The organism is Bacillus sp. MRMR6 (genome assembly GCF_001940785.1).
Lineage (GTDB): Bacteria > Bacillota > Bacilli > Bacillales > Cytobacillaceae > Neobacillus.
In genome coordinates this window covers 1-54,706 of the sequence record NZ_MSLS01000033.1, presented here as the reverse complement: position 1 = coordinate 54,706, position 54,706 = coordinate 1, and the positions used below count along the sequence as shown (strand labels likewise).

Sequence of the window (54,706 nt, the reverse complement as noted above, 5' to 3'; positions counted from 1 at the left end):
TGACTTTCAAAAGTTAGTGAAGAAACTTGGATTGCGTCAATCAATGTCAAGACGAGGAAACTGTTGGGATAACGCTCCGCAGGAATCATTCTTTGGCCATTTTAAGGACGAATCCTATTTTAAGCCATGTACGAGTTTAGATGAACTAAAGCGTGAAATTAAGCAATATATGATTTACTACAATAACTACAGATACCAATGGAACTTAAATAAGATGACCCCTGTTCAATACAGAAATCATCTTATTAAAACTGCCTAGGTCTTTTTTAAAAATGTCCTTTACAACGGGTACACTTTACAGGGGAGTTAGTCTTATATTGGTGTGTAGCGGAGCAGGTGGCGACGCTGGGAATGATTTCCCTGAATGAGTAACCCTTTGACTTTCGCGGGAGAAGTTAAGAAATTTTGGGAGGGAATTATTATCCTTTACGCCTACATATCCTGCGGTGGGGATATTCTTGCAGCAGAGGCAATGGGAGCCGACATTGATCAATCTAGAGTGAAAGCCAGAGCTTGGAGAGATATATGGGGATTTGGACTGGGAGAATGTACGATTAAGCATATTCAGTCCAAATCTAAAGTGGGTGAAGAGTTGAAGCAGAGTTTGATCGAACTTTTACCTTAATATGTGTGAATCGTCCAATTAATTATATTTTATCAAAACATAAAGTTACTGTGTTTGTAGTGTTCATTTATTAATATGAAAAAGTAAAAGCGGATTTTGGCAGAATCGGCTAGTGGAAGTGTTAAAGGAATAAAAGCCTAGCCTTGGAAAAATTGGCTAGGCTTTATATACATGTTTAAGATAAGCATGTATTAAATCAAATATTTCTCGGATTCCTTAGTATAATGCGTCACTTGATCAAGTTTACCACTCTTAAGTTTTACTGCCCATTCTGGATCAGCTAGCACTGCACGGCCAACGGCTACATAGTCATATTCGCCTGCTTTGATTTTTTCATCTATTAGGCTGAGATTGTCTTCAATGGTTACCTGAGCATGATCCTGATTACTCAGATAGGCACGGTTTATTCCAACAGAACCGACCGCGATCGTTGGCTTTTTCGTCAATCGTTTCGTCCATCCGGCTAAATTTAATGATGGATCTTCCTCTTCAAATTCAGGTTCCCATATTCGTCTTGTAGAGCAGTGGAAAATGTCTACCCCAGCTTCAACCAAGGGAGTAAGGAACTGTTCAAGCTCCTTAGAGGTATTAGCTAATTTAGCTTGATAATCGGTTCCTTTCCATTGTGAATAACGAAAGACAATCGGAAAGTCGGGGCCTACTGCTTTTCGGCAAGCACGAACGATATCGGCGGCAAATTTTGTTCGCTCCCCAAGGTCGCCACCATACACATCATCACGCTTATTGGTTACTTCCCAAAAAAATTGATCAATTAAGTATCCATGTGCTCCATGCAATTCAATACCATCAAATCCGATGCGTTTCGCGTTAGCTGCCGCTTCGGCGTATGTATCAATCATTTCGACGACTTCATTTTTCGTTAAAGCCTTTATTTTCTCATTTTTTTGGCCTCTTAAAGTAAAGCCAGACGGACTCACAGGTGGTGCGTCACTATTCGGTTCACTGCCTGCTCTTCGTGCTGCACCTACATGCCATAATTGTGGAATGATTTTGCCGCCTGCTTCGTGGACTTCATTCACAACATTTTTCCAGCCATTTAAGGCAGCCTCACCATAAAAACGGGGAATATCTGGGCTCATGACTGCAGCAGGGTGGTTGATTGCTGTTCCTTCTGTGATGATGAGACCAATCCCATTCTCTGCACGTCTACGGTAATAGTGAGCAACATTTTCCCCAGGAATACCATTGGGAGAAAAGATTCTTGTCATGGGAGCCATAACCAACCGGCTTGCTAACCTTTGATTTCCAAACGATACTGATTGTAACAAAGTATGACCTGCGTACTTTTGTTCCAAGACGATCAATTCCTTCCGCTAATTCGGTTTATCGTGCTTCCTTCATTCTACAATTCTACTATTCAAATATAAACTGATAAGTTCTATATTATTCTAATACTGTGTGCTACCCGGGACAGTCCCCTGGGCTTTAACACTGTTATTTAACTATTAAAATATCCACCCTTGATGGTGGGTTTCCTTAATAAGAGGATGAAGACCACATCCCATTGGAAAAAACGCAGAAAAAGGTCTTCAAGAGGATGAAGACCACATCCCATTGGAAAAACGTAGAAAAAGGTCTTCATTAAGAGGATGAAGACCACATCCCATTGGGAAAACGTAGAAAAAGGTCTTCATTAAGGTGATGAAGACCTTTTCTCTTTGGGAAATCAGAAAAAAGGTCTTCATAAGTAAAAAGGTGTTCAATTAAAAGCAGCGCCTATGTTATTTTTTAGCAACAACGATGACCGCTGCTGAATTTAGTGAATAAGGATCTTTTTCAAAATTTCCATATAGTTCAACTGATTGAAATCCGCAATTTCTTAAAGCTGGTAGCAATTGCTTTGATGTGACAGGATACAGAGAAGTGGTATTAGAAAAGGTTTGTTCAGCTGTTGTAATGGTGGTGGTAAAGAGCACTTTCTCACCTTCAAGGTGGATGATTAATCGTATATTACAGCTTTTCCTTGTTCACGTAACTTTTTTAAAGATGTAAGCATATGATTGATTTGTTCATCGGAATGTCTTTCCCATGAACTTAATTCAGCGATTATTTTCAAAGGCGATTTTGACCGATAAGAACGTGTTGGATTTCCAGGGAACTTTTTGTCAGTTAAGTTCGGATCATTTTCAAAATCACCTAGTGGCTCTATAATGTATATTCTTTCTTTAGATGTAGCTGTTGCTAATTCAGCACCCCATTTAGCAGCCTCTAATGTTGCAGTGAAGTAGATATAGTTAGATTTCCTGTCCTGGTAATTTGATACGTGTCCCGGTTCTAATAGATCTCCAATTTTTAGTTCTGTTTTCGTACCATGAAAGAAAGGGCCATTATCTAAGACATCATTTTGGTTAATCATCCGCATACACCTCTTTTTTTGAATTTGTATACAACAGTATAGAACAAGATCTTTAGAAAGAGTAGTCTATAACTAATTTATTATTAGTAGTATAATGAAAGTAGAGAGAGTGAATTATTGTTTATTGATAAGTAAAGGTATAAGATGTAGATAAAAATATTCAGATTATATTCCTGCTGACACAAACGATAAAGAATGAATGATGACATTTGTGAACAGGTTCGATATACAGACGAACGGTATAGCAGCTTAGCATTCGGTCCTTGAGAAGATGTTCGATTTCTTAAGGATTTTTTATGTTAAATCGGGCATTTCTTGTGAAATTTTTAATTATACAGGTCCACATATATAGAAAAGGGAGTTACTCTGAATAAATGTTTGTCTTTATGCTATTTTCAGCTTAAAAAAAGCATTTAAAAATGGTTATGGAGGTATGACATGGAAAATGAAAAATGTGAATTTATTCACCCAAATGGTGTCAAGGAAAAGAAACTGGAAGTGATTGATGGTTACACGATAAAGTACCACGCAAAGGGAAACACGATATGGTCAAAGGGAAAAGTGATTGATGATATGCCAGATGGCTATTGGGAATGGTATCGTACCGATGGAACAATTAAACGTTCAGGTTATTTTGAAAGGGGTGAGCCAGTTGGTGAATGGGTCACCTATGATAGCAAAGGTGAAAAATACAAAACCTCGAATCGTGATAAAAAATAAAATGGTAGCCCCCGGCACTTTAAGTTATACAGGAGTAGCACTGACCTAGTAAACTATGTAAATGAAATAAGATAAGCCGCTATGATTTGCGGTTATTTCATTTGTTACAAAATTGGAAGGTGCTTGGCACTTTTTTTCTTTTCTTTAAAAAACTAGATTCCGTCTTCGAAGTTTTACCCCAAAAATAGCCCGCACCGATAGTTGGGTAGGAACACGATAATGAAGGACTTCGAAGTGATAGGAAGTTTTTATATAGTAAAATGAAATAGACACCCAACGAAACCTCCGCTGAATGCCCATGTCTACTAAAAGGGAAATAATATATTGCTAATCAAACTTATTTTCCAATAAACATCTGTGTCCAATAATTACCCTCAACATGACCTACTCCAATATGAGTGTAGTTTGAGCTTATAGATAAAACATAGGGACGGTCCTTCCTTTCGTATCGTTTCGTTGATCGAAGGAAGCAAGAGAACCGTCCCTATGCTTCCACCCATGCTTCATATTAAATAATAGTACGGATCCTTTTGGAGTCCGGAAATACTTGCATGGAACGGCCTTTCTCCGCGCTGGTTAAGCACTTGCTGAATCATACCGTTATCATTTAGCGGTTGGCAAAGCTTTATTGTTGTCCCATTAGCATCAATGTCCTGGCATAGTGCATCCATTTCTTTATCAATGTACTGCTCGCTGGAATCAAATTCGAATAGTTCTTGCCATCTTAAAGCGGCTGTTGAAACATCATGAACAGCAATCGGGATATTTAATAAATCTACTTTTCCGGCTAGATGGTCTTCTATGACACGATTTTCTTTTAAACTTCGCATTCGTTCTTCGTCGGTCATATGCCAGTCAATGATAAACGGTAAATGGAACGGGTCTTCTTTATGATCTTCAGGAAAGAGCATGGACCAATTTAATAGAGTTCCGTTTTTCTGTTTCCTACTGCCTGAAATGGGACCAACCATTTTTATCCCTTTTTTCTGTAACCTTTCCAAAACCGTATCGATTTGATTTGTTCTTAAGACCGCCCTTAAGAAACAATTTCCCTCTATTCCTTCAGATAACATTTGCTGTACAAACGGATTTCCTTCAACCATATTTGCCTTTTCCCTGTCCTCAATTCCTGCAATTTCAATATAGCTAAGTCCGAAAAAACAAAGATAGTTGTACGTCCCCCAATTGGGGTGGCTTCCGCCTGGGGTAACATGAAAACCTAGACTTTGAAGTTTATACTGAACAGCTTGTGGGTCGCTAGAGTAATAGATAATGTGATCAAACCGGAGATCCATCCATATCCCTCTTTTCCTTCAAAAATATTTAATTAGTACTGATTGATTTCCGAGTTATTTTTAAAATCGATTAATGTCATTTGCTTGATCGATTCAATATGTTCCTCCATTAAATCTTGAGCCAATGGGGTGTTAGCATCCAAAAGTGCCGAAATAATTTGCTGGTGCTGAGCATTTGCTAAACGAGGTCTTTCAGAATGGTAAGCAATAATGACGCCAATCCACATGATTTGTACTTCTAACGATTCCATGATTTTAATTAATCTTGAACTATTAGAATGATTGATTAATGTTTTATGAAATTTTCGATCGGCTTGAAAAAATGGTTGAAAATTTCCTCTATCGATTTCACTTTCGGCCACAATGGTTTCATCATAGAGCACGTTAAGCGTTTCTTTTGAAAGATGTCTGATCGCAAGACTTACCGCTTGCCTTTCAAGTGCCTTCCTGACATCAAAAATCTCCTCAACATCCTTTTCTTTTGGTGTGCTTACATATGTTCCGGAGCGACTTTGTACCTCGATTAATCCATCCTGGTGTAATCGTTGCAGCGCATCCCGTACAGGAGTTTTACTTACACCGAGTTCGGTTGCTAGCTTATTATAATCAATTCTTGATCCAGGTTTTAAATGATTATTAATAATTTCATCTCTTATATAAAAATAAATTTTTAGGTTTAAATTTCGATTATCCAACAAGGTAATAACTCCTTTCTATATATAAAGCAGTCTAAATATTATTATCTAATATATCAGATATTAAAAAAAACATGATTAATATTTTTAATTTATAAAATATTGTGAATATTTTAAACAATTATCTAATATATCAGATATTAGAACAAGCCGCAAACAAAGGAGTGGGAAGTGGATGAAAAGTATCGGACTTTATGGATTAACGGGTCAAGGAATAGAAACCGCAGGAGAAATTTTATCGAAAGTGATTCAAGATCACGGATATATTCATCGAACATGGAGAGAGTTTTCAACCATTATACGCGGGGGAGGGACCATTTTTGAAATATACATAGCGGAGGAACCGAATGAAGACCTTCCACCGCGTTTAGAGCAAATCGATTTAGCGGTTGTTTGGGATGACGCAGGAGCAGAGAATTTTTTACCAAGATTAAAAGATAAAAACATGCTATTTGGCCCCGCATCAGTAGCGGGGGTTCCTAATGGCCACCAAGGCACTCCTCCAAAAATAGGGTACAATATTTGGTCTTTAGGAATTATCGGCGGATACTTAGGCTTACCATACAATCAGATCCAAGCAGAAGTTCTAGCAAAGTTTAATGGCGAAAAAAATATCCGCTTATTAAATGGGGGATATGAATTAGGACTAACGGTAAAGGGTAAAGATCCGTTTAAACAACATTCGGCCGAAAATGTAACGATATCTGGAAATGATGCACTGTGTATTGGGGGTGTTAGTGGAGGAGTCAGACACTATTATGGATACCCAATCACGCCTGCATCAGAAATACTTGAAAATTTTTCAAAGTGGCTTCCATCCCTAGGAGGGGGTGCATATCAAGTCGAGGATGAAATGGCAGCGATTCACGCCGCGATTGGGTGTTCCTATGCTGGCAGACGAACCTTTGTTGCAACGAGTGGACCTGGTCTTTCTCTGATGACAGAGGGATTAGGCTATGCTTCGGCAACTGAAATCCCTTTAGTGTTGGTAGATAACCAGCGGGGAGGTCCTTCTACTGGAATGCCGACGAAAACAGAGCAAAGTGACCTTTTGCATTTGAATTATGCCGGCCATGGTGAATTTTCACGAATATTATTAACACCAACGAGTGTGACGGACTGTATTGTCACCATGCAAGAAGCACTGAACCTTGCAGATTATTATCAATGTCCCGTCATCCTTGCTTTAGACCTCGATCTAGCACTGAGGAGAATTTCTATTCCATGGTCAGAAGTCGAAAATGCCATCAATAAAACAAAAATAGACCGAGGACCAACAGTATTCGAGCCAATAGAAGTTGACCAATATACTCGATTTGAATCAATTGATGGTAAACCTCCACTACGAACTGTACCAGGTGTTAAAGGTGGTGCCTATGTTGCCAGTGGTGACGAACATGACGAGAGAGGTTTTATGGAGCCTGACTTTAAGGAAGTAAGGCATACTTTGCACAAAAGACGCTTGCATAAAGCAGACAAAATCAATTATCATCGTCCTTTTACAAGGGTAGGGGAAGTAAAATCTCCGGTCATGATCATTGGAACCGGTGCACTTGGAGAGGTAATCGAAAATTTCGTGCAAAAAAATCCATATAAATACCAAGGTTTATTGATCAGACAGCTTTCACCCGTACCAGTAGAAGAATTATCAGAAAGCCTCGAAGGGATTGAGCAAATTATTGTTGCTGAATATAACGCGAGAGGTCAAATTAGAACACTGCTGAAAGATGTATTTGGTGAAAAGGAGGTACATTCCTTGCTCCGTTTTGATGGTGAACATTTTACAGATGGCGAATTTGAAGCTGCTGTTACTGAAATCTCAAAAAAACAAGTAAATCAAACGATTTAAGGGAGGTGAAAGGATGAATACAACTGTAACAACAAAAGATTACTCTAATGGTAATTCACCGACATGGTGCCCAGGGTGTGGAGATTATGCAGTGTTAAGCGGGATCAAAACAGCATTAGCAAATTTAAGTGTACAACCGGAAGATTCTGTTTTGGTATCAGGTATCGGTTGTAGTGGAAAAATTGGACATTACTTCGGCGGCTATTCCATCCACACACCACATGGGCGCACATTACCAACAGCTTTAGGAATAAAATCCTCAAGACCAGAATTAACGGTCCTTGCTGCAGGCGGCGATGGCGATGGGTACGGTATAGGTGTTGGACATCTTGTTCATGCCGCTAGACGCGATTTACCAATCACCTACATTGTCATGGACAATTCAGTATATGGAAACACCAAAGGTCAAACATCTCCAACAAGTCCATTAGGCTACCAATCTTCTACCTCTCCCAATGGGAATACAGATCAACCAATAAACCCATTAATGTTAGCATTTTCAACAGGAGCATCATTCATCGGACAGGGATTTTCAGGGGATATTAAACAGCTTGTCAATCTAATCGAAAAAGGAATTCAACATCCAGGCTTTTCATTAATCAATATTTTTAGCCCGTGTGTCGTTTTTAATAAAAAACAAGGGTATGACTATTATCGTGAAAATATAGATGTCCAGGATAGGCCAGCAAAAGATGCGGTAGAATTCGTAAGCATGATTTGCCAATCGTCCATGCCTACAGGCGTGTTATGGGAGAAGAAATCAGAAAGACATAGTATTCAACACTCAAACAAAACGATAAAAGACGTAGAGTTAACTTCATTTATTAAAAAAAATCTAGCATAGTTACAAAAATATAGACGAGGTGAAGCATAAATGGAAGGTAAAATTTTTGAATACTTAGAAAAGTATAACTATGAAAATTTATATTTTTTTAATGATAACCAAACGGGCATTAAGGGCGTGATTTGTATCCATGATACAACATTAGGTCCAGCAACCGGTGGATGCAGAATGTGGACGTATGCAAATGAGTGGGATGCGATTGAAGATGCCTTAAGGCTGGGACGAGGAATGACGTATAAGTATGCTGCTGCAGGTGTGGAGCTCGGCGGAGGAAAGGCTGTCATCATTGGTGACCCGAAAACACAAAAAAGTGAAGCACTCTTCAGGTCTTTTGGAAGATTTTTAAATCGCCTAAATGGTACGTACATTACAGGTCAAGATGTAGGAACAACTTTAAGAGATATGGAAACGATCCGTCTAGAAACTCCTTATGTCGTGACACTTCCAAGAGAATTTGGGGGAGCAGGTGAAATTTCACCTTACACCGCTTTAAGTACCTTTCAATCAATGAAGGCTTGTGCAAAGGAAAAGCTAGGTACGGACAGCTTAAAAGATGTGAGTGTTTCCGTTCAAGGGGTAGGAAGCGTTGGCTACCATTTAGTCAAATTACTGGCTGATGAGGGTGCAAATATTACGATTGCAGATATTGATGAAAAGAGAGTGAAAGAGGTCTCAGAAGAGTTTCATACTAGAACGGCAAAAGTGGATGAGATTGATTCTCTGGAAGTGGAGATTTTTTCACCGTGTGCATTAGGAAAAGTGATCAATGACCAGTCGTTAACGAGACTAAAATGTCAAATTGTTGCGGGTTCTGCCAATAACCAGTTAACAGAGGAAAGACACGGCGACCATTTAGATGAAATGGGCATTCTTTATGCACCAGATTATATCGCAAACTCTGGTGGGACCATTTTTGATACCGACCGAATTAAGCCGGGTGGCTTTAATCAAGAGAGAGGAATCAATTCTGTCAAACGGGTTTATGAGACGATGACAGAGTTAATTGCGATTTCAAAGAATGAAAGTATCCCAACCTATAAAGCTGCTGATCTATTAGCTGAAAGACGAATTAGTAGTGTAGGAAAGGCAAAACAGTTACGAAGACAATTTGATGTGTTAACATAAATGTTTTTGTGATGGACTAATAAAGCAGGGATTTACGTGGCAACAAAGTCAGTAGATAGAAGGTTTAACATCATTAAATTTAAGGAGATGGTGTTTCGTGCGTTTAAAAGACAAAGTTTGCATCGTGACTGGATCTAGTATGGGAATTGGTGAGGCCATTGCAGAACGATTTGCTGAAGAAGGGGCAAAGGTAATCGTAAATTCAAGAAGTCAAGTAAGAGCGGATGCAACAGCAGCACGTTTAAGAGAAAAAGGGTATGAAGTAACGGCGATTGCCGCAGACATTTCAAACAAGGCATCCGTACAAAATCTAGTGGATAAAACCGTAGAAAAATACGGAAAGCTAGATGTGATCGTAAATAATGCTGGTGTAAACCGAATTGGTCCTTCATTGGAATTAAGTGAGGAAGATTGGAGGACAGTCATTGATACAAATCTAACAGGTTTATTCTTTAGTTGTCAGGTAGCAGGTAAATATATGGAGCAGTTTGGGGGCGGATCCATCATCAATATTACCTCGATATTCGGAGAAAAATGTGCACCAATGAGGGCCGCGTATAGTTCTACAAAATTTGGTATTAACGGACTAACAAAAGTCTTAGCTGTAGAATTAGCAGAGAAAAATATTAGAGTAAACGCTGTCGCACCGGCATTTATTAAAACTCCGTTAGATGTAACGGACCAGGAAACTGGAGGATATTCTGATGACGATATTAAAGGAAGAACTCCGCTTGGCCGCTTTGGTACCGTAAAGGAGGTAGCTGATGTTACGTTGTTCTTAGCATCAGAGGAAGCAAGTTACGTAACTGGATCGACGTATAACGTGGATGGCGGCTGGCTGGCTTACGGTGGCTGGTAGAAAGGAGCGAAGATCTTGGGAGTCATTTTGTTTAAAAAGGAAGAGTATTTGTTTGAGCCATTAGAAGGAACAGAGGGGAATGGCTCTGCAAAAATTGCTAGATTTGTTACAGACAAGATTTCTTCCTCCCTTGGCGGAGGAATTGTAAAAATGGAAGATTGTAAGTTTCCCTGGACTGTTCAATATGATGAGATTTTATTTGTAACAGAAGGTGAGGTGATAATCGATTCGAATGGTGAAAAACGGATTGGAAAAGAAGGAGATTCCTTCTTTATTGAGAAATCAACGCCTATAACGTACGAAACTTCATCACAGGGAACCTTCATTTTTTGTCTTTACCCAGCAAACTGGAGTAAGCAGCGGTAAATAAAAAAATTTTATGATTTAGTTTACAGAATAATTTGAATGTTATGGTATGTAAACAAACAGGAGGTTAAAAGATGACTTTTAGTATTTTTTTAAGCTTGATAGGCTTTCCAATTGCGGTTGCGGTTATTACATTCCTTTGTTACTTTAATCAGAAAAGAAAAGATGAGGCAAACGAAAAAATAGATTTACAAGGTTCTAGTAAATCGACAGAAATAGAGGGGRGGGTGTAAGATGACAGCACATCCTCTAACAATAACTGTATTTATTATCTATTTGCTGCTATTAATTGCAATTGGAATCCTAAGTTCGAAAAAGTCATCTGGCGGTTTAACTGATTTCTTTCTAGCGGGAAGAAGCCTTGGGAAGTGGACGGTTGCTCTTAGTGCGGTTAGTTCTGGAAGAAGTGCTTGGTTAGTCCTTGGTGTTACGGGAATGGCGTACCTTGGCGGACTTCAGGCCATCTGGGCAGCCGTAGGTTATATCCTTGTTGAGATCTTTATGTTCTTCTTTGTTGCAAAAAGATTTAGGAATTTTAGCGAAAAGTATAATAGTATCACCGTGCCAGATATCTTGGAGGCGCGTTACCAGGATAAAACAAAATTGTTACGAGTCACGAGCTCTTTGATTATCATCTTCTTTATGATTGCTTATGTGGGTAGTCAAATTGTAGCAGGCGGAGTAGCGTTTTCTGGTAGTTTAGGAATGAGTAGCACTGCCGGAATGTGGTTAACAGCAAGTATCATTCTAATTTACACCTTACTTGGCGGCTTTCATGCAGTTTCAAAAACGGATGTATTACAGGCTTCGTTCATGTTCCTCTCTCTCGTTATTGTACCAACCGTTGCCATCATAGGATTGGGCGGCTTTGGTCCCGTGTTAGATGCCATGCATGCTCAAGGGGGAGGATTTATTAACGTATTTTCGTTTACATTCGGTGCTATAGGGGGACTTTTAGCAATAGGACTAGGCAGTCCTGGGAATCCGCATATCCTTGTAAGGTATATGTCGTTAAAGAGTGTTTCTGAAATGCGTAAAGCAGCACTAATTGGTACGTTTTGGAATCTTACTATGGCTTATGGAGCCATCATGATCGGTCTAGTTGGTAGAGCGTATTTCCCTGATATTTCTATGTTGCCGGGGGAAAACCATGAAGCCATATTCACAGCGTTAGGAAATGAGCTATTTAATCCATTTATTTTTGGTATTTTAGTAGTAGCTGTTTTGGCTGCAATCATGTCCAGTGCAGATAGTCAACTACTGGTAGCATCGAGTGCAGTTGTACACGACATCTATAATAAATATTTTTCAAAAGGGGAAGAAATATCTAATCAAAAATTAGTTCTTTATAGCCGCTTATCTATTTTATTAATTATGGCCCTAGCAATGTGGTTATCATTTTCTTTCCAAGAATTTGTTTTTTGGATGGTATTATTTGCTTTTGGCGGCTTGGGTGCATGCTTTGGTCCTGCATTACTTTTATCTTTCTATTGGAAAGGAACAACAAAGTTAGGTGTCTTCTGGGGAATGATTACAGGCTTAATTACAGTCGTATTGGTSAAACAACAACCAGCATGGACGTTAACGTTTTTACCAAATGTAAAAGAAGTTATGTCATCGATCTTCTTTGGAATCACATACGAAGCGTTCCATGGATTTTTAATCGCTACTGTAGTAACTATTATTGTCAGCAAATTTACCAAAAAGCCAGAAAATGCAGAAGAAATTATTAAGGGAATTTCATAAGTATAAATTAAAATGTGCCAATCCCAATGCTGAGGGGTTGGCACATTTTATTAAAAGGGAAATACTATCCCTAACTTATTTTCCAATAAACATCTGTGTCCAATAATTACCCTCAACATGACCTACCCCAATATGAGTAAAACTTGAGTTTAAGATGTTCTTGCGATGACCTTCGCTATTCATCCAAGCAGTTACAACTTCCTGTGGTGAGCGTTGGCCCATTGCAATATTTTCACCAGCTAAACGGTATTGAACACCAAATTGCTTCATCATATCAAATGGTGATCCGTAGGTTGGGCTAGTATGAGAAAAATACCCGTTGCTCTTCATATCAGTTGATTTAACTCTAGCAACCTCACTTAATTTCAAGTCAATTTTTAGTGGCTGTAAGCCATATTTTGCACGTTCATTATTCGTTAATGTCACCACTTCTTGCTCATATTGACTTAATGAATACGTTGCCGGATTTGTCGTTTCGTTCGTTTGCTCTACAGGCTGCTGTTGCACAGGTTGCTGAACAACAGGGCTTTCCACGATAGGTTCTTCAGCTTTTGGTTCTGTTGGTTGTGCTTGTTCCGGTTCTATTACTGGCACCTCAGCTGGTGGAGTAGGTGCCACAACTTTTGGCTGAGTTTGAGTTTGATAATAGTATTTTTTCAGCACGTTTTGAATGAGATCATTCCAATTCGTAGTGTTGTTAACAGATACCACATAACGGCCCTCAAACACTTTCGTTGATCCATCTAACTTCTCCGCTGAGCTAATTAATGGTCCTGTAACAAATAGGGCACCTGCTACTGCTAAAGATAATACTGTTTTCTTCATATTCAAGTCCTCCTTGATGTTGTCTATCTTTGCTTCAACCAAATCATAGCATGAGAATTTTGTAATATTTCAGGAAGACTTTTCCTGCACAGCTAAAACCAAAACTTTTCTACTAAATTCATTTCGATCTATTATTGAAAAATAATAGATTTGACGGAATATGATTTGTTTTTTATATGTGTGTGTTTTTAGGAAAGAGGAAGACTATACTAGGAAAGGCCTATTGACAGGTTTGAAATGAAGAGGGATATGTGACGGATGTTAATGGTTTATGACAAATGTGACTCTGGGTTATCAAGTTTGATTTGGGTAATCAACCATCTTCTTTTTCAATTTAGTAAACAAATTTAATTGTGCCCTGAGAAATTAGTGGAAATGTAGGAAGTTTTTGTTCAAAATAAAAGAGAACATAGAATACTAAAGGTCAACTTGTCTTTTTTAATAAAGAAAGATGAGAAAAAAACGAAAAAAGGTGAGAATATGAGTCAATTATCAGAACGCTTATCCAATGAACATCATCAAAATGTCGAGGAATTGAAAGAATTGCTAAGAATCCCTAGCATAAGCTCCTTATCCGAACATAAAGAAGATATTCAAAAAGCAGCTACATGGATTGCTAATAAATTGGAATCCATTGGAATGGAACATGTTGAAGTCATACAGACAAAAGGCCACCCGATCGTTTATGCGGATTGGATTCATCAAGAAAACGCTCCAACCGTTTTAGTGTACGGCCATTATGACGTACAGCCTGTTGATCCAGTTCACTTGTGGGAAACGCCTCCGTTTGAACCAACCATCCGTGATGAAAAGATTTTCGCTAGAGGAGCAACGGACGACAAAGGGCAGACGTTCTTACATATTAAAGCGGTGGAAGCACTATTGAAACTAGAAGGAAAATTACCGGTAAACGTTAAATTTTGCATTGAAGGAGAAGAAGAAATCGGTAGTCCTCATCTTCCTGCATTTTTATCTGCCAATAAAGAAAAATTATCCTGTGATGTGGTGGTAATTTCTGATTCTGATATGTGGGACAAAGGCGTACCAGCGATCACCTACTCTTTAAGAGGTCTTTGTGCACTAGAATTTTCACTCAAAACCGCTAATTCTGATCTCCACTCTGGCATGTATGGCGGTGGAGTCCAGAACGCGAACCACTTATTGGTAAAGCTTCTTTCTACCTTACATGATGAAAACGGTAAAGTAACCGTGGACCATTTTTATGATGATGTAGTAGAACTGACAGAATTTGAAAAAGACCAAATTAAAGCACTAGGTTTCAATGAAGAAAAGCTAAAACGAACGTTAGGATTAACGGAATTAACGGGAGGGGAAGATCATTTTCCTTATCCAGAGAGAATCAGTTCACGTCCAACATTAGAAATAAACGGTTTATGGGGCGGTTTTCAGGGAGAAGGGACAAAAACGGTAATCCCAAATGAGGCTCATGCCAAAATCACCTGCAGGCTGGTTCATAACCAAAACCCAGAACAAATTCAGGGCTTGATCAAAAAGCATCTTGAAGAACATGCACCAAAGGGATGCACGGTGAAAGTGACTTTGCAAGATACGGGAAACCCATTTTTAACCCCGATCGACAGTCCGATGATCCAAAAAGCGGCAGAAGCATACGAAATCGTTTATGGGAAAGCACCGGTTTACAAAAGAGAAGGTGGTTCGATTCCCATTGTATCGGATTTCAACCAATCGCTAAACGTTCCTGTTGTCTTAATGGGATTTGGTTTACCAGATGAGAATCTTCATGCTCCAAACGAACACTTTAACTTAGAAAACTTTGATAAAGGGATTTTAACTATCTGTTCCTTTTTAGAACTTCTTAATAAGTAAAATAGTGCCGGCCACTACCTTCATTTACAAAATGGAGGTAGTGACTGGCACTTTATTTTGAAATTGGCTTGGTCACAGGTTATAACACAATACTAAGATTGTGAGGACTTTGATGCCGTGCTCGTATTGGTCAATCCAGGATTATGTTCTCCAAACAATTATCCTATCAAATCACTCATCTTACCGTCGGAGAATCTTCATCGCAATACACTCTTGCTAAAACCGATTTACAATCAAACAAATCCAACTATCTTCAGATTTCTACCCTATCTATCGGTACGGTAACGCTTTACTAAAATGGGGGACTGACCCTTATTTAACTTTTTTTATTTTTTAAGATTAAGTAGTTGACACGTAAAATAAAATTATGATATTATAGAAAATTTGATAAAAAATTACTTATGTGTTAAGGTTAGGAAGGTTACCATTATGGAGGTGGATTATTTGTTTCAAATTGGCGATAACATTGTTTATCCAATGCACGGAGTAGGTATAATTAAATCCATAGAAGAAAAGGAAATCTCGGGGGAAAAACAACAGTACTATGTCATAAAAATGTTAATCGGTAATATGCAAGTCATGATTCCTACGGGTAAAATATTGAGTTCAAATATACGCCCTATTACTGACATAATTGCATTAAAACACATCATAAACATTTTTCATCATGGAGAATCAGATCGATTACTGCCGTGGAAACAAAGGTTTAAAGTGAATACGGACAAAATAAAAACGGGTAAAATACAAGAATGTACTGAAGTTGTACGTGATTTAATGCGTATGAAGAAAGAAAAAGCACTGAATACAAGTGAAAAAACAATGTTATCTAACGCACATGAATTTTTGATTAGTGAACTAGGATTAATTGAAGGGATTACTGAAAATCAAATTAAAAGTTTCTGTTAAGGTTAATTTTAGATAATGTATGACATCTCCCGAAAATATCCTGAATTTTTTGGGAATATGTTTATTATTAAAAGTAAATCATTTCAAAGACAATCAACTTCTCCAACACACCTTTTGAGCATTAACCTCTTTTGTTATTTCTACAATCTACTCCATTTCTTTTATTTAAATTACTTTTACGAACGTTTGAAGTTTCATCAATAACTTGATAAAATGGTCACTTGATTTTACTTGGGTTATGGGGTCAGTCCCGCACAACGGTAGTAGTTTAAACCGGTGGGGGACTGGCCCTTTTTCCTTGAGCAATTTATTTTGATTTCAAGCTATTTGAAGCTAAGATATATTTTGTGTCAAAGTGGAAATCTTTTTATCAAGCTCTGACGAGAAGGAATGGCTTCTTAGGAAGAAACGAATACTAGAGCGTGCAAATCTATCACGTAAAAGGAAGTGCTGTTCATGCGTGCGGTTGTCATCAATGAATATGGTAGTAAGAATGGGTTAGTGGAGCAGGAGCTACCGAAACCAGAAATAAAACCAAACCAAGTACTTGTTGCGGTTTATGCAACTTCCATTAATCCGATTGATTGGAAGCTTCGTGCGGGTTACTTGAAGCAGATGCTAGATTGGACATTCCCTATTATCCTAGGCTGGGATGTTGCTGGTAAGATCGTTGAAGTTGGAAGTGAAGTGACGGATTTTCAGGTCGGGGATGAAGTTTTTGCGCGACCGGATACAACCGCGGAAGGTACTTATGCGGAATTTACGACTGTGGATGAGGAATTGCTTGCGAAAAAGCCTAGCAACCTGACATTTGAAGAGGCTGCCTCTATTCCATTAGCAGGTTTAACCGCTTGGCAGTGTCTAGTAGATCATACAAAAGTCAAGCAAGGAGATAAAGTACTCATCCATGCTGGAGCTGGTGGTGTAGGAAGCTTGGCCATTCAAATGGCAAAACATTTGGGTGCCTATGTCGCGACAACAGCGAGTGAAAAAAATGAAGCATATGTAAAAGAGCTAGGTGCAGATGAATTCATTAATTACCGCACACAACAATTTGAGGAAGTATTAAGTGATTATGATGTGGTGATTGATACAATGGGCGGCGACATTTTAAATAAAAGCTTCCGGGTATTAAAGCCTGGTGGCAGACTAGTAACGATTGCCGGACAACCCGATCAAGCATTAGCAGAAAAACATCAAGTAACGGCAAGCTCCTATTGGTTAACGCCAAATGGTAAACAGCTAGGTGAACTAGGGGAGTTACTTGAGAAAGGAATACTTAAGCCTCAAGTGGGTAGTGTATTTGATTTCTCAGCAGAAGAATTACAAAAAGCACATGAATTAAGTGAGACACATCATGCCAAAGGGAAAATTGTCATTAAAGTTAAATAATCTGCACACAGTCGGTTATGGCGGTACCAGAGGTCCTCTTTGATTACCGTAAACAGCGAATTATGGCTAGCATGGGCATCAGAGGCCCTCTTTGGTTACCGTAAACAGCGAATTACGGCTAGCACGGGCATCAGAGGCCCTCTTTGGTTACCGTAAACAGCAAATTATGGCTAGCACGGGCATCAGAGGCCCTCTTTGGTTACCGTAAACAGCGAATTACGACTAGCACGGGCATCAGAGGCCCTCTTTGGTTACCGTAAACAGCCAATTATGGCTAGCATGGGCATCAGAGGCCCTCTTTGGTTACCGTAAACAGCGAATTATGGCTAGCATGGGCATCAGAGGCCCTCTTTGATTACCCTAAACAGCGAATTACGGCTAGCAGGGGCATCAGAGGTCCTCATTGGTTACCGTAAACAGCGAATTACGGCTAGCATGGGCATCAGAGGTCCTCTTTGGTTACCGTAAACAGCGAATTATGGCAAGCATGGGCATCAGAGGTCCTCTTTGATTACCGTAAACAGCGAATTATGGCTAGCACGGGCATCAGAGGTCCTCTTTGGTTACCGTAAACAGCGAATTACGGCTAGCACGGGCATCAGAGGCCCTCATTGGTTACCGTAAACAGCGAATTATGGCTAGCATGGGCATCAGAGGTCCTCTTTGATTACCGTAAACAGCGAATTATGGCTAGCACGGGCATCAGAGGTCCTCTTTGATTACCGTAAACAGCGAATTACGGCTAGCACGGGCATCAGAGGTCCTCTTTGATTACCGTAAACAGCAAATTATGGCAAGCACGGGCATCAGAGGTCCTCTTTGGTTACCGTAAACAGCGAATTATGGCTAGCATGGGCATCAGAGGAAGTCAAGTCCATATTATTGTGTAAAAGTGTCAACAATGATTTTCAACTTTATTGGAAAATTTGTATAGTGAGCTACAATTATTTCGAATTTGCATTTGAGGGGCGGGCAGGATGGCCTGGAGGGCAAGCCAGGTGTTGTAAAACTCCTGGCTTCCTGGCTTTAAATCATGCCCGCTGGAGGCTCAATGTTAATTCGAAATTAGGCATTTCTACTCCGAATGATTAGAGTTATTTCCCTTTCTATTATATAAGTGTTGCTTGTCCAACTTTCTTCGATATCCATTAAAACTGAACCAATTATTCTGACTGCTGATTGGTCATTGGTGAAGATCCGGATTACCTTTTCTCTTCAGTGAATTTCTTGTTTACTTTCGTGACATCCGATAGTATTTTCGTGCAAGAGATTTGTCTTCCCTAATTGCGTATAAGGATGCTTACTGATATGGATCGCACAGGTACTGCAGAATAAGTTGAAAGCTCTTTGCAAAAAGCATACTATTTGTATAGGAGCTTTGAGTCCTTTAGAAGCGGAGCTGGATACTGGTCGTTGTACTGGACCTCATCCAAATGAATGTACATTGAGAATGAAGGAGGAATGGATTGTGAAAATGGAACATGTGGGAATAATGGTTAAAAACATGGACGAGTCTTTAGCGTTCTATCAGAACATTCTCGGTTTAGAATTGAGGAATAGAGAATGGTTAAATGAATCTGTTGAGCTTGCCTTTCTTTTTTTTCCAGAGCAGCCGAGTGTAGAGATTGAGCTAGTGTATGGCGTCCTTGTTGAAAACGAAGGAATCGTGAACCACTTGGCCTTTACGGTTGAGAACATCGAAACTGAACTCGTGCGATTAAAAGAAGCGGGAGTTACATTAATAGATGAAGAACCTCAAACTGTTTTAAAGGGTACAGTTAAAATCGCCTTTTTCTATGGTCCGAATGGGGAGAAGCTGGAATTGGTAGAAAGATAAGTAAACATTGATAGAAGAGAGCGATAATGTAAATGTGCCAGGCACCAACCAAGTAATGGGGAAGTGCCTGGCACATTTTTTGTTTTTACTCCATGTTTCAGCTTTTTCATTTTGTTCCAAAATTCAACTGTACCATTTTAGTGCAGGATGTTATAGAATGATGGTATAACAAATGTGAACATTTTGTGAACAAATAGGAGGTGTTTGTGATTACTAAAATCCTTATTGTGGAAGATGAAACAAGAATAAGCAGTTTATTGAAGCTTTATCTGGAAAGAGAATCATTTATTGTTGACGTAGCCGAAGACGGAGAAGTTGGGTCTAAAATGGCATTAACGAATGAATATGATTTGTTCGTTCTCGATGTTTTGCTTCCTAATAAAAATGGGTATATCATTCTCGAAGAAATTCGAGCTGTTAAGAATACACCAGTGGTTATGCTGTCGGCCCAAAATGAAAAATTTGATCAAAAAAAGAGGGATGGTCTCGGAGCAACGGATTTTATTCCCAAACCATTTAGTTTTACGGATACCGTTCAGCGTATTAAGGAAATTATTGAAGAGAGTCGATATAAGAATAGAGCTGTTCAGTAAAGTCAACGAATTTGAAGCAATAAGGGTCAGTCCCCGACACCGGTAGTGCTTTAAACCAGTGGGGGACTGATAGAAAGAGAACCGTGCTAGGCACCATCCAAAATATTGGATGGTGCCTAGCACTTTTATTTAGTTAAAGAATCAGTAAATAACTCCTGTTAATGGGAACAGTGCTAAAGGCAATTGATTGGAATTTAATAGCGGCTTCAGTTAATATATAAAAGTGCATTTCTAACGATAGGCTTATAAAAAGTTTTTTTATAAGGCTGTTTTCGCAACGATTGGTGTTAAATTCTTAAGGCCGATTTTACCGTAGAAATAGTCACTTTGCGCCTTTGAATTTAGTTTGTATGCTCTTTTCTCACTAAAGTTATGCGACTTTCCTAGAAAACTCAGTACAACCCTTCATTTATTGTTACAAATAGCAACAAAGTTTAAGAAAAGAGCCATTAATAAAGAACGGGGGATGAAGGTTTGGCATTTACAAGTAAACAGTCGACGATTGTGGTGCTGCTTCTTGCAGGGACGTTTATTGCTATCTTAAATCAAACATTGATGATCACAGCAATCCCTCCAATAATGGAAGAAATGAACGTATCAGCTAACAGTGCACAATGGCTTACAACTGTTTTTATGCTGGTCAACGGGATTATGATTCCGATTAGTGCTTTTTTATTAGCGCGGTTTACCACGAGGCAATTGTTTATATCGGCTATGAGTGTTTTTGCGGTTGGTACATTGGTGGGGGCAATGGCTCCCAATTTTGAAATCTTATTACTAGGCAGGGTTATTCAATCTTCTGGAGCAGGTGTCATGCTTCCCTTGATGCAAACAGTATTTTTATTAATTTTTCCTAGGAATAAGCGTGGAGCAGCAATGGGCTTGGTCGGTCTGGTCATTTCCTTTGCACCGGCAATTGGGCCAGCATTGTCAGGATGGGTAACAGCGCATTTTTCATGGAGAGTGTTGTTTATTATCATTTTGCCAATTGTGCTTATCGATATTCTGATCGCTTTCTTTGCTTTAAAAAATGTAACAGAGGTTTCGAAACCAAAAGTTGATGTTGTTTCGATTATTTTATCGTCATTTGGTTTCGGGGGACTGCTTTATGGATTCACAAGTGCTGGAAATTATGGCTGGTCAAACCCGATTACCCTTGTATCAATCGGAATTGGCGTAATATCATTAGCGTTGTTTATTACTAGGCAGTTACGATTAAAAAATCCAATGCTGGAATTTAGAGTATTTAAGTTTTCCGTCTTTCCGTTTGCGATCATCATTGGGATGATTAGCTTTATGGGATTAATTGGGGCAGAGACAATTATTCCACTATTTATGCAAAATATGCGGGGATTCACAGCATTCGAGGCCGGTCTGGCACTATTACCTGGTGCGCTTATTAGCGGTTTAATGGCCCCGATTGTAGGGCGGGTATTTGATAGAATCGGTGCAAGATGGTTAGTGATCATCGGCTTAACGATAATGACCGCTGCTTCATTTGCCTTTACCACTTTAGGTCCGTCTACTACGATGACATTTATTACAGTCTTATACGGGGTTAGAATGTTAGGTCTTTCAATGGTCATGATGCCGGTCGCAACAGCCGCATTAAACCAGTTACCAAAACGGTTACTTTCACATGGAGCTGCTATGGATAATACGATGAAAATGATTGCTGCCTCGGTTGGAACCGCCATTCTAGTTACGGTTATGACGACAACCGCTGAAACAGCAAAACAGCGTCCGGACATTTCTTATCCGGATATGTATGGAGCGAATATAGCGTTTATGGTGGTTTCGATACTTTCGTTGGTAGGTCTAATCTTGTCCTTTTTTATTTCAAAAGACCGCCAGTCAGAAAGTGAAATGGAAGGGACTGGACAAAGGAAGGTTAAAGTCAAATTGCAGGAGTAATCCAACAACAGGCTGAAGTACGTTGAAAGAAATAACGTGCCCGGCACCTTCCAATTTATTGGATTGTGCCGGGCACTTTTATTATTAAAACTCAATCTTCTCCAAATAAAGGCCTCCTGGCTCCGCAGGAAAACCCGCTTGGTTTCGTTCTTTTGAATCTAAAATGCTTGGTATACTCTCAGCATTTATTTTACCCAACCCAACTTCTATCAACGTTCCGACAATCTTTCTCACCATATTATAAAGAAATCCGTTACCTCGCACTCTAATTTGAATGAAGCCGGCTATTTCTTCGATATCGAAAGAATAAATTTCACGGACCATAGACTTTTTCTTAGATTTAGCATTTGAAAAAGTAGTAAAATCATGTTCACCGATAAAATATTGACATGCTTTTTTCATGTTTACGATATTCAGCTTTTCTTCAACATGCATGCTGTACTTTCGCATGAAAGGATTTGTATGACTCTCGTTCCAGATTTTATAGATATAGGTTTTATCTTTGGCATTATACCGGGCATGAAATCGTTCAGGAACTAACCCAACCTCTGTTACGCTGATATCATTGGGTAGGTATTTATTCAAATAGTTTTTGATTTCAGATTCAGTCATATTCCCACTGAACTTAAAATTGGCTATTTGAGCAAAAGCATGTACACCTGCATCCGTTCTGCTGGATCCAATGATTTCGATTTCCTTCCCTGCCATCTCTGACAATACATTTTCGATTTTTCCTTGAATGGAACTTTCTCCTTCACCTAGCCGCTGCCATCCCTTATAGCGTCCTCCATCATATTGAATAGTTAATTTATAGTTGTTCATTGTTTTGCTCCTTATTAGAGAAATTTATCATGTGTGTTTCTTTCCATTGTTATAAAAGCGCCACCCAGAAATTGTCGATGTCTGTTCAAACTTTGAGTGATGGTAATTATGTAATGCTTCGTTTTAGTTACATCTCTTTCATTATAACTTAGTGAATTCTGTTAGTAAAAAACTCCTATATCACAATGTGAATTGGGAGTGTAGCTATTTCATAATGACCTAACAAGAACCAGTCATGTATTGTATCTATTCGGAATTAAAAGAGATAGAGGATCGATCGCTTATTCGTTATGTTCGGAACTTATTCTTAAGCAGGAAATTCGCACCACTAAGAAACTTTTTATGGACAGGAAGAGATGTTTATCAGTGAAGCAGCTGTAGATGAAGAAGAAAATAATACATGTATACATACGGAACATGGGGAATATGACGATACGTCCTTGCAACAAGCTGTTTATCCAGATAGAGAAAATAATCCAGTAGAGCTACACTAATTATTTCTGTTCTTTTCAATAAAAAGGCTGTCCAGAAAATCAGTTATACTGACGTTCTGGACAGCCCCTTCTTTTCTTTATAGTGCTTTAGTCGTCCATGATTCTACGTTCCAAACCGCTGTTACCACGTCTTGATAAAACTCAGGTTCATGAGAGATCAGAAGAATGCTTCCCTTATACGATTTCAAAGCTCGTTTAAGCTCATTTTTTGCATCTACATCCAAATGGTTGGTAGGCTCATCGAAAACAAGGATATTGCTTTCACGGTTAAGAAGCTTACATAACCTTACTTTCGCTTTCTCGCCACCACTTAAAACCGAAACTTTGCTTTCAATGTGCTTTCTTGTTAACCCACATCTTGCAAGAGCAGCGCGAACTTCTCCTTGGCTTAAATGAGGGAACTCATTCCAAACCTCTTCGATACATGTGTTTGGATTCGCCGTTTTCACTTCTTGTTCAAAATAACCAATAGATTGGTGTTCACCGCGTTCAACTTCACCTGAAAGAGCTTCTATTTCTCCAAGAATACTTCGAAGGAGGGTGGTTTTCCCGATACCGTTTGCTCCAACCAATGCCACCTTTTGTCCGCGTTCCATATATAGATTTAACGGTTTTGAGAGTGGTTCTTCGTAACCAATCACTAATTCTTTTGTTTCAAAAATCGTTTTTCCAGAGGTTCTTGCTGCTTTAAAATTGAAATCAGGCTTTGGTCGTTCATGTCCAACTTCAATAATCTCCATTTTATCAAGTTTTTTCTGTCTCGACATGGCCAGATTACTAGTAGATGCCCTTGCTTTATTACGTGCTACAAAATCCTTTAAATTAGAAATTTCTGCTTGTTGTCTCTTAAAAGCTGCTTCTACTTGTAGTTTTTTTGCTTCGTATATAGTAAGGAAATTATTATAATCGCCAACATAGCGATTTAATTCTTGATTTTCTAAGTGGTAGATGACATTCACAACACTATTAAGAAATGGGATGTCATGAGATATTAATAAAAATGCATTTTCGTATTCTTGCAGGTAACGTCGTAACCATTCAATGTGCTGTTCGTCCAAATAGTTAGTAGGCTCATCTAGTAAAAGGATATCTGGCTTCTCAAGTAAAAGCTTGGCCAATAAAACCTTTGTTCTTTGCCCACCACTTAAATCATGAACATCTTTTTCCAAACCAACATCATCAAGACCAAGTCCGCGTGCCACTTCTTCTACTTTGGCATCAATAACATAGAAATCATTATTTGTTAATATATCCTGTAATGTACCAACTTCATCTAACATCTTTTCCATATCTTCAGGTGTTACGTCAGCCATTTTCCCGTAAATCGTATTAATATTCGTTTCAACATCGAAGAGATATTGAAATGCCGTTTTTAGTACGTCACGAATGGTCATTCCTTTTTGTAAAACAGCATGCTGGTCGAGATAACCGATCCGTTGATTCCTCGCCCACTCAACTTTTCCATCATCTGGCTGAAGCTGTCCAGTAATGATATTCATAAACGTTGACTTACCTTCACCGTTCGCACCAACCAAAGCGATGTGTTCTCCTTTTAACAAGCGGAAGGAAACGTTGTTGAAAATAGCACGTTCTCCAAATCCGTGACTCAGGTCTTTAACAGTTAGTATACTCATCTATTTCACACTCATTTCATTTTAATTGTCATCTTATTAAGGGAAAAATATATTTAAATTCATTCACTTGTTTTTTGTTCACGAATAATAAAATATAACACGAATCATTCGTCAATGGAATGGTTCGTACTTCCAATTTTAAAAAACGACTAATAAAACAGCACATTGCTTAAAAGGTTCGATTTGCACTTTTCACTAATAACTGTTATTCTGAATAAGAATTATTTTTGTTTGTTCGTTAAGAAATGGTAAGTGAGTTAACTTTCTGTCTTGAAGATTTAAGCAAGGATAGTAATACATTGTGTGCATTGCACACTAGGAGGAAACACAAATGGAACAAGGTAAAGTAAAATGGTTTAACGCAGAAAAAGGTTTTGGATTTATCGAACGCGAAGCAGGAGACGATGTATTCGTACACTTCTCAGCGATCCAAAGCGAAGGTTTCAAATCTTTAGACGAAGGTCAAGCAGTTACTTTTGAAGTAGAACAAGGCCAACGTGGACCTCAAGCTACTAACGTTCGTAAAGCATAATAAGAACCAAAATATAAAAAGACTCTCTTGCAGAGTCTTTTTTTTATGCAAAAATAAAACAAAAACCCTACTCACGTAAGAGTAGGGCGGAGTCACAACAATAGTAAAGAAAATGGTAGACAAAGTATAACATACATACCAAGCAATCCCTAATCCTTTTTCTGGAAATTTTAATATAAGTGAATAACCTTCGTTTAGTGAGGTTGAAGAAGCCGTCCCTCTGTTTACGAAACTTTCTGGCTGCTCAATCGTATAACATGTGATGTGATGATTTTCTCAGGAAAGAAAGGAAGTTGATGATGAAGAAGACTATTATGATTTTTATAGTGTTATCAACCATGCTGTTGAGTGCTTGTTCGTTTTTGAATGAGGTAAATGATAGTGTTGATTACGTGAATCAAGCAACGGAGCATATTATTGCACTATCCGACTTTGCCAATGAGGCTCCACAATTGCTGCAGGAAGCTGCTCTAGATGAAGCAAAACAACAAGAGCTTGAAGACAAACTGTTTGAAGTAAAAGCAAGTATTGAAGAGTTCATAGCCACGAAAGATATACCAGCAGTGGCAAAGGACATCCATCAGGAACTTGTTGCAAAGAATGAGGAGCTACTAGCTCAAATTAATCAAGTCGTAGTAGATGGCCACGTCGTCCTAAATAAAATACAAGATTCAGAAATCTTATCAACCATCGAAAACGTACAAGGAATACTCTCAAGATTGGAGAAACTAGGGTTGTAAACAAAGGGAGGTTCTCTGCGTTTCTGAAGCAGAAAAAACGTCCCACTTTTTTTATTCGTTATGGAGTTGTAGCCTGAAGAACTTGCACAGAGTGTTGTGTTCGTTATTAATCAACCTTTGGGAGTCCGTGCTACAGGTGAGCAATATACCTTCTTATCATACCGGAGAAAAAGAGGGCAAAACCTAAAACTCTTGTATTTTTCGAGTAAATTCAGTACACTACGTTTAAATTCATTTTTCGGGGGCTGGTGGAAGCTAGCTGAGATTGCAACTATTCCGTTGCTGACCGTGTAACCTGTTGGATAATGCCAGCGTAGGGAATGTGAGTAGGGAAACTATGAGCACTTTGCGCCAAGCAGAGTGCTCTTTTTGCTTTTTCCGAAAATAATTTATACATAGTGAGAAGTTAAATCCATCCCTTACGATTAACCTAGAACGAGATCAAGAAAGAGGGTATACGAATTGAGACAAGAAATCGTAGACGGTGTTCTTCAATATATTAAAAGTGATGATTCATCAGAAGAAGCATTTAACGATCAAGCACTACAACTGTTCCGATACCAATACACGAATAACACCCCTTATCAAATGTATTGCCGGCAAAAAGGAAAAACACCTAGAATGGTTAAAAGTTGGAAGGATATCCCTGCAGTTCCGATTAATGCATTTAAGGAGCTTACCCTTAGTTGTGAGGACCCTGAAAAAGCAGAAGATGTGTTTATGACTAGTGGTACAACGAAGGGAATTAGGGGGAAGCACTATCATCCAACGCTAGAGGTTTACAACCAATCGATGCTAAAAAATTTTAAAAATCGTTTTATGAAGGGACATAAACAAATAAAAATGGGTATTCTCTTTCCAACCGAAGAGGAAATGCCCAATTCATCTCTATCTCATTATTTAGCACTAGCCTATAAAGAATATGGTACAGGTGATAGTCAATATTTGGTAAATGATCTGGGTTTACAAACCGATTCCTTACTACTCCTACTTGAACACGCCGAGACATCAGGAGATCCACTAGCTTTGCTTGGTGCATCGTTTAGCTTTGTGCACTTGTTTGAGGAATTACAGGACAGAGGAAGATCGTATCAATTGCCTGCCGGTAGTAGAATTCTAGATACTGGTGGATTTAAAAATAAATCAAAAGAGCTTGATTTGGAGACGTTCTATACACAATTATCAACTTTATTGGGTGTTGACAAGTCAGAATGTATTAATATGTATGGAATGACTGAACTTAGTACGCAATTTTATGATGATGGAAACAGTTCGATTCCTTCAGTAAAATCAGGTCCACATTGGATTCGAACCAGAGTAGTAAATCCATTGACAGGACAAGACGTTCCAAAAGGAGAAAAAGGAGTCTTAGTCCATTGTGACTTAGCAAACTTTAATTCTGTGACAACCATTTTAACCGAAGATCTTGGAGTTGAGAAAGAGGAAGGTTTTCAATTATTAGGTAGAGTTCAAGGTTCGGAGGCAAAAGGTTGCTCTATCGCTGTTGATGAATTTATTCGTGCGGCAAAGGGGTCTTCTCAATGATAGAAAAAGCAGGATATCTCCCAATTTCCTTAGAGGGAGAGGTAGAGTATAAAACCCTAACTTTTGAAGGGAAATCAGAAAGGCTTAACGTTCAAGTTCCGCTATTATCACAACAACAGCTTGACACTGTCATAGAAAAGGTAAGACAAGCAAGTTCGGAGATTCTTAAAACACTAACGGTAACTGAACTCCTACAAATCATTGATACGGTAGTAGAGCAACTGCTAGATCGTACAAATCCTTATCGACAAAAGGCGGAAAAACTATTACCTATTGTTACAGGTTATGATAAGGAATTAATTAGGATAGGGCTAACCAACTATTTAAAAACATTCCGCAAACAGAATTTGCAACGATTTTTAGTAGAGGATTTTGGTAACCCCTTACTTCTGGATGATTTTCAGCCAAGAACGAAAAGAGGTTTCTCGAAGGCTGTAGGAGCGAATGTAATTGTGCAAATATGGGCTGGAAATGTTCCGGCTCTCCCACTTTGGAGCCTAATTTCAAGTCTCATGGTAAAATCCGGTACAGTCGGAAAACTACCAAGTGCTGAGCCATTATTTGCTGGTTGGTTTGCTAGCATGATTGTAGAGGCAGAACCTAGGCTTGCTAATTGTTTAGCTGTTATTTGGTGGAAGGGCGGGGATGAAGAAAAGGAACGGCAGCTGTTTCAACGTGCAGATCTTGTTCTAGCATACGGCAGTAACCAATCACTAGAATCGATCAAAAGTCGTATTCCGATTACAACCCGTTTCCTTCCGTTTGGGCATAAGATTAGCTTCGGTATTGTTTCAAAGGTCAGTCTTGACTCTCGAAAAGCACGGAAAACTGTTCGAGACGCTGCATACGATGTGATTCGCTATGATCAGCAAGGTTGTTATTCCCCACACGTGTTTTATGTGCAAAACGGTGGAAATGTAACACCTAGGGAATTTTCTCGATATCTAGCACATGAATTAGAGAGTTTTGAAAAGCGGTATCCGCGCAGAGTTCTTTCCATTGAAGAAGGGGCAAGTATTGCAGAGTGGAGACAAAAAGAAGAATTTAGCATGTTAACAAATTCAGAAAAAGAAGTATTAGGAGAACAAAGTAATTCGTGGACGGTCGTGTTTGGTGGAAACGAAGGCGAACTAACACCAAGCTGTTTAAATAGAGTGATTAAAGTTGTTGAAGTAAACGAGCTTAGTGATATTTTACCCAATATTGAAACCTATCGATCGTACCTCCAAACGGTGGGAATTGCTGCATCACCAAAAGAACTATTCCAATTAGCAGAATCATTAGGAGCTTTGGGAGTTACACGTATTACAAGTCTTGGATATATGACGTCTCCAGAAGCTGGATGGCATCACGACGGACGGTTTAATTTACTAGATTTAGTAAACATGGTTGATCTTGAACATAGTGCAGAGGAGTATGCAGAGGGTCTTGCCCCTTATATAGATTAGGAGATGACAACATGAGTTTTTTAATCATTGACAATGTAACGTACAGTTACGGAGGGGAAAAAACAATTATCAATGATACGTCATGGAAGATCAAAAAAGGGGAATTTCACAGTTTATTAGGTAGAAGTGGCTGTGGAAAAACAACTTTATTAAAAATAGCTTCAGGTCTCCTACACCCTGACAAGGGAGCTGTTTACTTAGAAAATGAGAAGGTGTTAAAACCATCTACCAAAATTGGTTTTGTTTTTCAGTCTCCAACACTGTTGGAATGGAAGACAGTAATCGATAATGTTCTTTTACCGATTACGTTAAAGAGAAAACCGAATAAGGAAGAGCGGGAACGTGCTAGGACATTGTTAAAAATGATGAAGCTAAATGACTATGATCAGCACTATCCAACTGAACTATCTGGTGGACAGCAAAGTAGAGTAGCGATTGCACGTGCTTTGATTCATCATCCGTCCATGTTATTTTTAGACGAGCCCTTCGCAGCACTAGATGCTATAACCAGGGAAGAGCTGCAGGATGATTTATTAACTCTTTGTGATCATGAAAAAATGACCGTGTTATTTATTACCCATGATATATCAGAGGCTGTGTATTTATCAGATCGGGTTGCAGTTATGAAAGCAGGGGAAATTACTTATGATTTAAACGTGTTACTTACAAAGCCACGTCGTGCTGCTGATCGATATAGTTTATCCTTTAATGAGCATTGCTTGAAGGTAAGGGATGCCATGACTGGAGGAAGAGTATGAAACATTATCGCCTTTATTCCTTTCTTCTATTCATTTTATTAATAACTGGATGGGAGTTTGTTGCAAGTTCAATGTCAGAGCTTGTCTTGCCTGCTCCTTCAGTTGTGCTAACGATCCTATGGAACGGATTAGTGTCAGGCTATTTTTTACCACATATATACCGCACAGCTGCAGAGGTTGTTCTAGGATTATTCTTCGGGAGTTTATTTGGGTTACTAGCTGGAATTGTCATGGGGGAGATTGAGATAGTAAGACGAATTCTCCTTCCCTATGTGATTGCTAGTCAGGCCGTTCCAAAGCTTGCGTTAGCTCCTTTGTTTATCCTATGGTTTGGGTTTGGTATGACATCTAAAGTGGTCATTACAGCCCTTATCTGCTTTTTTCCATTATTGGAAAATACGATCACGTCTATTCAACAGACCGATGCAAATAAAAAGGAATTATTTCGTGTTTTAAACGCAACAAGATGGCAAACATTAGTTCATCTTAAACTTCCTGCCGGTCTGCCGGGAATTTTGGCAGGTTTTCGTGTAGCTGTTGTCCTGGCAGTTGTTGGAGCTGTTATTGGTGAGTTTATTGGTGGAAGTGAAGGTTTAGGTGCGATGATTATTGCGTCACAGGGAATGATGGATACACCACTTATGTTCGCCATCCTAATATTACTTACTGCCTTAGGGATGGTTCTATATGAGGCTGTTCGCTTACTAGAAAAATGGCTGTTAAAGCCTATACATAAGGAGAGAAAAAAATGAAATCAGTACGTACGTTTTTATTCGTCTTATTCATCACTTTATTAACAGCATGTAATCAAGGATCTACTGACACAAACCAAGAGGAGCCAAAGGAAAAGGAAGAAGCCTTAGAAGAAATACGTGTTGCAAGCTGGAGTAAACCGATTACCGAACAAACCAATTTACTGGTTGAGGAAGAAAAGGGATTTTTTAAAGAACAGGGTTTGAATATGACGTTTATTCCTGGTGCAGGTGGCGGCGATGCGATTAAAAATATCCTTTCTGGACAAGCTGATATTGCTTTTACAGACCCAGGCTCATTATTCTTTGCCTTAGATAAAGGTGAAAAACTAAGAGTGATTTATAATATCTACCCACAGAATGTTTTCAATATTGTATCGTTAAAGGAAAAAAACATGACAAAGCCTGAAGATTTAAAGGGTAAAACGATCGGTGTTTATAGCCTTTCAAGTGGAACGAGACAAAATTTACTGGTGCTATTACATGAGGCTGGTTTGACGGAAAAGGATGTAGAGATTGTTGAAACAGGTATTTTAAATTTTGCTCCGTTAATGCAAGGACAGGTTGATGCTACAGCTGCAACTGATACCGGGTTATTTACTGGTAAACAAAAAGGTCTTGGTGAAGTGAATGTCATGGAGGTTAAGAACTATCTAAACTTTCCTAGTGATGTTTTTGTCGTAACAGAGGAAACCTATCAAGAGAAAAAAGAGCTTTTAGAAAAATTCTTAGTCGGTTATCAAAATAGTGCAGAATGGATGATTAATAATCCTGATGAGGCTGCATCTTTAGCAGTTACCTACGCAATAGATGGTAAAGACCAAGCGAATAATGTAGAAATTATAAAAATACGAAATGCTTCAAGTGTTTCACCGACTACAGATGAAAAAGGATTAGGTTCACTTGACATTGATGTCCTACAAAAGGCTGCCGATACGTATCAAAGATTAGGTTTAGTTAGAAATAAACTTAATATGAACGAAATTATAACGGAAGAACTTATTCCGAAAGACTAACAGGAGATAAAGGATGAAATTTCAAAACAAAGTTGTACTTGTCACCGGATCAAGCCGTGGAATTGGTGCCTCTCTTGCACAAGGCTTTGCTAGAGAAGGAGCGACTGTAGTTGTTAATTATCTAGCCAATCAAAAGGCTGCCCAAGCCGTTGTTTCATCTTGTATAGAGCTTGGTGGTGATTCATGGGCCATTCAAGCAGATGTAACCAAGGAGCAAGCGGTGAAGGATATGGTAGATGAAATTCTTTTAGAAACAGGTAAAATTGATGTGGTTGTAAATAATGCATTTAAGCCATATGAATTTAACCCTGATCAGAGGAAATTGGCGTGGCAATTAAGCTGGGAAGATTATCAAGAGCAAATGGATGGCACGCTTCGCTCCACCCACTACGTATGCCAGGCCGTCATTCCAACCATGAAAAAACAAGTAAAAGGTAGTATCATCAATATGGTAAGCAACTTGGTCGAACGCCCTATTGTTCCATACCCGGATTATACAACAGCTAAATCAGCGCTTGTTGGCTATAGTAGAAATTTAGCTGCGGAATTGGGTTCTTTTGGAATAAGAGTGAATTGCGTTGCTCCAGGACTAGTCTACCCAACAGATGCAAGTCGTGACACAAAAGAGGAAGTAAAGGAAATGATTATTTCACAGACACCATTAAGAAGGCTTGCATCACCAAGTGATATTGAAGGACCAGTTTTATTTTTAGCATCAGATTGGAGCACATTTATGACAGGGCAGACCTTATATGTAGACGGCGGCCTTGTCATGAAATAACTTCATAGAAGGGATCAAGAGCAGATGGATAAAATACAATTAGTACAGACATAGAAAAAGGTAGAGAAGTAAACCCACTTGTACACAATATACGGGAAAACAACATATGTTGTACCCAATGGCCATCCAATTCTAACAAAAGTAACAGGAACGGGTTGCTTACTAAGCTCAATCATAGGCGCCTTTACAGCAGTGGAACAGAATGTTTGTCTTGTACCTTCCTAGGCAATAAAGCTTTTATAGTGGATATAGTAAATAGTTAAGAAAGAGGCTAATTAGACCGTTGTTATAAGCGGTATCTGAAAGGCCTCTTTTTGCATTGGTTTTTATGATTGTTGGTATGTAATAGATCAGTCAGGCTTCAATTTCCACCATAGAGATTTTTAATTAGTAGGCTGTGTTAATGGATATTGTTGATTTTAGAACCTGTTGATTGGAGCGGAAGGTGCTTGACTCCTGCGGGATGTACGAGCTACGTGAGACCCCGCAGGTGCGAAGCTGTAATAGGCTCACGGGCGAGCCCGCGGAAAGCATAGCACCTGGAGTGCATATCAACAGTCTATTTTAACACAGCCAATTAGTAAAAAAGACCAAGTGGAATAACGGGGTTACATTTTTATGTAAGGACCCCCATAATAAAAGGTGAACATTAAAACAAAAAAAGCCAATTTCGTTAGGATTTTATATATCTCAAGGACAAAAATGGTGAGATTCAGAATAAATTTAATTAAAAAGGCAAAAAAGTTGTTTACTTATCAGACAAGTCGATGGTAATATTCTAATATAAATTTTTATTATTTCAAAGCAATCATTATTTATTGATGGAGGGGTTTTATGAAAAGGTACAGTTCACTTTCAGAAAGGTTTAAGAAAGAATACAAGATTTATATTGTAGCTTTTCTAATTCTGTTGCTTGCAGATTCCATTGGTTCATTCGTAATACCGCTTGGTCCTGGTATGGTGTACATTTTCCCTATTTTTTATGGGATTATTATAGGCTTGATTTTAGGCCCTGATATTTTAGGATTCTTTAAGAAGGAAGAGGTAAAAGCAGCATCCCCTTTAGTTTTAGTGGCTATTGCTCCATTTATCGTTAAACTCGGAATTCTTGGAGGAGGAAATATTCCGAAACTTCTTGAGGTTGGACCAGCCTTATTACTTCAGGAGCTGGGAAACATTGCTACCGTGTTCATTGCTTTGCCATTGGCGCTACTTCTTGGCTTAAAAAGGGAAGCTGTAGGTGCTGCACACTCCATTGATCGGGAAACAAATCTAGGCTTAATAAGCAATCTGTACGGTCCTTCTTCACCTGAAATGAGAGGCACGTTATCAGTCTATATTATCGGCGGCTTAATTGGAACAATCTACATGGGCTTTTTGGCTACTTTATTGGCATCAACAGGTTTATTCCATCCGTATGCGTTAGGAATGGCATCAGGTGTAGGTTCAGGAATCATGATGGCATCTGCTACAGCTAGCTTGGCTCATATGTACCCGTCATTTGCAGAAGAAATCTTAATGCTCGGTGGAGCCAGTGATATGCTGACAGGATTAACCGGTATCTACGCTGCGTTATTCATTGCTCTGCCTCTTGCAAACAAACTATATAGCATATTGGAACCAAAAATAGGAAGAGCTAGAAAGTCTAAAACACAAATTGCTGACAATGAAGAGAGGGAAATAGTATGAGACTTAAGGAATGGGTTTTTTTATTAGTTTTCGTTGCAATTGCCATGATCTCTTCTAATCTAATAGGGTACGATGTATCTGTTTCTGATTCTTTGAGTGGAGTGCTAATTTTATGCGGAATTGCACTAATCGCTGTATTGTTATCAAAGGTCATTCCTTTGAAACTGCCAATTATCCTTTTTTGTTCCTTATTAGGTTTATTATTCGCTTCGCCTATCTCGCCTGTAGGAGATGTGGTCATGGAATCAACAAGTAAAATTGAATTTAAGGCTCCTCTTACTATTGTAGGAGCATTAGCTGGGATTTCAATAGGAGCTAGTTTTCATGAATTTAGAAAACAAGGCTGGAAAATGATTGTTATTGCTTTGGTTGTAATAACAAGTACCTACGCAGGTTCTTTAATGATTTCACAACTCGTTCTGAAACTCACAAATGCGATTTAACAGAAGTTTGTATAAATAATAACTAGAGGTTGGATAAAATGAAAAAATTAACCAAAAGTGATTTGATGATCAAAGACTGTTCCATCCTAACGGCTGATTTTGAAATAAAAGATAATCAATCGATTGTGATTAAAGACAATACTATTCTAGCAGTTGATCATACCTCTGTTATTGTTGAAAGCTATCAATCTACATCAACAATCGATGGTAAAGGGAAGCTGTACATGCCTGGTTTTGTCGATGCACATATGCATACATGTCAGCAATTATTAAAAGGAAGAATTGCTGACGAATATCCAATGATTTGGACTCGCATTATGGTTCCGTTTGAAAGCAACTTAAGAGAAAAGGATGTTCTTATAAGTGGACAATTAAGCTGCCTGGATATGATTAAGTCCGGAACAACCGCCTTTGTTGATGCTGGTGGCACTTTTATGCATAAAGTAGCGGAAGCGGCGATACAATCCGGATTAAGAGCCACCATTACATGTTCAACGATGAATACAGGGAATCAAATTCCCGAAAGCATGAAATCGACAGAAGAGGAATTACTAAAGAGGAATGTTACATTATTTGATGAGTTTCATGGTTTAGGAGATGGAAGACTAAACATTTGGTTTTCTCTTCGTTCAATCATTTCCTGTACCCCAAGCTTAATTACAAAAGTATTTGAAAAAGCAAAAGAACTGAATACTGGTGTTCAAGCACATATGAATGAATATCCGAATGAAATTAGCTTTTGTTTGGAGAATTTCCAGAAAAGGCCTTTTGAATATCTGGAATCATTAGGTGTCCTGAATTCAAATTTCCTAAGTGCACATAGTATATTACTTTCAGAAAATGAGATGGACATCATAAAGAATTACAATGTGAAGGTTGCTCACTGTCCTATCAGTAATGCGGGGAAAGGAATCCCCAAGACCCCAAGCTTATTGCAAAAAGGGATTACTGTCGGGATTGGGACAGATGGCGCTGCACACTCAGGGTTAAGCATGTTGGATGAAATAAAAACATTCAAATCCTTGATGAGGGCTTTTTGGGGAACCCCGATTTTCGATCCAATGGTCATGCCTGCAAAGAAATTATTGGAATTAGCTACATTAGGGGGCGCCAAGGCCATGTTGCAGGAAGATCATGTCGGTACTTTGGAAGTAGGAAAAAAGGCAGATTTAATCGGTATTAGTATCGATCATCCACATATTCAACCAACACAGAATTTGGTAAATAGTTTAGTAGAATCGGTCAATAGTACGGACGTATCCGATATGATTGTAAATGGAAAAGTCATCATGAAAAATCGGGAAGTACTTACCCTGGACGAAGAAAAAATTATGTTTGAAAGTAAATTGGCTATGAAAAGCATGTCACTTAGAGCTGGAATTTAGAAAGCGTGATATCCCCTAAATAATATAGGTGCAATAAGAATAGAAGTGAGGGTTAACATGCTGACATATTTATTTGTAATTATCTTATTTTCTAACCTTTTTGTAGGTGTACTACTAGGAATCTCCAGTATTGGGGGATTCCTTCTTCCATTGATTTTTGTAGGTTTTTTAGAATTGCCATTAAGAGATTCACTTGCTTTAAGTTTCTTTTCCTTTGCTGTTGCTGGATTGATAGGCGCTTATTATTATTGGAAATCGGGGAACATGGATGTAAAGCTTGCTATGTATCTAAGTATTGGCAGTATACCCGGAGCTCTTATAGGAGTGAAGCTGAATGTATTAATTCCTGATCATACAGCCAAACTCCTGCTTTATTTATTTGTCTTGATATCAGGAGTATCTCTGTTTTTAAAAAGTAAAAAGGGCAATCAAAACGTATCTGCAGAATCACAAAAATCCAAACTATTGGAAAGTAAAGCTTCTATCTTACTCATTGGACTGATTTCAGCTACGATCTGCTCGTTAACGGGAGCTGGCGGTCCTATACTATTGGTACCGTTGCTATCTAATTTAGGAATTAGTATTCGAGTGGCAGTGGGGGTCTGTTTATTGAATTCTGTCGTAATAGCCATCCCCTCTGTATTTGGCTATTCTCAATATTCGAATATGGGGAATTTCTCGCTATTATTAGTCGCTAGTGTAGCTGGACAAATAATTGGAACGGTAACAGGCTCATTCTTGTCAAATAAAGTTAAATTAAATCACTTAAGTATTTCCATTGCTTCGCTAACAGTGATATCATCAACTTATATGATTATCATGCTATTCATCTAGTAGTATGGATTGTTTTAGTTTATCAAAGTAAGGATGGTAAAAATTGTCTCTTCGAAATATTCCTAAGGTTCATAAACAAACAGCTGTTAAACAAGCGATTGAATATTTAAAAAAATATATATTAGAATCGAATAATCCAGAACAAAACAAACTACCCTCAGAAGCTCATTTGGCCGCGGAGCTCGGAATTAGCAGATTAACGGTCAGGGAAGCCCTTACCGTCCTTGAAAATGAAGGGTTTATTACAAGAAGTCAGGGAAGTAGCAGTACGATTACAACTTTTGCAAGAAAGCTTACTGAGAAAATTGACCATGCCGGAGAACTCAAGAAGTTTATAAAAGATTGTGGCTACGAAGTATTGGTAGATCGGATTACTTATTCCTGGGAAAAGTCTACAAAAGAACAAGCAGAAGCTTTAAACATAAACCCTGGGGATGAATTACTTGTTGTAAAAAAACGGTTTTGTGCAGACACTAAACCAGCTGTTTACTGCATTAACAGAATCCCGAGAATCTACATGAACAAAAAAACATTTTCTAATAAAGAGATAGGTGAAGACATCTTTTCCTTCACTGAAGGAAACAATAATTTCCACTTTAGTAATGATCTAATGGAACTTATCCCAAGTGTAGCAAATGCTGAAATTGGAGAAATGCTAGATTTAGAAATAAACACTCCTTTATTACGAATGGATATCACAAAATATACAGACAAAGGGATTCCAGTCATGTTTAACACAGAATATTATGTACATGAGTTGATAAAATTCACTGCAAGTAGAACAATTACTCATTATTAATATCAGCCTGTTACTAGGGTCAGTCCCCCACACCGGTAGTGCTTTAAACCGGTGGGGGACTGCCCCTTTTTCACTTCGTTATTTATTGGTTGACACACCGGAGTCGAAGAGTCCAAAAACATGTATCCAGTTCTATGCTGAAGAAGCCTTCCTAAGGAATAGTGAACTAGTAAAAAGCGGCAGCTTAACCTTGGAATATGAACAAGGAAATATAAGAGATTCGTATGGGTGGCTTAGCCTCTTAATGGAACGCTTAGGAAGCGAGATGTTGAAAGTCAACGTTAAACCAGAGATCGAAATATTTGATGCTGGGATGCTCTATAATGCCCTTCACTATGTGAAAAAGGGTACTATTAAAGAACCTATGAATGTTCAATTTGTCCTAGGTGCACCTGGCGGAATGGCTGCTACTGTGAAAATTTAGTCTTTCTAAAAGGATTACTCCCAAAAAATACAACATGGAGTGCATTTGGAGTCGGTAAAATGAGTGTCCCTATTATGATGACAACTTTAGCAAGGGTAAATTCGGGTCAGTCCCCCGGGACTGTAAAGTTTTACTGAAGTGGGGGACTGACCCCAATGTCTCCATTACATTTTGCACTAATGAGTGATTTAATGAAGCCAATTATGAAGGAAATTTCTATGAGATATTTTTTTGAATTTGGGTTTTAGAAAATCAATCTGCTTTTTATAAGTTGAATAATCCTATACCCGATACTAATATAACAAATAGTAAATTTCTTTCATTGGTGAATATTTTCTAGGAATAATATATAAGGTTAATTTTAAAATAGGAAAAAGAAAAATCTAGAAATCTTCTTGACAAACCTGAAACAATGCAATTAAAATTTTTATATAATTTAGAATATTTGTTACCCCAGATAGATTACACTTACCTCTAAGAAGACATCTTCATAAATAAACATTAAATTTCACCAACATAAATCTTTTTATGTAATGAAAAATTTCTTGTTAGAGTATATAACAAGAAAGAATACAAGGGGATAATCTTTTAATAAGATGAGTATAGGTTTAGATTTAAGGACATTTAAAGACATTTCCGTAAGAGGAAAGTAAGAGTGTCAAAACTATTCATAATTCAAAACAATGTTGTTAAACTTGCAATCCAATCGATTACAATATTTAAAATTTTTGTATTTTAGGACATTTAAGGACATTTCCAAAAGTGGAGTTGATATAGATGGAAATTAGAGTCGGGTTTATTGGAATTGAGGAGCTACATCCTATTATTAGTAAATTGGAAAAAGAATTTAAAAATATTAATATTCAATACTACTTCTACAAAAACGAAATGGATTCGGTCACTATTTGTAAACGAGCTGAGAAGGAAAATGATGTGCTTTTGTTTGGTGGTCCAGTCCCATACAAAATGGCAAAAAAACAACACTCTATCAATGTACCATGCGGGTATATTTCTTATGATGGTGCTTCTTTATATCGCGGGCTGTTAGAGGCGACACAAAAAACAAGTAAGCCAAATAACCGTCTTAGTTTTGACACAATTTTGGAAGAATCAGTCGCTAAAACATATGAATTTCTTGGTATTGAAGAAAAGTACTTTATATCTAATCCCGATGAAACGGATTCAAAAAATCTTGTTGGATTTCACTTAGAAAAGTATAAAAAAGAACAAACTGATTGTGCTGTTACTTGCTTAAGGTCAGCATACCATGAACTAAAAGAATTGGAAGTACCAGTTGTATTGGTTCTTGCACCTGAATCATCTATTCGCGAAGGAATTCAAAAATTAATATTAGCTTATCAATCCCTGCAGTTCCGAAAATCACAAATAGTTGTAGGTAGATTGGAAATTGTTCCAACCGAAAGTGGAGAAGAGTACTTCACCAACCAACAGAAATACTTAGAAATAAACCAAAGGCTGGTCACCTTAGCTCAGAAATTACATGCTGCCATTTTTAACTTGAATCAATTTAACTATGTCTTTTATACAACATTGGGAGTGCTAGAAAAGCAAAGTAATTCGCTATTCTATGAGTGTGCATCTATAATTCGGAATATTATGAAATGTAAAACCTTTGTTGGGTTAGGAGTTGGCGAAACAGCCTTAATTGCAAATCGCCGGACCTCTATTGCTTTACAGTACGCAAAAGAACATGGTGAAGACAGCTGTTATCTTACGATTGATGATCATAGAGTGATTAATTTGCTGAATGGAAATCACAATCAAGAGAAATACCGTTCAGGACAAGAAATGATAAGAAGCATCGCAGAAAAATATCAACTATCGATGATTGTATTAGAAAGAATTTATGATTCTATGAAAAAGATCGAAAAAACAACGGTTACAGCTGAGGAGTTAGCTGTAGAAATTGGGCAGACAACTAGGAATGTAAGGAGAACCCTAAATGAATTGGTTGCCAAAAAGTTAGCGAAAGTAGTTGCGGAAGAACAAATTGCCCACCGAGGTAGACCCAAAATTGTCTATGAAATTACGTTCATCAATAGTGATGAACGTGTCCTTATCGATAAAGGTGAGGGTTAAAACTTAATTCAAATGTCTAGTAAATGGGAGGTAGAGGATGAGTATTATTTTACTTCATGGAAGTGTTGAAACCAGTACGGAGAAACAGTACTTGGAAGGTTTGAAGAATGCAGCTATGAAAGGGTATGAATACTTATTCGAAACAAACGATCGCTTACTGGCTGTTGAAAGAGCAGTAAATGAATTGGAAGATAATCCTCTTTATAATGCAGGATATGGTTCTGTCCTAAACCGGGATGGCCGTGTTGAGAATGATGGTTCTATTATGGATGGGGTAACAGGCAGATTTGCAGCAGTGGCATCTATGAGAGATATCAGATACGCCATTTCAGTTGCCAAAAAAGTAATGGAAAATACAAAACATGTCTTTTTAGCTGGTGACGGGGCAACTATTTTCGCGAGAGAGCAAGGATTCAAAGACGATAATTGTGTAACAAAAGAGCAATTATCTTCCTGGCAAATAGCTAGGATGTTGTCATTACAAGGGAAAGAACTTGAGTTTAGTGCCTATACAGGATTAAAAAAGGAAACGGATACCGTTGGATGTGTTCTCCTTGATGATGAAGGTCATTTAGCGGCTGGATCTTCTACAGGCGGTTCGTTTTTTAAACAGCCTGGAAGAGTGGGGGATACCCCTTTTATTGGGGGAGGAATCTATGCATCTAAAAACTGTGCTGTAGTCTGTACTGGCAGAGGAGAAGCATTTATACAAACACTTACGGCTAAGTTTATTGATGATCAAATAAGTGCTGGAGGAACGCCGAAAGAGGTAGGAGAAGAAGCGATTTACAGGCTCCATCATTTAACAGGTGAAACGGGTGGTGTCATTATTCTTAATCGATATGGTCATTATGCTGCTGTTCATAACTGTTCTAGTTTCCCAGCGGCTATTTCAATAGATGGTAGAACGCAAGATTTAGAGGTTCATAAAGTAAACTAGGAGTTTTGCTTTTTGTCCTTGACTACAAGATTAAGGAGGTGATTTATAAAAGGTTGATTAGCAAGAAAAGAAGATAAAATTAAAAAAGGTGGGATTCTAGTGAGTGATAAGAAAATTGTAACCAATACTGAAGAAGATTTGGCCAAAAAGTACAATCAACCGAAAAATGTTGAACAGTATGGAATTGAACAAATTCCAGAAAAAGAGAAGAATGTTAAATGGTATGATCTTTTCTTAATTATTGTTAACTTTTTAATGAATCCGGCCATGATCCTAATCGGAGGCTCAGCTGTTGCAGCCGGATTATCCTTTTGGGCAGCTGTAACGGCCGTAGTTGCAGGGGTAGCTGTTGCTTACATTGGTTATATCATTATGGCTACACTAGGTGTCGACCATGGTGTTCCTGGTGCTGTTGCATCCAGGATGACATTCGGATTTATCGGATCCCGTTTTACTACCTCATTAGTGCGATTAATTTCTTCCATTTATTGGTTTGCTTTCCAAACGATTGCAGGTGCCGCAGCAATCGTGGTTATCTTTAATAAACTCTTCAACGCAGAATTAACTATTATCCCTGTTTGTTTATTCTTCGCTATTTTCCAAGTCCTTGTTGCAACTGTTGGTTATCAATGGCTAAAAGGATTGTCTCGTATTGCATTCCCTCTTAAAGTGATCGGTTTTATCTTTATTATTTATGCTTTCATGAACCATAGTGATCCAAACTTTGCACCAGCAAATGTTTTTAGCTATGAAGGAACTGTTGGTTGGCAATGGGGTGTATTTATTGTTTGGTTGAACAGTTTAGTTGCTGTTTGGATGTCAATGATTACAGATGCAGCTGACTTCTGCCGCTACTCGCGTACACGACTCGACATGTGGATTGGAACCATGCTTGCAGCTATTATTGGTACTTTTACTTCTGCTTTTATCGGTGCATACTCTGCCGCAGCCACATTAGGGCAAGTTCCGAATGGTTTAGAGGGTGCAGCGAATATTGTAGCAGGTTCAGCTGGTCTTCTATTACTGTTGGTAGTTGTAATTTTAGATAACTGGACGATTAATGTATCAAACTTGTATACAGGTGCCTTGTGTGTAACCAATATGATTCCAAAACTTGGCCGTTTTTGGGCAACATTAGGTGTTTCAGTTATCGGGGTGGCATTATCTTTATTCCCAGGAATGCTTGATAAATTCCTTGGAACGATGGATTATTCAGGAACGTTATTTGCCTCAATCGGTGCCGTGTTAATCACAGATTACGTCTTTATTAAAAAAGGTAAATTAATTGTAGAACAATTATATATCCGGGACGGGATTTATAGATTTACCAAAGGGTGGAATATCCCTGCAGTGGTTTGGTCATTAATAGGTTTTGTGATTTATAATCTGACCCCGCCTGCATTTTTCCAAAGCGCGGTTTGTATGATTGTAACGGGTATTGGTTATTACTTAACCCAATCACTAACAGGCAGAATTGAAGCAGAAAGACAAATTTACTTAAAGCATAGTGCATAGCGAATAAAGGGGTTTTTAATGATGAGATTAGATCGGAAAATATCGATTATTACCGGAGCAGGTTCTGGAATTGGAAAAGCAACGGCCGAACGCTTTGCTGCTGAAGGAGCAGTGGTTGTTCTAGTAGATATTAATGAAGAAGCTATCAAAAGTCTTTCCGAAGAACTAAACAGAGTGAGTCAAAGAGAAATGGCTTATCCGATTCGCTGTGATGTCTCCAATGCAGTTGAAGTGAAACAGATGGTAGAGGAAACATTCAAGCAATATGGCCGAATCGATATCTTATTCAACAATGCCGGCATCGAATATAAGGCGAAGCTGGCAGAGATTGATGATCATGATTGGCAGAGGGTCATGGATGTGAACTTAAATAGTGTATTTTACTGTTCAAAACATGTCCTTCCAGTGATGGAAAAACAGAATGAAGGTGTAATTATTAATACTGCATCACAACTAGGTATTGTTGGGTCCCCTAAGTGGGGGGCCTACAATGCAACAAAAGCGGGGATCATTAACCTTACAAGGAATATGGCCATTGACTATGCAGCGAGTAATATTCGTGTAAATGCGATTGGCCCGGGGCCTATTGACACAGCTTTGACAAAGCGGTTAGAGGAAAACCTTTCTGGAGAAGAACGAGAGGAATTTTACAAAGAGATATATGCCAGGGTTCCGATGAAACGCTTAGGCAGGGCAGGAGAAATTGCCTCTTGTGTTTTATTTTTGGCATCGGATGAGTCGTCATATGTGACAGGGGCCCATCTTGTAGTTGATGGCGGATTTACCGCAATTTAATAAAAAGGAGCAGCAAAATGATAATAGATTCCCATACACATGCAGATGAATTTGAACCATTTGGATGGTTTGACCCGCCTGAAAAACTAATCGATTTGATGGATGAAGCGAAAATTGAGAAATCCGTGATCATGACGTATTGTGATGCACCTGTTTTGAAAGAGGATGGCATTAAGTATATTGCAGAAGCTGTAAAAAAGTTCCCTGACCGTTTAATCGGTTATGCCAGACTTCATCCACAATTAAAGGGCAAGGCGATTGCGATGCTGGAAGAAGCAGTGCTGGATTTAAATTTTAAAGGGTTAAAGCTTCATCCAGAAAGTTTAACGACCCATCCCTATCATGACGCGATGATCGCCATTATTAAAAAAGCGGGTGAATTAAATATTCCAACTTTATTCCATTGTGGTGATGATTCGATGAGTCTACCGCTTCAAATTGCAAGAACAGCAGAGCGGTGTCCAGATTCAAAAATCATCTTGGGCCACATGGGTGGAATTTTCCATGTAGATGATGCAATCAAGATGGCAGAAAAATATGAAAATCTGTATCTAGAAACCTCTGCCATGCCATACCCGAATAAAATCAGAGAAGCCGTCAATCGGATTGGTGCGGAAAGGGTTGTATTTGCGAGTGACGGCCCCCCGGCTAATCCGGAGTTAGAGCTTAGAAAATTGTCTCACGCCAATTTAACGGATAGAGAACACAAATTACTAACAGGTGAGAGCATTTTTCAGTTATTAGAACGTGCAAAGACTAGATAGAAAGGAGAATATGATGGTAATTGATGCATTTGTCCAAGTTGGTAAATCCATTCATGGCTATGAATTATCCCCAGAAGAATTAGTAGAGAATATGGATCAATATGGAATTGACTCTTCTGTTGTTTGCCCGGTACAGCCTTATACGTATCATCTGGAACCTGAAAATGATTACATCGCCCAATTGGCAGCAAAAAATAATCGCTTTATTGGGTTTTGCCGGGTTGATCCGCGCCAACGGGAAAAAGCGGTTCTTGAAGTAGACCGTTCGATTAATGAATTGAAATTAAGGGGTGTCTTTTTACATCCATGGGAAGAAGGATACAGAATTAATGCTAACTTTGTCGTACCGGTTTTAGAAAAAGCACAGCAATTGAATGTTCCGGTTATGATTGCTAGCGGGTATCCATGGTTTTCACACGCTCTTCAAGTAGTAGATGTGGCAAAGCGGGTCCCTAATGTAAAAATCATAATGACACATGGTGCGACGCTTAATATTAGCGGCTTCGCCATAGCGGATGCCTTTCTTGCATTAAGTGAACATGAAAATTTATTTGTTGAAATATCTGGTGTATATCGTCAGGATTATGTTGCGGACATCATTGAAAAGTTAGGGGTCCACCGCGTCCTATTCGGCAGTAATTCCCCAAATATGCATCAAGGCTTTGAACTTGACCGTGCGAAGAACTATACAAGGAAAAATCCTGAACATCAGCAGCTTGTTCTAGGTGGTAATCTTGAAAAATTACTACAGACAAAGAGTACTAGCGTATGATTGATATTGACCAACTTATCGAATGGCGGAGACATTTCCACCAGCATCCTGAAATTTCAAATGAAGAGATACATACATCACAAACCGTGGCGAAACTATTAGCTAGTTTTGGTTTGGATGTGAAAACAAATGTCGGCGGGTATGGTGTTATTGCGATTTTAAAAGGTGAAAAGCCAGGAAAAACCATCGCACTACGGGCTGACATGGATGCATTGCCTATTCATGATGACAAAACAGTCCTTTACCGGTCAACAATACCTGGTAAAATGCACGCCTGCGGACATGATGGCCATATGTCTATGCTGTTGGGGGCCGCTCAATATTTATCTGAACACCGACATCTCATCAAGGGGGAAGTCCGGTTTATTTTTCAACCTGCTGAAGAAGTTATGCCCGGCGGCGCCATTCGAATGATAGAAGAAGGCTGTCTCGAAGGGGTAGATTACATTTACGGGCAGCATCTATGGAGCGGCTTGCCTTCGGGTACGATTGCCATAAGTGAAGGACCTGTTATGGGTTCCTCCGATTTTTTCAATCTTACAATAGAAGGCAAAGGCGGTCATGCCGCTACTCCAGAGCTGACCATTGACCCCATTACGGTTTCTGCTCAGGTAATAACTCAATTACAAATGATTGTCAGCCGACGAATTTCTCCAATGGCACCTTGTGTTTTAACGATTGGGTCCATTCATGCAGGAAGTACGAACAACGTGATACCAGAGTATGTCGAACTGAAAGGGACGGTTCGATGCTTGGAAAACCAGCTGCGTGAAGAAGTTCGAAGCTTGATGGATCAAACGATTGCTGGAATCTGTAATAGTTTTGGTGCAAAATATAAATTTGAATATACTATGGGGTGTCCACCAGTTGTTAATCATACAGCTGCTACGAGGATGATGAAAGAAGCTGCTAGAAGAGTGGTAGATGATAAAGAACTTATCGAAAAAGAGCCATTTATGGTGGGGGAAGATTTTTCACATTATTTAATGAAGGTTCCAGGCTGCTTTGCCTTTGTTGGCAGTGGAAAAGTGGAAAAGAATTCTGCTTATTCTCATCATACATCACTTTTTGATATGGATGAAGATGTGTTAGAAATAGGGGCTAAACTATTGATTGAGGTTGTCCTGGAGCACAGCAAATAGGAAAGGGGGGTGACATTTGTTATTTGAGAATAAAGTTGTCATTATAACAGGTGCAGGTTCAGGAATTGGTAAAGAAACAGCAGCTGCCTTTGCAGCTGAGGGTGCAAAGATTGTAATAGCTGAGTTCAATGAAGTAAGCGGGAAAAAGACGGAACAAGAATTACAAGAAAAAGGTGCAGAGGCATTGTTTATTCAAACGGATGTTTCTTCATCTGAAAGCGTTCTAAGATTAATAGACATGGTGGAAAGAGAATACGGTTCTATTGACGTACTTGTTAATAATGCCGGTATTGAGTATTTTACTAGTATCGAGGAAACAACAGAAGAACAGTGGGACCGGACCTTTGATGTGAATGCTAAAGGAACTTTTCTTGGTATTAAATACGTCCTTCCTATCATGAAAATACAAGGCAAGGGCAGTATAGTTAATGTTTCATCAGTTGCAGGTATTGCAGCCTGGCCTGGATTGGGAGTTTATTCTGCATCCAAAGGCGGGGTTGTCCTTTTAACAAAGGCAGCTGCTGCCGAATATGGTAAATATGGCATAAGAGTAAACTGTGTCTGCCCAGGGTCTGTAAGAACACCTTTACTCGAAAAAGAGTTTTTTGGAAAGGTAGAAAATCCTGAATTGGCTGAAAAGGAACTGCTGAAGGGAAACCCATTAAAGAAATTTGCACATCCGAAAGAAATTGCCGAAACGATATTGTTTTTAGCGAGTGATAAGGCATCTTTTGTAACAGGTCACGCTTTAGTTGCAGATGCGGGAATCTCATCGTTTGTTGGGGATTTATTGTAATGAAAATATAAATACATTAAAAGTAAGCCGGTTGAGATAGTTTTCTAACCGGCTTTTTTAATGGGATTCAATGCTGTTTTCCTGGATATTACTAACAATCCCTGCAGAATAAAAGCTTGAAGTATAGTTGGATAGAACATTATTCGAAATATGTAGCGATCATATCAATCAGAATTTCGTGATACCAAGGTTTTTAACGGTAAATATTATTAATCTCGATTAGAAAACATTTGTTTGAAAACTAAAGCAATACGGAAGGAACAAAACTAAAGTGCCAGGCACTTGTTTCCCGGCACTGTAAAGTTTTACTGAAGTGGGGGACTGACCCCAATGTCTGGTTATTCTTTGTTTTAATTAATGGGGTTACACACATAGTCTTTATATCTTTTTGAACAATAAAAATTTATGGTTAGTCGAAAAGAAAAAAGTAAATTATAATGAAAAAATGAATGTACTAGAATATGGAGGAAAACCAAATGAAATTTCCAAATGATGCTGATGGAGATGCTTTACAAAGTCTATATAAAGATGGATTAGATTTTAAAAAACAACAATCAGTGGACTTTTTTGTAGCCGTGCCTGATAAAGCAACAGGTGAAGAATTATCGCAAGTACTAAAAAAAGAAGGATTCAATTGTTTCTTAGAACAAGACGACGAAACTGAAGAGTGGGCATGTTGTTGCACTAAGAGAATGTTATTAAATTATAATGAATTAATACAAATACAGAATAAATTACATAACTTAAGTAAACCACATGGTGGTTATTCTGATGGTTGGGGCGTTTATGTGGAATAAACTGATTGAGGGTGCAAATCCTTCTCTTCATCCATATGCCTATTGTTGTTAATTAAGTAATGTAAGGAGGATGTGTAAAGGTGAAGTATTATATGGTGGATGTGTTTGCTGAGAACAAATATGAGGGTAATCAATTAGCTGTATTTATTCCAGATAGAAAAATGGAAACGACCGAAATGCAGAAAATTGCTCGAGAAATGAACTTTTCGGAAACAACCTTTATTTTGTCTGACTTGCAGGATAATGGAGGGTATGATGTTAAGATTTTTTCACCTGATTCTGAATTACCCTTTGCGGGACATCCTACCCTCGGAACAGCCTATGTTATCAAGAACTTATTAGGCCGTTCAGAAAGTAGTCAAATTAAACTTAATCTATCAGCTGGGCAAATACCAGTTGTTTTTGAAGATCATTATGCCTGGATGACCCAAAACCAACCTGAATTTGGCGCTGATGTGGAGATTGAAAGAATTGTAGCTATACTACAAATTAATCGAGAAGATATCAAGACTGATTTTCCGATACAAGAGGTATCAACCGGATTACCAAGTGTTATTGTCCATTTGAATTCATTGGATGCCGTTCATCGTTGTAAAATTAATCATATTGCCTATGAGAAACTTTTAAAGGATATTGGAGAAGTAAATCTACTTGTTTTTACAACTGAAACTGCCAGCCCTGAAAACGATCTTAACGTAAGAGTGTTTATGTGTAATACAGGGTATTTAGAGGACCCGGCAACAGGGAGCGCGAATGGGAATTTAGCAGGTTATCTATTAAAACATAACTTTTTCCATTCTAATGATATAGGCTATCGTGTCGAACAAGGGGCTTTTATTGGCAGACCATCGTTACTTAAGATACATGCGAAAAAGTCCGATGACCACTATCTTATCCAAGTCGGCGGTCAAGTCATTACAGTTTCAGAGGGTAAGTGGTATTAAGAATCAAGTGAAGGGATCTAATCTATGCAACCATTGCCACAAACACAACCGGTAAAGAAATACATACCACTTTCATTTTTTGTTATTTTTCTTGGATATCTGGTTTTTGGATTATCTGAGAATATCAAGGGACCAGCGATTCCACAAATGCAAATCGATTATGGGATTGATGAGCTGCAGGTTGGTTTTCTATTAGCGATTAATTCGATTGGTTTTTTAATTGCGTGCAGCTTTACGAGTGCTTTTTCATCAAAAGTCGGAATTAAGCTTACGAGTCTTTTAGCCTTAGGAATGATGGCAATATCTGGTGTTTTCATTTATCTTTCTAGTAATTTCGCGATTTTTTCCGTTTCTTATTTCATTATGTATCTAGGGAATGGGATGTTAGAAATTGCGTTGGCCATTTTAGCTGCAAGAATCTTTACAAAAAACACTGGCTTTATGATGAACCTGTCTCATTTCTTTTATGGACTTAGTTCGACGGCTGCCCCTTTGATGGCGGCGGGGCTAATGGGCATGACGTTTGTCGGGGGCCGTGAACTAGGCTGGCAGGGAATGTATCTTTTTATGCTTTCCTTATGTATCATTCCCATGATCCCAGCATTTTTCAGTACACTTCCAGTTGATCAAACAACCACTCATGAGCGCCTGCCTATTAAGATGTTTTTAAAGGATCGGGTCGCTTGGTTCATTATTATTATTCTATCGTTTGGGGTTATCGTAGAGCTTTCGATCGCTGGCTGGTTAGTTAACTTTCTACAGAGATCTTTTCATTGGAGTGGAGCGGCGGCGTCTGGTATGCTATCCATCTTTTTTCTCTGTTTTATGGTGGGAAGGTTACTTCTAGGATTTGTAACCGATAAAATAGGATTTATGATTTCTATCATAGTCTTTTCCGGTCTTGCGGGGATTTCCACCATTTTGGCCACATTATTCGGACCATCCGGGGTTTGGTTATATGCAGTCGCTGGATTTGGAATTGCACCCGTTTATCCAACTGTCATGGCGCTTCTTGCTAAAAGGTATCCCAATGGAATTGATGCTGCCATTACCGTTACCGTAACGATTATGGGGATTGTGGTAGTCATCAGCAACTTATTCTTAGGCGCGCTGATTGAATTTTTTAAAAGATGGTTTACCAGTTTACTAGGAACCGAAATGGGCTTAATGAGAGGATTTCAAGCAGGATTTATCTTCATTGGCGTCTGTGGGGTATTATGTTCTGTTTTTAGTATTCTTTTATATCGGTATTTGAAAGAGAGAAATGAAGTGATGTAAGCGCATAAAAGAGCATCAAATTGGGAGATCGAACAGAGGAAGAGTGGATTAATCACAACTTGTTTCTCCACGAAAAGCTTAAGGAAACTCACATAAATCACATAAGAGAACGCTGTTGATTATGATTTCAACAGCGTTTTTAATGCTCATAGTCAGTTGAATTGCAATCTGTTTATATTTTCTTTAGGAACGCCAGCTTCTATATAACTTCTAACTAATTTCCAATTGGGGAAATCGACGGCTCTCTTGCTTCCATTAGATGTGTAGTAGACTTTATACTGCGCAGCAAAGACTTTTATATTTGCTTGACTTTGTGAAAGAATGTACTAACGCTAACGGGGAAGGATTGCTACAGAACAGACTTTATAGGAAGTAACTAAATAAATAGTAAAATAGAAATTAGTAAGTTATAGATATTTAGGGGGAAAGCAATTGAATAATGAATTGCAAAATGTACAAAAAGTAGAGGGAGAAATAATTAAACATTACGACATAAAAAGTGCAAATAAAGTAACATACTTAGGAAAAGTGATAATGTAACATATTGTATTGAGACTGTTGATAGAAAAAAATATTTACTTAAACTTCATGCGGAAGCAAATTCGAAAAGAGTTATTGAATCTGAATTATTATGGCTTGAATCATTAGAAGCGAACACTAACTTAAAAGTTCAGAGTCCAGTAAGAAATATAAATTCTTGATTGATTTTTTAACTGGTGAGGAAGTTTATATTGCGGAAACACCAATTAAATTAGGTAAGGGAAAGTCGAAACATAAACATTTTGTAAACAAACTACAAAAAATACATTTAACTTTATTAGACCTAAAGAAGGTGTTCCACAATTTAAGCATTGAAGAAAATGTTGAATTAGACGTGGGGGATAGTGATTTAGATAAAATATACTTTGGGATGGATCAATTAATTAGGATGTTTTTGTATAAGGAATATGAAATCCTAAAGGTTAAAGAGCCCGATAAGTTATTGAAAGTGCGAAAAAAAGAGGAAAACCCACGAATGGTAATCCTCTCTATTGCTATTAAGTTGTAGGACAACCGAAGAAGGTCAGGGCAGGTTGTAGTTCACCAACTTCTATTATGGCAGCGAAATCGCCAACAGAGAAGGCACTAAGAGTATCACTTAAAGGAGATGGGCTGTCAATAAATTGAACAAAAAATAGTCTTGGAGTGAGCTCGCCAGTTACTAGTCCCATGCCCGTGATGGAAACAGTGCATTCTCCTTGAATAATTTCACAACTGATTGTTGTAAAAGTTGTTGAAGTAAATGCAAAAGATCTATTATCAACAATATTAGGGTCGACAAATGATGCGGTAAACGTAGATAGTTCTGGTCTATCTGCACAGATATTTGCTGTAAGAGTCAGTGCTCCGCGCCTAGTCATACCATCAGGAAATCCTATAAGGATATCAGGATCGACGGCAATAGGATTCGTACGCACACCGCATGAACAAGCTAGTCCCATAATTTCACCTCCTTTACTATGTCGTTAATACTATCTTATTAAGAGGTGGTCGAGCCCGTTCGTGTAATCGATTATTATTTCGTAAAAGTAGAAAGGTCAACACTGTCCATTATGAATGTATTAGATGTGATAATAAGTGAAATAAATAACGTCGTATTACGATAATATTGTGAAGAAACGCACTTAAACTAAAGGGTGCGATTCTTTACTAACGAAGGATCGCCTTTTTCCTTATTGAAGTAACGTAAGCAGGTTAGTTGAGGAAGGAGTTGTCCTTTTTTAAAGAGAAAATACTATTTGTAAACTAAGGAGGTAAAGCTTAATGTCAAATTTATTGAATGCATCAATTAATGGAGACTGGGATATGGTTATATCGTTAATAGGAGTTTGCGATAAATTAGATTTAACTGATGAAGAAGAAGGAAGAACTTCATTAATGTATGCTGTTATTGATAAAAAGGATGATATTGTTAAGTTGCTTTTGGGAAAATATTCCAGTGTAAATTCACAAGATGACAAGGGATATACAGCATTACATTATGCCTCACAAAATTACTCTTTAGATAAGGGAAGAATTCAAAGATTTCAATAAACAAGCACTTACTAAAATCCATAAAATGAAAACTGATATTTAATTTTTATAGAAACACTTCTTAAACTGTTTCTTCTTAAACGTGGGCTTATGTTTTAGAACAATAAAAAAATACTTTTGCTGCGCAGTACAAATATACTTGGAATTATAACTGGGAAGAAAAAGGCGATTAAATATAAAGTAATCGTCTTTTATATTTTAACGAAACCTAGTAACACCGGTAGTGCTTTAAACCGGTGGGGGACTGACCCTTTTCTTTATCGTCTCAGTACAATTGGAAAATATGGCATACCAATAAAACCATCAGAAACATACAAACGACTGTATAAAAACCAATTCAAGACCTATGAAATTAAAGGAATACATTTAGCACCCATTGCAGACATCAAGCATTTTGTTAATTTAAACTACAAACAACATGTCTGTAACTATACTTCATATGGTCGGGAAACGTTATACAAAACACTAGACCCTCTCATTTCCTATGAAATAGCTAAATTAACGAAAGCATATCACGAAGGAATAACCGTAGAATATTTTGATTATCGCATCTCCAAATACTCGATGCAAAAAGGAAAATGTGCAATCACCCAACAGTTCTTACGTGCTGATGACATGCATTGTCACCATAAATTACCGAAATTCTTAGGTGGAAATGATGCGTTTGATAATCTCGTCATCATTGATCCCTTCGTTCACAAACTGATACATGCCACCAAAATAGAGACGATAATGAAATATTTACAAATCCTTCATTTGGATGGAAAACAAATGAAGAAAGTAACCCAATTTCGTAAAGTATGTAAGTTAGAACCGATTCTACTGGATTAAAAAGAAGATGGAACGCCGTGTAAGGGGAAACCTTCACGCACGGTGTGGGACGGGGGAAAAGATGGAGATAACATCAAAGTCTTACCTATCGTTATAAATAAGATGATTATTAGGTGACTTTGTGAATCAATGTACTTAAGCTAACGGAAGAATAGTTAAAGAAGGATTTTTCAAACTAGTGTTGAATTATTACTATATGATTAGTTGGAGATGATTAGTATTGTTTGCCTTTTTATTCGATTTCTTAGGTGCTTTTACTTATGGAAGTAATACAAGTTTAGATACAAGAAAAATAGACAAAAACATTGAACTATTAAAACAGCAAGATTGGTTTAAAAGGATTTATGAAGACGAAAAATATCATAGATTATTTTTCACAAATAGAACCATAAGAGTATATTTACAAAGCACTTATCGAGTAAAAAGAATTGTTCGTAATGAGCTGGCTCAAGAGAAGTTGTTGAATTTACTCGATAAACACTCAAGAAAGTAGTTACTTCTTTTATTGAGCTAACTAGGTGCCGGTGGGGGACTGACCCTTTTCAATTTTGTCAATAGAATGTTGTGACCATTAGATGCGTATTAGAAACATATAGCGACGAAAAGGGAGTAGGAGTTTTAGGGAGTTGTCCGAAAAAAGAGGAAAATCCGCTAAGGGTAATCCTCCTTAATGCTATTAAGTTGCAGGGCAGCCGAAAAAGGTCAGGTCAGGTTCGAGGTTTCCACCTTCTACAAAACGAGTAAAGTCAAATATAGGGAAGTTCCCTATCTGATTATTAATTGAAAGACTAAGCATAAATTCTCTTGGTATTGTCTCACCTACTACGAGTCCCATTCCACCTATAATGACTAACTCACAAAATCCTTGACCAAAATCAAAACATCCAACAAATGCAATAGCTGTTGAAGTAAATGTAAAACTTCTATTTGGAGTCAGACCGCTTTCATCAACAAATATTGCGGTAACTGTGGATGTTTCTACTATCTTGACAGACATTAACAGAAAAAGTAATTTGTCCAGACCTATCAGTGGAATCTTCAAAGAAAAATAGTCTGATATCACCTGTAGTAATTGGATTCGTACGAACTCCGCATGAACACCTTATTCCCATCGTGTCACCTCCTATACACTGTCGTTAATACTATCTTATTAAGAGGTGGTCGAGCCCGTTCGTGTTATCGATTATTATTCCGTAAAAGTAGAAAGGTCAACACTGTCCATTATGAATGTACTAGATGTGATAATAAGTGAAATAAATAACGTCGTATTACGAAACATTACGAAACATTACGAAACATTACGAAACATTACGAAACATTACGAAACATATTGTGAAGAAACGCACTTAAACTAAAGGGTGCGATTCTTTACTAACGAAGGATCGCCTTTTCCTTATTGAAGTAACGTAAGCAGGTTAGTTGAGGAAGGAGTTGTCCTTTTTTAAAGAGAAAATACTATGATATGGTTATATCGTTAATAGGAGTTTGCGATAAAATAGATTTAACTGATGAAGAAGAAGGAAGAACTTCATTAATGTATGCTGTTATTGATAAAAAGGATGATATTGTTAAGTTGCTTTTGGGAAAATACTCCAGTGTAAATTCACAAGTTGACAAGGGATATACAGCATTACATTATGCCTCACAAAATTACTCTTTAGATAAGGGAAGAATTCAAAGATTTCAATAAACAAGCACTTACTAAAATCCATAAAATGAAAACTGATATTTAATTTTTATAGAAACACTTCTTAAACTGTTTCTTCTTAAACGTGGGCTTATGTTTTAGAACAATAAAAAAATACTTTTGCTGCGCAGTACAAATATACTTGGAATTATAACYGGGAAGAAAGAGGCGATTACATATAAAGTAATCGTCTTTTATATTTTAACGAAACCTAGTAACACCGGTAGTGCTTTAAACCGGTGGGGGACTGACCCTTTTCTTTAAAATGAAAGATTTGATCAAAAAAAGCGGGATGGTCTCGGAGTAACGGGTTCGGTTTTGAGGTACAAAAACACAATTAACTGTGTAATTAGCAACCGA

General features: G+C 38.1%; 56 protein-coding genes and 2 pseudogenes. 47 read left to right on the top strand and 11 right to left on the bottom strand.

What is annotated here, in order from left to right; translation table 11 throughout:
• Both BTR25_RS22095 and BTR25_RS22090 read left to right on the top strand, forming a co-directional pair.
• Positions 1-259, top strand: a 259-nt coding sequence (locus tag BTR25_RS22095) for an IS3 family transposase (RefSeq protein WP_139311309.1), incomplete at its 5' end; no start/stop codon positions are given.
• 105 nt (positions 260-364) lie between these two features.
• Positions 365-625 (top strand): hypothetical protein, encoded by a 261-nt coding sequence (locus BTR25_RS22090; protein ID WP_075690180.1) that lies wholly within the window; start codon positions 365-367, stop codon positions 623-625.
• Positions 626-816: 191 nt separating this feature from the next.
• Here BTR25_RS22090 and BTR25_RS22085 read toward each other — a convergent pair whose 3' ends face one another.
• The 3 genes from BTR25_RS22085 to arr all read right to left on the bottom strand — a co-directional run bounded on the left by BTR25_RS22085 (position 817) and on the right by arr (position 3,002).
• Entirely contained in the window at positions 817-1,941 is a 1,125-nt protein-coding gene (locus tag BTR25_RS22085; RefSeq protein ID WP_075690179.1) for an NADH:flavin oxidoreductase, read from the bottom strand.
• Between the two features lie 426 nt (positions 1,942-2,367).
• The gene (locus BTR25_RS22080) at positions 2,368-2,562 is read right to left on the bottom strand and encodes a hypothetical protein (RefSeq protein WP_075690178.1); all 195 of its coding nucleotides are present in this window, start codon (positions 2,560-2,562) and stop codon (positions 2,368-2,370) included.
• 23 nt (positions 2,563-2,585) lie between these two features.
• Complete coding sequence (gene arr, locus BTR25_RS22075; protein ID WP_075690177.1) at positions 2,586-3,002, bottom strand: NAD(+)--rifampin ADP-ribosyltransferase; 417 nt, start codon at positions 3,000-3,002, stop codon at positions 2,586-2,588.
• Between the two features lie 438 nt (positions 3,003-3,440).
• Between arr and BTR25_RS22070 the strand changes: the two genes are divergently transcribed.
• Complete coding sequence (locus BTR25_RS22070) at positions 3,441-3,722, top strand: toxin-antitoxin system YwqK family antitoxin (protein ID WP_075690176.1); 282 nt, start codon at positions 3,441-3,443, stop codon at positions 3,720-3,722.
• Between the two features lie 337 nt (positions 3,723-4,059).
• Here BTR25_RS22070 and BTR25_RS28280 read toward each other — a convergent pair.
• The 3 genes and pseudogenes from BTR25_RS28280 to BTR25_RS22060 form a co-directional block, all read right to left on the bottom strand.
• Positions 4,060-4,137: pseudogene (locus BTR25_RS28280) on the bottom strand (CAP domain-containing protein); the annotation flags it as partial.
• A gap of 88 nt (positions 4,138-4,225) precedes the next feature.
• Complete coding sequence (locus tag BTR25_RS22065; protein ID WP_075690175.1) at positions 4,226-5,017, bottom strand: VOC family protein; 792 nt, start codon at positions 5,015-5,017, stop codon at positions 4,226-4,228.
• Positions 5,018-5,049: 32 nt separating this feature from the next.
• On the bottom strand, positions 5,050-5,712 hold the full coding sequence (locus BTR25_RS22060) for a GntR family transcriptional regulator (protein WP_254842775.1): 663 nt from the start codon (positions 5,710-5,712) through the stop codon (positions 5,050-5,052).
• A 175-nt stretch (positions 5,713-5,887) separates the two neighbouring features.
• On the opposite strand from BTR25_RS22060, the gene BTR25_RS22055 reads away from it, so the two are divergent.
• From BTR25_RS22055 to BTR25_RS22030, 7 genes are all read left to right on the top strand, one after another.
• Positions 5,888-7,561 carry a 2-oxoacid:acceptor oxidoreductase family protein gene (locus tag BTR25_RS22055; RefSeq protein ID WP_075690173.1) on the top strand — a complete coding sequence of 558 codons (1,674 nt, stop codon included), beginning with the start codon at positions 5,888-5,890 and terminating at the stop codon, positions 7,559-7,561.
• A gap of 13 nt (positions 7,562-7,574) precedes the next feature.
• The gene (locus BTR25_RS22050; RefSeq protein ID WP_075690172.1) at positions 7,575-8,405 is read left to right on the top strand and encodes a thiamine pyrophosphate-dependent enzyme; all 831 of its coding nucleotides are present in this window, start codon (positions 7,575-7,577) and stop codon (positions 8,403-8,405) included.
• A 30-nt stretch (positions 8,406-8,435) separates the two neighbouring features.
• Positions 8,436-9,530: a Leu/Phe/Val dehydrogenase gene (locus BTR25_RS22045; protein ID WP_075690171.1), complete on the top strand. Its 1,095-nt coding sequence runs from the start codon at positions 8,436-8,438 to the stop codon at positions 9,528-9,530.
• Between the two features lie 97 nt (positions 9,531-9,627).
• Positions 9,628-10,389 (top strand): SDR family NAD(P)-dependent oxidoreductase, encoded by a 762-nt coding sequence (locus tag BTR25_RS22040; RefSeq protein ID WP_217696985.1) that lies wholly within the window; start codon positions 9,628-9,630, stop codon positions 10,387-10,389.
• A 15-nt stretch (positions 10,390-10,404) separates the two neighbouring features.
• Positions 10,405-10,755: a cupin domain-containing protein gene (locus tag BTR25_RS22035; protein WP_075690170.1), complete on the top strand. Its 351-nt coding sequence runs from the start codon at positions 10,405-10,407 to the stop codon at positions 10,753-10,755.
• Between the two features lie 74 nt (positions 10,756-10,829).
• On the top strand, positions 10,830-10,988 hold the full coding sequence (locus BTR25_RS27820) for a hypothetical protein (protein ID WP_175596851.1): 159 nt from the start codon (positions 10,830-10,832) through the stop codon (positions 10,986-10,988).
• Position 10,989: 1 nt separating this feature from the next.
• Positions 10,990-12,501, top strand: coding sequence for a sodium/proline symporter (locus BTR25_RS22030; protein WP_075690169.1), 1,512 nt, complete (start codon positions 10,990-10,992; stop codon positions 12,499-12,501).
• Between the two features lie 75 nt (positions 12,502-12,576).
• On the opposite strand, the gene BTR25_RS22025 is transcribed toward BTR25_RS22030, so the two are convergent.
• Entirely contained in the window at positions 12,577-13,326 is a 750-nt protein-coding gene (locus tag BTR25_RS22025) for a CAP domain-containing protein (protein ID WP_075690168.1), read from the bottom strand.
• Positions 13,327-13,806: 480 nt separating this feature from the next.
• Between BTR25_RS22025 and BTR25_RS22020 the strand changes: the two genes are divergently transcribed.
• From BTR25_RS22020 to BTR25_RS21990, 6 genes are all read left to right on the top strand, one after another.
• A complete protein-coding gene (locus tag BTR25_RS22020) occupies positions 13,807-15,174 on the top strand; it encodes a dipeptidase (protein WP_075690183.1) in 1,368 nt (455 codons plus the stop codon).
• Positions 15,175-15,618: 444 nt separating this feature from the next.
• Complete coding sequence (locus BTR25_RS22015; RefSeq protein ID WP_175596852.1) at positions 15,619-16,080, top strand: CarD family transcriptional regulator; 462 nt, start codon at positions 15,619-15,621, stop codon at positions 16,078-16,080.
• Positions 16,081-16,536: 456 nt separating this feature from the next.
• Complete coding sequence (locus tag BTR25_RS22010) at positions 16,537-17,472, top strand: NADP-dependent oxidoreductase (protein WP_075690166.1); 936 nt, start codon at positions 16,537-16,539, stop codon at positions 17,470-17,472.
• 1,474 nt (positions 17,473-18,946) lie between these two features.
• Positions 18,947-19,309 carry a VOC family protein gene (locus BTR25_RS22000; RefSeq protein ID WP_254842776.1) on the top strand — a complete coding sequence of 121 codons (363 nt, stop codon included), beginning with the start codon at positions 18,947-18,949 and terminating at the stop codon, positions 19,307-19,309.
• 206 nt (positions 19,310-19,515) lie between these two features.
• Positions 19,516-19,902 (top strand): response regulator transcription factor, encoded by a 387-nt coding sequence (locus tag BTR25_RS21995; protein ID WP_075690164.1) that lies wholly within the window; start codon positions 19,516-19,518, stop codon positions 19,900-19,902.
• Positions 19,903-20,376: 474 nt separating this feature from the next.
• Positions 20,377-21,816, top strand: a complete 1,440-nt coding sequence (locus BTR25_RS21990; protein ID WP_075690163.1) for a DHA2 family efflux MFS transporter permease subunit — start codon at positions 20,377-20,379, stop codon at positions 21,814-21,816.
• Positions 21,817-21,900: 84 nt separating this feature from the next.
• Here the strand turns inward: BTR25_RS21990 and truA are convergent, their stop codons facing one another.
• Together truA and BTR25_RS21980 are read right to left on the bottom strand one after the other, a co-directional pair.
• Complete coding sequence (gene truA / locus BTR25_RS21985) at positions 21,901-22,638, bottom strand: tRNA pseudouridine(38-40) synthase TruA (protein WP_075690162.1); 738 nt, start codon at positions 22,636-22,638, stop codon at positions 21,901-21,903.
• Between the two features lie 571 nt (positions 22,639-23,209).
• A complete protein-coding gene (locus BTR25_RS21980) occupies positions 23,210-24,766 on the bottom strand; it encodes an ABC-F family ATP-binding cassette domain-containing protein (protein ID WP_075690161.1) in 1,557 nt (518 codons plus the stop codon).
• Between the two features lie 331 nt (positions 24,767-25,097).
• On the opposite strand from BTR25_RS21980, the gene BTR25_RS21975 reads away from it, so the two are divergent.
• The 27 genes and pseudogenes from BTR25_RS21975 (at position 25,098) to BTR25_RS21845 (ending at position 50,803) form a co-directional block, all read left to right on the top strand.
• A complete protein-coding gene (locus BTR25_RS21975; protein WP_007083691.1) occupies positions 25,098-25,298 on the top strand; it encodes a cold-shock protein in 201 nt (66 codons plus the stop codon).
• 296 nt (positions 25,299-25,594) lie between these two features.
• Entirely contained in the window at positions 25,595-26,038 is a 444-nt protein-coding gene (locus tag BTR25_RS21970; protein WP_139311308.1) for a DUF6376 family protein, read from the top strand.
• 462 nt (positions 26,039-26,500) lie between these two features.
• Complete coding sequence (locus tag BTR25_RS21965) at positions 26,501-27,583, top strand: LuxE/PaaK family acyltransferase (RefSeq protein WP_075690159.1); 1,083 nt, start codon at positions 26,501-26,503, stop codon at positions 27,581-27,583.
• Entirely contained in the window at positions 27,580-29,031 is a 1,452-nt protein-coding gene (locus tag BTR25_RS21960) for an acyl-CoA reductase (protein WP_075690158.1), read from the top strand. The genes BTR25_RS21965 and BTR25_RS21960 overlap by 4 nt, the downstream gene beginning before the upstream one ends.
• 11 nt (positions 29,032-29,042) lie before the next feature.
• Positions 29,043-29,789, top strand: a complete 747-nt coding sequence (locus BTR25_RS21955; protein ID WP_075690157.1) for an ABC transporter ATP-binding protein — start codon at positions 29,043-29,045, stop codon at positions 29,787-29,789.
• Entirely contained in the window at positions 29,786-30,541 is a 756-nt protein-coding gene (locus tag BTR25_RS21950; RefSeq protein WP_075690156.1) for an ABC transporter permease, read from the top strand. The genes BTR25_RS21955 and BTR25_RS21950 overlap by 4 nt, the downstream gene beginning before the upstream one ends.
• Positions 30,538-31,557: an ABC transporter substrate-binding protein gene (locus BTR25_RS21945; RefSeq protein ID WP_075690155.1), complete on the top strand. Its 1,020-nt coding sequence runs from the start codon at positions 30,538-30,540 to the stop codon at positions 31,555-31,557. Before BTR25_RS21950 ends, BTR25_RS21945 begins: the two co-directional genes overlap by 4 nt.
• Positions 31,558-31,570: 13 nt before the next feature.
• On the top strand, positions 31,571-32,338 hold the full coding sequence (locus BTR25_RS21940) for an SDR family oxidoreductase (protein ID WP_075690154.1): 768 nt from the start codon (positions 31,571-31,573) through the stop codon (positions 32,336-32,338).
• 93 nt (positions 32,339-32,431) lie between these two features.
• Positions 32,432-32,545, top strand: a pseudogene (locus BTR25_RS21935) (hydroxyethylthiazole kinase); the annotation flags it as partial.
• A 627-nt stretch (positions 32,546-33,172) separates the two neighbouring features.
• Entirely contained in the window at positions 33,173-34,027 is an 855-nt protein-coding gene (locus tag BTR25_RS21930; RefSeq protein WP_075690153.1) for a DUF3100 domain-containing protein, read from the top strand.
• Entirely contained in the window at positions 34,024-34,470 is a 447-nt protein-coding gene (locus tag BTR25_RS21925) for a hypothetical protein (protein ID WP_075690152.1), read from the top strand. The genes BTR25_RS21930 and BTR25_RS21925 overlap by 4 nt, the downstream gene beginning before the upstream one ends.
• 38 nt (positions 34,471-34,508) lie before the next feature.
• Positions 34,509-35,855 (top strand): amidohydrolase family protein, encoded by a 1,347-nt coding sequence (locus tag BTR25_RS21920; protein ID WP_075690151.1) that lies wholly within the window; start codon positions 34,509-34,511, stop codon positions 35,853-35,855.
• 57 nt (positions 35,856-35,912) lie between these two features.
• Positions 35,913-36,689, top strand: a complete 777-nt coding sequence (locus BTR25_RS21915) for a sulfite exporter TauE/SafE family protein (RefSeq protein ID WP_075690150.1) — start codon at positions 35,913-35,915, stop codon at positions 36,687-36,689.
• 43 nt (positions 36,690-36,732) lie between these two features.
• Positions 36,733-37,488, top strand: a complete 756-nt coding sequence (locus BTR25_RS21910) for a GntR family transcriptional regulator (protein ID WP_075690149.1) — start codon at positions 36,733-36,735, stop codon at positions 37,486-37,488.
• A 244-nt stretch (positions 37,489-37,732) separates the two neighbouring features.
• Positions 37,733-37,912 carry a 3-keto-5-aminohexanoate cleavage protein gene (locus BTR25_RS28275; protein WP_254842774.1) on the top strand — a complete coding sequence of 60 codons (180 nt, stop codon included), beginning with the start codon at positions 37,733-37,735 and terminating at the stop codon, positions 37,910-37,912.
• A 777-nt stretch (positions 37,913-38,689) separates the two neighbouring features.
• Positions 38,690-40,012, top strand: coding sequence for a helix-turn-helix domain-containing protein (locus BTR25_RS21900; protein WP_075690148.1), 1,323 nt, complete (start codon positions 38,690-38,692; stop codon positions 40,010-40,012).
• A gap of 37 nt (positions 40,013-40,049) precedes the next feature.
• Positions 40,050-40,952 (top strand): isoaspartyl peptidase/L-asparaginase family protein, encoded by a 903-nt coding sequence (locus BTR25_RS21895; RefSeq protein ID WP_075690147.1) that lies wholly within the window; start codon positions 40,050-40,052, stop codon positions 40,950-40,952.
• Positions 40,953-41,051: 99 nt separating this feature from the next.
• Complete coding sequence (locus BTR25_RS21890; RefSeq protein ID WP_075690146.1) at positions 41,052-42,467, top strand: purine-cytosine permease family protein; 1,416 nt, start codon at positions 41,052-41,054, stop codon at positions 42,465-42,467.
• An 18-nt stretch (positions 42,468-42,485) separates the two neighbouring features.
• Positions 42,486-43,262, top strand: coding sequence for a meso-2,3-butanediol dehydrogenase (gene budC / locus BTR25_RS21885; RefSeq protein WP_083652512.1), 777 nt, complete (start codon positions 42,486-42,488; stop codon positions 43,260-43,262).
• A 17-nt stretch (positions 43,263-43,279) separates the two neighbouring features.
• A complete protein-coding gene (locus tag BTR25_RS21880; RefSeq protein ID WP_075690144.1) occupies positions 43,280-44,026 on the top strand; it encodes an amidohydrolase family protein in 747 nt (248 codons plus the stop codon).
• Positions 44,027-44,036: 10 nt separating this feature from the next.
• Positions 44,037-44,798 carry an amidohydrolase family protein gene (locus BTR25_RS21875; protein WP_083652511.1) on the top strand — a complete coding sequence of 254 codons (762 nt, stop codon included), beginning with the start codon at positions 44,037-44,039 and terminating at the stop codon, positions 44,796-44,798.
• Positions 44,795-45,940, top strand: a complete 1,146-nt coding sequence (locus tag BTR25_RS21870; RefSeq protein ID WP_075690142.1) for a M20 metallopeptidase family protein — start codon at positions 44,795-44,797, stop codon at positions 45,938-45,940. Before BTR25_RS21875 ends, BTR25_RS21870 begins: the two co-directional genes overlap by 4 nt.
• Positions 45,941-45,956: 16 nt before the next feature.
• Positions 45,957-46,736 (top strand): SDR family NAD(P)-dependent oxidoreductase, encoded by a 780-nt coding sequence (locus tag BTR25_RS21865; RefSeq protein WP_075690141.1) that lies wholly within the window; start codon positions 45,957-45,959, stop codon positions 46,734-46,736.
• A 476-nt stretch (positions 46,737-47,212) separates the two neighbouring features.
• Positions 47,213-47,533 carry a ribonuclease E inhibitor RraB gene (locus BTR25_RS21860; protein WP_254842773.1) on the top strand — a complete coding sequence of 107 codons (321 nt, stop codon included), beginning with the start codon at positions 47,213-47,215 and terminating at the stop codon, positions 47,531-47,533.
• Between the two features lie 80 nt (positions 47,534-47,613).
• On the top strand, positions 47,614-48,477 hold the full coding sequence (locus BTR25_RS21855; protein WP_083652510.1) for a PhzF family phenazine biosynthesis protein: 864 nt from the start codon (positions 47,614-47,616) through the stop codon (positions 48,475-48,477).
• 24 nt (positions 48,478-48,501) lie between these two features.
• A complete protein-coding gene (locus tag BTR25_RS21850; RefSeq protein WP_075690139.1) occupies positions 48,502-49,755 on the top strand; it encodes an MFS transporter in 1,254 nt (417 codons plus the stop codon).
• Positions 49,756-50,452: 697 nt separating this feature from the next.
• Positions 50,453-50,803, top strand: coding sequence for a hypothetical protein (locus tag BTR25_RS21845; protein ID WP_075690138.1), 351 nt, complete (start codon positions 50,453-50,455; stop codon positions 50,801-50,803).
• Here the strand turns inward: BTR25_RS21845 and BTR25_RS21840 are convergent.
• Complete coding sequence (locus BTR25_RS21840) at positions 50,793-51,155, bottom strand: hypothetical protein (protein WP_139311307.1); 363 nt, start codon at positions 51,153-51,155, stop codon at positions 50,793-50,795. The genes BTR25_RS21845 and BTR25_RS21840 overlap by 11 nt on opposite strands.
• 403 nt (positions 51,156-51,558) lie before the next feature.
• Between BTR25_RS21840 and BTR25_RS21835 the strand changes: the two genes are divergently transcribed.
• From BTR25_RS21835 to BTR25_RS21820, 3 genes are all read left to right on the top strand, one after another.
• Positions 51,559-51,828: an ankyrin repeat domain-containing protein gene (locus BTR25_RS21835; RefSeq protein ID WP_075690136.1), complete on the top strand. Its 270-nt coding sequence runs from the start codon at positions 51,559-51,561 to the stop codon at positions 51,826-51,828.
• A 117-nt stretch (positions 51,829-51,945) separates the two neighbouring features.
• Positions 51,946-52,659, top strand: a complete 714-nt coding sequence (locus BTR25_RS21830; protein ID WP_075690135.1) for an HNH endonuclease signature motif containing protein — start codon at positions 51,946-51,948, stop codon at positions 52,657-52,659.
• Positions 52,660-52,879: 220 nt separating this feature from the next.
• Positions 52,880-53,152: a hypothetical protein gene (locus BTR25_RS21820; protein ID WP_075690134.1), complete on the top strand. Its 273-nt coding sequence runs from the start codon at positions 52,880-52,882 to the stop codon at positions 53,150-53,152.
• A 183-nt stretch (positions 53,153-53,335) separates the two neighbouring features.
• Here the strand turns inward: BTR25_RS21820 and BTR25_RS21815 are convergent, their stop codons facing one another.
• Positions 53,336-53,701, bottom strand: coding sequence for a hypothetical protein (locus tag BTR25_RS21815; protein ID WP_075690133.1), 366 nt, complete (start codon positions 53,699-53,701; stop codon positions 53,336-53,338).
• Between the two features lie 420 nt (positions 53,702-54,121).
• Here BTR25_RS21815 and BTR25_RS21810 point away from each other — a divergent pair, with 420 nt between their 5' ends.
• Positions 54,122-54,349, top strand: coding sequence for an ankyrin repeat domain-containing protein (locus BTR25_RS21810; RefSeq protein WP_075690132.1), 228 nt, complete (start codon positions 54,122-54,124; stop codon positions 54,347-54,349).
• Positions 54,350-54,706 lie beyond the last annotated feature (357 nt).

Coding starts and splice junctions, on each gene's coding strand:
- BTR25_RS22090 (WP_075690180.1), top strand. CDS start 365: ATGAGTAACCCTTTGACTTTCGCGGGAGAAGTTAAGAAATTTTGGGAG.
- arr (WP_075690177.1), bottom strand. CDS start 3,002: ATGATTAACCAAAATGATGTCTTAGATAATGGCCCTTTCTTTCATGGT.
- BTR25_RS22070 (WP_075690176.1), top strand. CDS start 3,441: ATGGAAAATGAAAAATGTGAATTTATTCACCCAAATGGTGTCAAGGAA.
- BTR25_RS22065 (WP_075690175.1), bottom strand. CDS start 5,017: ATGGATCTCCGGTTTGATCACATTATCTATTACTCTAGCGACCCACAA.
- BTR25_RS22055 (WP_075690173.1), top strand. CDS start 5,888: ATGAAAAGTATCGGACTTTATGGATTAACGGGTCAAGGAATAGAAACC.
- BTR25_RS22050 (WP_075690172.1), top strand. CDS start 7,575: ATGAATACAACTGTAACAACAAAAGATTACTCTAATGGTAATTCACCG.
- BTR25_RS22045 (WP_075690171.1), top strand. CDS start 8,436: ATGGAAGGTAAAATTTTTGAATACTTAGAAAAGTATAACTATGAAAAT.
- BTR25_RS22025 (WP_075690168.1), bottom strand. CDS start 13,326: ATGAAGAAAACAGTATTATCTTTAGCAGTAGCAGGTGCCCTATTTGTT.
- BTR25_RS22020 (WP_075690183.1), top strand. CDS start 13,807: ATGAGTCAATTATCAGAACGCTTATCCAATGAACATCATCAAAATGTC.
- BTR25_RS22010 (WP_075690166.1), top strand. CDS start 16,537: ATGCGTGCGGTTGTCATCAATGAATATGGTAGTAAGAATGGGTTAGTG.
- BTR25_RS22000 (WP_254842776.1), top strand. CDS start 18,947: ATGGAACATGTGGGAATAATGGTTAAAAACATGGACGAGTCTTTAGCG.
- truA (WP_075690162.1), bottom strand. CDS start 22,638: ATGAACAACTATAAATTAACTATTCAATATGATGGAGGACGCTATAAG.
- BTR25_RS21980 (WP_075690161.1), bottom strand. CDS start 24,766: ATGAGTATACTAACTGTTAAAGACCTGAGTCACGGATTTGGAGAACGT.
- BTR25_RS21975 (WP_007083691.1), top strand. CDS start 25,098: ATGGAACAAGGTAAAGTAAAATGGTTTAACGCAGAAAAAGGTTTTGGA.
- BTR25_RS21970 (WP_139311308.1), top strand. CDS start 25,595: ATGATGAAGAAGACTATTATGATTTTTATAGTGTTATCAACCATGCTG.
- BTR25_RS21960 (WP_075690158.1), top strand. CDS start 27,580: ATGATAGAAAAAGCAGGATATCTCCCAATTTCCTTAGAGGGAGAGGTA.
- BTR25_RS21955 (WP_075690157.1), top strand. CDS start 29,043: ATGAGTTTTTTAATCATTGACAATGTAACGTACAGTTACGGAGGGGAA.
- BTR25_RS21950 (WP_075690156.1), top strand. CDS start 29,786: ATGAAACATTATCGCCTTTATTCCTTTCTTCTATTCATTTTATTAATA.
- BTR25_RS21945 (WP_075690155.1), top strand. CDS start 30,538: ATGAAATCAGTACGTACGTTTTTATTCGTCTTATTCATCACTTTATTA.
- BTR25_RS21940 (WP_075690154.1), top strand. CDS start 31,571: ATGAAATTTCAAAACAAAGTTGTACTTGTCACCGGATCAAGCCGTGGA.
- BTR25_RS21930 (WP_075690153.1), top strand. CDS start 33,173: ATGAAAAGGTACAGTTCACTTTCAGAAAGGTTTAAGAAAGAATACAAG.
- BTR25_RS21925 (WP_075690152.1), top strand. CDS start 34,024: ATGAGACTTAAGGAATGGGTTTTTTTATTAGTTTTCGTTGCAATTGCC.
- BTR25_RS21920 (WP_075690151.1), top strand. CDS start 34,509: ATGAAAAAATTAACCAAAAGTGATTTGATGATCAAAGACTGTTCCATC.
- BTR25_RS21915 (WP_075690150.1), top strand. CDS start 35,913: ATGCTGACATATTTATTTGTAATTATCTTATTTTCTAACCTTTTTGTA.
- BTR25_RS28275 (WP_254842774.1), top strand. CDS start 37,733: ATGGAACGCTTAGGAAGCGAGATGTTGAAAGTCAACGTTAAACCAGAG.
- BTR25_RS21900 (WP_075690148.1), top strand. CDS start 38,690: ATGGAAATTAGAGTCGGGTTTATTGGAATTGAGGAGCTACATCCTATT.
- BTR25_RS21895 (WP_075690147.1), top strand. CDS start 40,050: ATGAGTATTATTTTACTTCATGGAAGTGTTGAAACCAGTACGGAGAAA.
- budC (WP_083652512.1), top strand. CDS start 42,486: ATGATGAGATTAGATCGGAAAATATCGATTATTACCGGAGCAGGTTCT.
- BTR25_RS21880 (WP_075690144.1), top strand. CDS start 43,280: ATGATAATAGATTCCCATACACATGCAGATGAATTTGAACCATTTGGA.
- BTR25_RS21875 (WP_083652511.1), top strand. CDS start 44,037: ATGATGGTAATTGATGCATTTGTCCAAGTTGGTAAATCCATTCATGGC.
- BTR25_RS21870 (WP_075690142.1), top strand. CDS start 44,795: ATGATTGATATTGACCAACTTATCGAATGGCGGAGACATTTCCACCAG.
- BTR25_RS21860 (WP_254842773.1), top strand. CDS start 47,213: ATGAAATTTCCAAATGATGCTGATGGAGATGCTTTACAAAGTCTATAT.
- BTR25_RS21850 (WP_075690139.1), top strand. CDS start 48,502: ATGCAACCATTGCCACAAACACAACCGGTAAAGAAATACATACCACTT.
- BTR25_RS21840 (WP_139311307.1), bottom strand. CDS start 51,155: ATGACTAGGCGCGGAGCACTGACTCTTACAGCAAATATCTGTGCAGAT.
- BTR25_RS21835 (WP_075690136.1), top strand. CDS start 51,559: ATGTCAAATTTATTGAATGCATCAATTAATGGAGACTGGGATATGGTT.
- BTR25_RS21810 (WP_075690132.1), top strand. CDS start 54,122: ATGGTTATATCGTTAATAGGAGTTTGCGATAAAATAGATTTAACTGAT.